The organism is Tissierella praeacuta (genome assembly GCF_040396155.1).
GTDB lineage: Bacteria > Bacillota > Clostridia > Tissierellales > Tissierellaceae > Tissierella > Tissierella praeacuta_A.
Window position 1 is genome coordinate 1 of the sequence record NZ_JBEBOY010000005.1, and the last position, 57671, is coordinate 57671.

The window sequence follows — 57671 nt, forward strand, 5'->3', positions numbered from 1 at the left end:
CACCACCTACCATGTGTTCCTCCACTTCCTCTAATGAACGAATTAACCCTTCTTCATTTCCTTCAACAGGTGGAGCAAATTCTACAATAGTTGTATTTTCTATATCCATATTAATCTTAACACTTGACATTACATCAACGTTACCAGGTCCAACTATGTTCTCTAAAAATTTCTTTATACTTTCGTTTATCTTATTTTCTAATTTATGTTTTACTTCAAATTGATCGATAGCAAAAATATCTTCTTGATTTTCCTCATTTAGAAGTTTTCCCTCTTCATCAACTAGTCCAACATTTTCTGGAGACATATTAATGGAACCTGCAACAAGATGTTTTATGGCTTTTATTTTTTCAGATGATAATGGCCTGCCGTCAGATTTTTCTATAAAAACAGAAGCAGTTGTTTTGCTATCTTCATCATTATTTAATACAAAGTTGGTAGTTTCCTTCTCGTCTATATATACTTGAGCACTACGTATGCCATCAATTTCAGATATGGTAGATGCCAATTCGCTTTGCAATGCTAACTTCATTCTTTGTTTTTTATCATAATCTGTCATTGTCCAACTGCTGTCATTAAAAGCATCCATATATGTATATCCATCTTTGGGAAGACCGTATGTAGCTAATTCTATTTTGATGCGATTTTTGTTTTCCTCTGGAACTAAAATACTTTTTTGATCTTCTCCAGTTTTCCAAGGAATATTCATCTCATCCAATTTAGCTGTTATTTGCCCCATATCTTTCAAACTTAAATTTCCATATAAAACATCATATTTTGTACGTGTCAATGTAAGAATAAGTGCAGTTACAGCAAAAATGACAAATAAGCTAATAAGCACCAGTCCAATCCTTTTCTTCTTATTCATTTCCTTCCAGTATTCAGTTAATTGTAATCCTACCTTATGTATTGATTCCTGCACCTTCGCACCTCTTCCCTATGAATTACTAAATTTGAATTCTCATAATTTCTCTATAAGCTTCTACAACCTTACCCCTTATACTCATAACAACTTGTAGCGCAGTATCTGCTTTTTCTGCAGCTATGGTTAAATCATGAAGATTATCCAACTCTCCTACAGCTAATAACTTTTTATATTCTTCAGTTTCCAACTGCATTTCATTAACTTGATCCAATGCATTTGTTAACAAATTTCCAAAGTTATTTTCATTCTTCTTTTCAGCTGTTTTATTTCCAAAATCTACAAAGTTTTTATAATTATCAATTTTATTTATATTCATAGATTCTACCTCCTACCTATTTCTAATGCTTTCATAAGCATTGACTTTGATGCATTCATAACTGTTATATTAGCATCATAGGACCGCTGTGCACTAATTAAATCAACCATCTCTTTCATTGTATTTACATTAGGCATTTTTACATATCCGTTCTCATCAGCATCAGGGTGTCCTGGTTCATATACAAGTCTGAAAGGTGATTCATCTTCAACTATTTTACTGATCTTAACACCTTTTCCCTCAATTTTATTATTATGCCTATTTAAATAATCTGAAAAGTTTGGTTTATTTTCTTCGAAAACAGCCATCTGTCTCCTATAAGGCATTCCGCCAGTACTGCGAGTGGTATTTGCATTCGCCATATTTTTAGCAATTATATCAATCCTAGTTTTTTCAGCAGTTAATGCAGTTGCCGATACATTTATCGAATTAAAAATGCTCATAATTATTTACTCCCCTCAGTTATAACATTTTTTATTTTATCAAACTCACCAATTACTTGCTTAATTAAAGCATCATACATAATAGTGTTCTTAGCAAAATCTGCCTCTTCAGTATCAATATTTACATTATTACCATCAATTCTATAGGATGTAGACTTATCCTCCATGATTATTGGGCTAAATCCGCTTGTCCCATGACTGATGTGATTTTCATGAGTCTTAACTAAATTAATCCTATTATCCTCGATTGATTGTTTTAATTGATCCTCAAATGTAACAACCTTCCTCTTATAATTAGGAGTGTTCTGATTTGCAATATTATTGCTTATTGCCTTATGTCGTTCCCAAGTTCCATCTAAAGCCTTTTTATAAAAATTGATATTATTATAAATACTATTTACCATTAAATCACTCCCCGCAATCTTAAATATAATAATTTTAAATTAATACAATCTACATAGTTCTACATAAACTGTTAAAATATCTAATGTATTGATAAAACTCTACTATTTAATATTACATATTTTAACAGCTTAATGCAAGCAAAAATTCACTGTATTGCTGAATTCACCCTAAAGTCCTATGGAATTAAAACTTTAGATAATTAAAACTTTATAAAAAAAGAATAGTAAAAATACTATTCTTTTGGCTTTAAAAGTTCTTCTGTTAATTTGTCATTTAAAATTCTAATATGGGTACCTTTCATCCCCAAAGATCTAGATTCTATAACTCCAGCACTTTCAAACTTTCTCAAAGCATTTACAATAACAGACCTAGTTATACCAACTCTATCAGCAATTTTACTTGCAACTAGTAATCCTTCATTACCATCTAATTCACTAAAAATATGCTCCATCGCCTCTAATTCTGAATAAGAGAGGGTCCCTATAGCCATTTGAACAATTGATTTTTTTCTTGCCTCTTCCTCTATTTCTTCTGACTTGGCTCTAAGTATCTCCATTCCTACTATAGTTGCACTATATTCTGCTAATACAAGGTCATCTTCAGTAAATTCTTTTCCAAAACGAGCTAATACCAAAGTTCCCAATCTTCTTCCACCGCTATTTATCGGGATAATAGTTGCAATCTTATCTGGATAAGGGCAATCTGACACTTGATCAAAAACGCAGTCTGTAATTTCTCTTAGATTCTCATTGGTTTCATCGTATCTTAATAATTCTTCGTTATATTTCTTTGGAAATCTCTTTTCCTTGACTATTTCTGCTTGAATTATGTCACAATCAAATCCAGTAGATAATTCATATCCTAATACCTTTCCACTAGTACTAGCTATATATACATTTGCATCAAGTATAGCACTGAGTATTTCACTTAAATCTGAAAAAGAAACAGGTTTTGATCCATATCCCTGTAACGTTTTATTTAGCTTTCTAGTTCTTTGCAATAAACTTTCCATAAGTATTTCCTCCTTGTTTAAATAAACTCAATTTATTATTTAGATTCTAAATCAATCGTTTCCAAAAATTTAGTTACATATATAATTTTACTATAAAAAAATAAAATTGTACAGAAAATTTTAATTATTTATACTTTTTTGACATCCATATATCCACAGTCTTTATTTATACATTTAGTTGTATTTTCTTTCTTAGTTCTCTTTATTACCATTACACCATTACATCGAGGACATTTTTCTTCAACTGGTTCATCCCATGAGACAAAATCACAATTAGGATAATTACTACAACCATAAAAGACTCTTCCTTTTTTTGATCTCCTCTTTACAATATTACCACTACATTTAGGGCATTTAATATTAAGCTCATCTACAATAGCCTTAGTATTCTTACACTCTGGATATCCTGGACATGCCAAGAATTTTCCAAACCGCCCATGTTTAATTACCATATTTCTTCCACATTTTTCACATATTTCATCAGAGACTTCATCTTTTATTTCAATTTCTTTAATTTCTTCTTCAGCTTTTTTTAGAAAGGACTCAAAATCCTTATAAAACCTATCAACAACCTTAACCCAAGGAAGTTCTCCTTCAGCAATTTCATCAAGACTTTCTTCCAATTCAGCTGTAAATTCTTCGTTTACAATATCCTTAAAATATTCTATCAATAAATCATTAACTAAAATCCCTAATTCTGTAGGATTAAATGATTTTTTATCAAGAGTAACATAATCTCTTGCCAATATTGTTGAAATTGTAGGTGCAAAAGTGCTCGGTCTCCCAATTCCCAATTCCTCTAATGTTTTTATTAAAGATGCTTCTGTATACCTTGGAGGAGGCTGGGTAAAATGCTGATTTGGAATAATGTCTTTTACAGTTAATTTATCGTCTATATCTAATAAGGGAACTCTCATATCTTTTTCTTCTTCATCACTAGTAGTATATATTTTTAAGAAGCCATCAAATATTAATTTAGAACCACTAGCTTTAAATAAAACATTATTACTATCTATTGTTACAGAAATTGTATTGTAAATAGCTGGCGTCATTTGTGAGCCTATGAATCTTTCCCAAATCATCTTATATAACTTAAATTGGTCTTGAGTTAAGGACTCTTTAATTAAATTTGGTGTTTTAATAACGCTAGTAGGCCTGATGCCTTCATGGGCATCTTGTGAATCTTTTTTAGATTTATTGGTATAATCTCTTCCGCCATCTGTATACTTTTCACCATAATTTTCTTTAATAAATGAATTAGCTACTTCAATAGCTTCCTTTGAAATCCTTGTAGAATCAGTTCTCATATAGGTAATCAATCCTACTGAGCCCTCTCCTTTAATATCAATACCCTCATATAATTGTTGAGCTATAATCATGGTTTTTTTGGTTGTAAAACCTAATTTTTTTGAAGCATCCTGCTGTAATGTACTTGTAGTATATGGGGGGTATGGATTTCTTTTCTTTGTCCCTTTTTTCACATTGCTTACAACAAATTTATTTTTATCAATCTTTTGCAATATATTATCTACATCTGATTTTGTCTTTAATTCAATTTTTGTTTCTTTACCATCTATATTTTCCCCATAAAAACTAGCTTCAAACTTTTCTTTATCTTTTTCTAGTTTTGCTTTTATACTCCAATATTCTTCTGGTATAAATTTTTGAATTTCATTTTCTCTATCACAAATTAGTTTTACAACAACAGACTGTACTCTACCAGCACTTAAACCTTTCCTTATTTTTCTCCATAGCAAAGGACTAATTTTATAACCAACAAGTCTATCTAATATTCTTCTAGCTTGTTGTGCATCAACTAAATTCAAGTCTATGGTTCTTGGTTTTTTAATGGCACTTGTTATAGAATCTTTAGTTATTTCATTAAATTCTACCCTTACTTTTTCATTTTCATTTATTCCTAAAATATGAGCCAAATGCCAAGAGATTGCTTCACCTTCCCTATCAGGGTCAGTAGCAAGAAATATCTTTTTAGATTTCTTTGCCTCATCTTTCAAATCTTTAATAACAGGTCCTTTTCCCCTTATAGTTATATATTTAGGCTCAAATTGTTTATCAATATCAATCCCTAAGCTACTCTTTGGTAAGTCTCTTATATGCCCTATAGAAGCTACAACCTTATAATTTCTTCCTAAAAATCTTTCAATAGTTTTTGCTTTAGCTGGGGACTCAACTATTACCAAATTCTTTTGCAATATTTACACCTCCACTAAATAAATCTAACAAATGGTAAATACTCTACCAGATAATTCTTTAACTGAACCTTTTAACTCTAAGATGGTTAATATACTATTTAAAGTAACTATATCTATGCCAGTCCTATATGCAATGATATCAGAATGTAAAGGTTCTTGTTCTAAAAGTTTAATTACTTTAATCTCTGTTTCACTATAATTTGAATAATCTATATTATTTTCTTTTTTAAATACTAACTTTTCTTTCAATTCATAGATCTCTTCAATTATATCATCAATTTCTAAAAGAGGCTTCGCGCCATCTTTAATTAGTTTATTTGTTCCAGAGCTAAAGATACTATTAATATTACCCGGTAAAGCAAAAACATCTTTACCTTGTTCTAAAGCATGATGAGCAGTAATTAATGACCCAGATTTTTCCTGAGCTTCAATTACTATAACTCCCATAGATAATCCTGATATTATTCTGTTCCGCTGTGGAAAATTAAAAGCTAAAGGAGGAGTCCCTAAAGGAAATTCTGAAATTATAGCACCATATTTCTCTATTTCCTTATATAAAGATAAATTTCTCTTTGGATAAACTATATCAATACCATTACCTAGAACCCCTATAGTCACACCACCATTATCTATAGCAGTTTTATGAGCAATTGCATCTATACCTGATGCCAAGCCACTAATAATTGTCACTCCTAAGCTTACTAGTTCCTTAGTAAATTTCTCACAGGCCCATTTTCCATAAGCAGTTGCTTTCCTAGAGCCAACTATGGCTATCCCAATACTATCTTTATCTACTAGGTTTCCTTTCGCATAAAGTACATTTGGATTATCATCAATATATTTTAACCTATTAGGATAATTTTCATCATATATAGTTATAATATAAGTTTCTTCTTTTTCTATTTTAGTAAATAATTTATTTATATAGTCTTCATTGCGATTATATAAAATTTTCTCTTTTACTGTGCTGCTTAAACTTCTTATAGCATTAATTCTCTTATTATCAGCTTCCCACAAATCTCTTAAGTCATTAAAATTTTCAATAATTTTACCAATATTAATATTGCCTATTCCTAGACTATTTAACCAAATCAGAATATTTCTTTCAGTAATATCCAATTTTATCTACCCCCAATACTTACTATCTAAAGTCCTATATCTAATGGCTTCTAAAATATGTCTATCCTGAATAATTTCTTCTCCTTCTAAATCTGCAATAGTTCTCGATACCTTTAATAATTTATTATGGGTCCTACCACTAAATTTATATTTCGTAAAAGCTTGGTTCATAATCTTTTCTGAGCTATTTGTAAGCTTACAATATTTTTTTATATATTTATTTGGTATTTGTGAATTAGTAAATATCTTATGATCTTTATAACGATTTAGTTGAATATCTCTTGCTTTCTTTACTCTTTCCCTAATAGTAGAGGATGATTCTTCCTCTTTGTCTCCCTTTAAATCATCATATTTTACAGGCAATACTTCAATATGAATATCTATTCTATCCAATAGAGGATTACTAATTTTACCTAAATATCTATCAATATTGCCTTGAGTACAAGTACATTCATGTAATGGGTCACCATAATATCCGCATGGACAAGGATTCATGCTGGCAATTAACATGAACTTAGCTGGATAAGATAAACTAGCATTTGCCCTTGAGATGGTTATAGTCCCATCTTCCAAAGGTTGTCTCAGCACTTCTAATACACTCTTTGGAAATTCTGGTAGTTCATCTAAGAATAAGACACCATTATTAGCTAATGAAATTTCTCCTGGTTTTGGGATTCTACCTCCACCAATTAAAGAGGTAGCTGATGCTGTGTGATGAGGAGCCCTAAATGGCCTTTCTTTGATTAAAGAATTAGATGATAGTAGTCCAGAGATACTATAAATCTTAGTAACCTCTATAGCTTCTTCAAAAGATAGATTTGGTAGTATTGTAGGTAATCTCCTTGCAGCCATGGTTTTTCCAGCTCCAGGTGGACCTATAATAAGTAAGTTGTGTGAACCAGCTGCGGCAACTTCTAAAGCTCTTTTTAAACTAGCTTGCCCTTTTATATCTGCAAAATCTAAAACTTGTTCATTCTCACTATTATCAAATAAATTTATCTCCTTTATATAAGGCTCTATATATATTTCATCATTTAAAAAATCAACTACATCTTTTAAGCTTTTCACGGGTATTATTTCCATATCCTGCATAACATTACATTCATCTTTATTTCCATCAGGAACTATACATCTTGAAACATTTAATTCTCTCATGGAAAGAATCATTGGCAATGCTCCTTGGATTGGATTTATTTTCCCCTCCAGTGAAAGTTCTCCAATAAAAATTGTATCACTGATATCTTTTTCTAGCAAAAGACCAGAAGACTTTAAAATTCCTATGGCAATTGCTAAATCTATTTGTGACCCTTCTTTTTTCAAATTGGCTGGTGCTAAATTAACAGTAATTCTACTAAGAGGAAACTCATACCCACTATTTTTAATTGCGGCTCTAACTCTTTCTTTGGATTCTTTTATAGATGTATCAGCTAATCCGACTATATTAAATACTGGGAGCCCCCTAGATAAATCTGTTTCAACTTCAATTATATTTCCATTTAGCCCCTGTAATACACAAGTATTAATCTTCGAATACATAATAGACCTCTTTTCCCTATATAATTTACCTATCTTTTTGTCTTTTTATCTCTTTAGCATATTACCTGGGTAATAGCAAAGTTCTCCAATTTTCTAATTATTGTCAACAAAAAGAATTCTCTATATGGTTTATTTTAATATTTGCTGCCAAATATACTTCTATTATGTCATATCTTATCTGATAATCTTTTAAATTAGTTTCTCCTATATATAATTGAGAACAATAAATAATTTTTTCTTGCTTCCTTCTATTGACTGCCTCATAAGCATATCCAAAATTTGTACTTGTCCTTGTTTTAACTTCAACAAATACCAATATATTGCTATCCATAGCAATTATATCAATTTCTCCAATCTTATTTCTATAGTTTGTTTTCAAAATTCTATATCCTTTTGAAATAAGATATTGTCTAGCAATCATCTCACCTTTTCTACCCTTTTGTATATTAGTTGCCATAACCCTTTCCTCTTTCTCTATCTAAATTATAGATATAAAAAATTATTTCTGCAACTGCATTATATAGCTCTTCAGGTATTTCCTCGTTAATCTCCAATCCCATAAGATTTTCTACTAGTTCTTCATCTTTATATACTTTTATATCTTCTTCTAATCCTTTTTCGACTATTTTATCTGCAATAGCTCCTTTACCCTTTGCAATGACTTTAGGTGCTGCATCATTGCCATCATAAGATAAAGCCACTGCTTTATTTGTATTTTTTTTAACTAAATTCTTGTCTCTATTCATAGTTCTATGCCTTCAAATCTAAAATATAAGTCGGATTCGGATTGGAAACTATGGTGTCAATTATCTGGATATCATTATCTAATATAAATTCAATCCTGTCTAAACTATAACCTATTAACGAGATTTTTTCAATCAATTGTTTTTCTGTTGATTTAAATAATTCTAAATCTTCATTTCTTATATTCATCTTTACATGCAATATATCAGATATAAGTTGACAAGAAACTTTGATATTTCCTAGATTATATGTTTCTACATTTATATAAATATTGGTTCTTCCATTATAGTTTCTCTTTTTTTTATCTTCTTTTATTAAAGTTAATACTCCATTTAAATCTTTTTCCATGTGTTTGATTGGAAAAAATACAAAGGATAAATCTTTGTTTATCTCTCTTAAAAAATCTATTTTATTATTTAAATTTCTGATATCTTCTTTCATCTTTAAGTCAGTAGTATTACCAAACTCACGAATACTTTTTTGTATTTCAGCAAGTTTATTATCTTTACTAGAAAATATACTTTTTATTTCGTCTTCTTCTAAGTGACCTTCGTCTATATGAATATCATTTGATTTATCTTTATTTAGAATTTTATCTATTAATTTAAAATCATTTACAAATTCAATAGGCTTTTCATTAAGATCACGCAGGTTTTTTATATTATTAAGTGAAGATTTAATATCATTCTTCAAAAGAAAGCTAATTATCTTAATATTTTGTTCTTCCATATCAGCAGCATTTTCATTTCCTAGAAACTCTTTGACTAATTGAGTTATATCTTTACTATTATTGTCCTCATTCTTATGAACCACCAATAAAGATTTTATATCTACTTTATCTAAAGATATATTATTTTCCAAAATATCTTCTTTAACTATTGCTTCCTTACTTATTTTTGAATCTATATTTACAGAAAATTTTTTTGGAATATTTTCTATTTCATTTTGCATTAAATCTTTCTCTGTTGGAGGTTGATTCTCTATGAAAATAACCTTTTCTTCCTCTTTTAAATTAGATAATTGAAATAGCTTTTCTAAAATTCTTATTCCACCCATTAGATTTTCTTCAGTTACTAGTGCGTTATATTTCATTAAACTTTCTGCAAGATCCATTGATAGTTTAGTTTCTTTTATATTAATGCTTTTCAATAAATTAGAAATAGAATCATTTTTCTTAGGATCTGATAATTGAGGATTTTGAACTTTATTTCTAATTAATGGTTTTAAGATAATTTCATTATCATCTACTGATTTTACTATAAATGATACTTCTTCACCAATAGCCATTTTCACATTAGTTTCCAATTTAGCTTCAATAGTTCCTTGTCCTTTAACTTCAATAAATACTAAATCATCCATCAACTCTAATACTTTTCCATTAAAAGTATACCCTTCATCGAATATTTCTTCCCTATTATTTAATATAAAGTTATTTAATAAAAGATTTTCAACTCTCAACGAACTCACCCTTTATCTATTTCAATATATTTTTTAAAAATGTTATTCTATGTATAGGTGATGGACCTAATTTCTGTATATTTTCCCTATGTTCTTTGGTTCCATATCCTTTATGTTTTTTTAAATTATATCCTTCAAATTCTTTATCCCATTCTATACATAATCTATCTCTAAATACCTTAGCAATAATTGATGCACAAGCTATACCATAAGATCTGTCATCCCCCTTTATAATAGATTCTTGTGGTATTTCTAAATCAACCTTTTCTGCATCAATAAGAAGAAAATCTGGAAAAACTTTATTTCCTTCTTTATCTTGTAAATTTTCTACTGCTATCTTCATAGCTAAACGAGTAGCTTCTTTAATATTGATTTTATCTATTATATTACAATTAACTCTACCTATTCCATATGCTATACAATGGAATAATATTTCATCATATAACTTTTCACGTTTTTTCTCTGATAGTTTTTTCGAATCTTTTACTCCATCTATTACTGAAGTTTTAGGCATTATTATTGCACAAGCAACTACATCACCAGCTAAGCATCCTCTCCCAACTTCATCTATACACGCAATATTATTAAACCCCAATTGCCAAATACTATTCTCAATTTCTAACACAATAACAACTCCTATTCGTCGGGAAATTCAAGCGTTATCTTTCCAATTATACCCTTCCTAAATTCATCTAGAATAATATTACTAACTTTTGTATAATCTATTTCTCCAGCTTTAATAATGCATCCTCTTCTTCGCCCAATTTCTTCCATTATATCTAAATATAGTTTATCCTTAACATCAATATTATAACGATTATTTAAAAGATTGGGAAAATAGTTTACAAGCCTTTCTATTAATTTAAGTGCAAGAGTCTCTATGTCTAAAATTTCATCTTTTATAGCTCCTGTAAAGGCAAGATTTAGTCCTACCTGAGGATCTTCAAATTTAGGCCAGAGTATACCTGGTGTATCTAATAATTCTAATTTACCCTTAGTTTTAATCCACTGATTGGATTTTGTGACGCCAGGCTTATTTCCAGTCTTTGCCCCTTTTCTTCCAGAAAGTGAATTAATTAAAGTTGATTTTCCCACATTGGGTATTCCTAAAATCATGGCTCTAGTAGGTCTATTTATTACACCACGCTTCTCATAAGCCTTTCTTTTTTCATCTGTAAGAGCATAAGAAATCTCCAATAATTTATCTATACCTTTTCCACTTAGGGCTTCCAAACAAACTGAGGGAATATTTTGTTTCATAAAATATTCCTGCCATATTTTATTCCCATGAGAACTAGCTAAATCTGATTTGTTTAAGATAATTACCCTAGGTTTATCTCCAACTATTGAATCTATAACTGGGTTTTGACTACTAATAGGTATTCTAGCATCAATTAATTCAAAGACAATATCGACCATTGTTAGAGATTTCTGTATAGATTCTTTTGTTTTTTTCATATGTCCCGGATACCAGTTAATGTTCATAATTTCACCACCTAAAATAAAATTGGGACTATATAGTCCCAATAAATTAGTAAATTCTTTTCTCTTTAACCTTAGCTGCTTTACCTTGTCTATCTCTTAGATAGTAAAGTTTAGCTCTTCTTACTTTACCCTTTCTAGTAACAACTAATTTCTCAATTCTTGGAGAATGTATAGGGAAAGTTCTTTCTACTCCTACACCATAAGATAATCTTCTTACTGTAAAAGTCTTTCTTGATCCGCCGCCTTGAATTTTAATTACTGTACCTTCATATACTTGGATTCTTTCACGAGTTCCTTCAACAACCTTATAATGAACTTGAACAGTATCTCCTACATTAAAATTTGGTAAATCATTTCTTAATTGTTCATCTTCTAACATTTTAATTATATCCATTGTATAGACCTCCCTTCTCCTTAGATGTTCTTACCTTACTGGCAGAGGACCATCCGTAATTCCATACGCTAGGTATTATAGCATATGTATAATTCAATTACAACTAATTTATAGTTACAAACTATTTTTTATTTTTGATAAAATAATTACTTCTTCATTTGATAGAATTTTCTTTTTAAGTAAATCAGGTCTTTTCAACAAAGTAGCCTTTAAAGCCTCTTCTTTTCTCCAAGTTTCTATCTTCCCATGATTGCCAGATAATAAAATATCAGGTACTGAATATCCCTCAAACTCTCTCGGTCTTGTGTATTGTGGATATTCTAATAGTCCATTATAATGAGACTCATCTATAAAAGACTCATCTGAACGAAGAACACCTGGTAGTAGTCTTACTATAGCATCAATAATTATCATTGCGGGTATTTCTCCACCTGTTAGTACAAAATCACCAATTGATATTTCTTCGTCTATATAATGTTCAACTATTCTATTATCTATACCTTCATAATGTCCACATAATAAAACTAAATGTTCTTCTCTAGACAATTCATTTGCCAGTTCTTGATTAAATTTCTTTCCCTGAGGCGATAAATATATTATTCTAGAGTTTTTATCCTTTACACTATTAATAGCATCCACTATAGGCTCTGGTTTCATAACCATACCTGAGCCTCCTCCAAAAGGATAGTCATCTACCTTTTTATGTTTATTCTTGGAAAAATCTCTAATATTTATACTATTTATCGTAACTTTATTTTCATCACAAGCTCTGCCTATTATACTCCAACTAAGCAGAGGAGAAAAAAACTCTGGGAATAACGTTAGAATGTCTATATTCATTCTATCATTCCTTCAATAGGATCAATAACTATTCTCTTGTCAAGAGGATTAACATCTATAATAAATTGTTTCACAGCAGGAATAAGATACTCCTTATCCTTTTCAATATCTTTAATTACATAGATATCGTTACTAGGTCCTTGTAAAACATCTACTATAGTACCAATCAAATTAGACTTAGTATCAAAAACTTGAGAGTTTAATAAATCATAAATAAAAAAATGGTTTTCAGGTAAAACAACTTTCCCCTCTTCATCAACATAAATAAGAATATCCTTAAAGGGTATTATTTCATTTATATCATTGAATTCCTTAAATTTTAATATAGCTAAATTCTTATGATATTTAACCCTCTCTAATTCTACTTTGATTTTTTTATCACCGATATATGCAGTTTTTAAATCATCAAATCTATGAAGATTATCAGTCATTGGATAAACTTTTACTTCGCCTTTAATTCCATGGGTACTGATTATCTTTCCAATTATTGTATAGTCCATTTTTTCACCTATCTTTATTATTTAAAGGGATTAGGTCCTCTAATCCCTTATTGAATAATCTCCACAACAACTCTTTTATTATCTTTAATAGCTGCTGCTTTAACTACGGTTCTTATGGCTTTTGCAATTCTGCCTTGTTTCCCTATTACTTTTCCCATATCTTCAGGATGAACCTTAAGTTCAATAATGATAGATTGACTTCCCTCTATCTCATTCACTACAACTTCATCTGGATTGTCCACAAGAGACTTTGCAATAAATTCTACTAATTCTCCCATTTCTAGCACCTCCTAGATACCATCCTAGAATTACTTACCTTCTTTCTCATATAGACCATTCTCTCTAAATAATCTATCTACAGTATCAGTTGGTTTAGCTCCATTTTTTATCCAGTTAATTGCTTTTTCATTATCTACCTTAACTGTTTTTGGTTCAGTTAATGGATTATAATAGCCAATTTCCTCAATAAATCTTCCATCTCTTGAATTACGAGAATCAGCAACAACTATTCTATAGAAAGGACTTTTTTTAGCTCCCATTCTTCTCAATCTAATTTTAACAGCCACTATTTTCACCTCCTTAAAATTAACTATCTATCTAGAAAAAGGGGAATCCAATTTTCCCTTTTTTCTTCATTGTCTTTTCCATATCTGTAAACCTTTTCATCATCTTCTTAGTTTCTTTAAATTGTTTTAATATCTTGTTTACATCTTGGACTGTAGTACCACTGCCTTGAGCTATTCTTTTTCTTCTACTGCTATCTATTATATCTGGATTTTCTTTTTCTTTCTTAGTCATAGACTGAATTATAGCTTTAATTCTGTTAATATCTTTTTCATTTACATCTAAGCCCTTTAAAGCTTTGGAATTCATCCCAGGTATCATACCAAGCAATTGGTCTATTGGGCCTAAATTCTTCATTTGATCTAATTGATCTAGGAAATCATCAAAAGAAAACTGCTGATTTCTAATCTTTTGCTCTAATTCCATTGCCTTTTTAGCATCTATATTTGCTTGAGCTTTTTCAATGAGACTAAGTACATCACCCATTCCAAGAATTCTTGATGCCATTCTATCTGGATGGAAAGGCTCTAATTGATCAAATTTTTCTCCCATAGCAGCAAACTTTATAGGCTTATCCGTTACTGCCCTTATGGATAAAGCAGCACCACCTCTAGCATCACCATCAAGCTTAGTAAGTATAACTCCACTAATACCTAACCTTTGATTAAAAGAATCTGCAACATTAACAGCATCTTGACCTGTCATAGCATCAAGTACTAAAAGTACCTCATTTGGTTTTACAGCATCATGAATATTTTTTATTTCAGCCATTAATTCTTCATCAATATGAAGTCTTCCAGCTGTATCTATAATAATAATATCATTTCCATGTTTCTTACCGTGTTCCAATGCTGCCTTTGCTATATCTACAGGATTTATTTTATCTCCCATAGTAAATACTGGTGCTCCTACTCTTTCTCCAACTACTTCAAGTTGTTTAATAGCGGCAGGTCTATAAACATCACAGGCAACTAATAAAGGTCTTTTGTTTTGTTTTTTTAAATTAAAAGCTAATTTCCCAGTAGTAGTTGTTTTACCAGCACCTTGCAAACCACACATAAGAATTACTGTAGGGGGAGTTGAAGAAAAATTTAATTTAGCTTCACTCTTGCCCATCAAATTAGTTAATTCTTCATTTACTATTTTAATAACTTGTTGTCCAGGTGTTAAACTTTCCATTACTTCTGAGCCTATAGCTCTTTCTTTAACCTTTTTAATAAAATCTTTTACTACTTTAAAATTAACATCAGCTTCTAGTAATGCCAATCGTACTTCTCTCATGGCTAAATCTACATCTTTTTCTGAAAGTTTACCTTTTCCCTTTAATTTTCCTAAAGCATTCTGAAGCTTTTCTGATAAAGATTCAAATACCATCAATCAACAACCTCCCGACTATTATCTAATATTTTTCTACTAATCTCATTAATAGTCATAGCTTTTTCTTGAATTTCATCATTATCTATTGTATTTCCAATTTCTATAATTTTCTCTGAAATATCTATTATGGCTCTAATTCTTTTGTGACTACTATAAAATTTCTCAACCAACCCTAACTTTTTTTCATATTGATATAATTTCTGTTCTGATCTTTTTAAAATATCAAATACACCTTGCCTAGTAACACCAATCTCGTCACCAATCTCTGCCAAAGATAAATCATGAATATAATATAATTCAACTACTGAATATTGTTTTTCACTAAGTAGTTTTCCATAAAAATCAAATAATGTTCCTACTTCTACAAGTTTCTCAACCATTATATCACCAACAAAATAATACTGTCAAGTATTTTACTTGACAGTATTATTTTAGTATAAGAATTCCATTTTGTCAACAATTATTAATCAAATATTGCCTCTACAAAATCTTCAACAATAAAAGGTTGTAAATCCTCTATTCCTTCACCTACTCCAACTAATTTTACTGGTATTTTTAATTCGGCTTGTAGAGCTATAATAACTCCGCCTTTTGCTGTTCCATCTAGTTTAGTAAGTGCAACACCTGTTATATTTGCTACTTCTTTAAACACCTTTGCTTGATTAATAGCATTTTGTCCAGTTGTAGCATCTAATACTAACAATATCTCTTTTGTAGCATCTCCATATTCTCTTTCTACAACTCTAAATATTTTATTTAATTCATTCATAAGATTAGATTTATTATGAAGTCTACCAGCTGTATCACAAATCAAAATATCGGTTTTTCTTGCTTTAGCCGCTTGAATCCCATCGTAAATAACTGCTGCCGGGTCCGCTCCTTCACTATGGGATATAACATCAACTCCTGCCCTATTACCCCACTCTTCTAATTGTTCAATGGCAGCTGCTCTAAAAGTATCACCTGCGGCTATTAGAACTTTTTTACCTTGTCTTTTAAAATTATTAGATAGCTTTCCTATGGTTGTAGTTTTACCAACTCCATTTACACCAACAACTAAAATTAAAGATGGAGATGGCTCTACTTTTAGTTCGTTATCAGAAACTGACTCCAACATAAGCTTTCTAATCTCATCTTTAAGAAGTTCTTTTACTTCTTCAGGTTCAGATACCTTTTCCTCTTTAACTCTATCCTTTAGTCTATCTATTAATTCCATAGTAGTATTTACACCTACATCAGCAGTAACTAATACTTCTTCCAAATCATCAAAAAGCTCTTCATCTATTTTTTTATATGATTTTAAAATTCCATCAATCTTATTAGAAATATCATCCCTAGTCTTAGTTAAACCACTCATAAGCTTTTCAAAGAAATTTGGTTTCTTTTTACTAGGTTTTTCTTCTTCCATCTTTACTTCTTCAACTAAAGGCTCTTCTTGTTCCTCTATTTCTTCATTTACAATTAATTCGTCTACTACTTTTTCTTCTACTACTTCTACTATTTCTTTCTCTACTTCTTCAATTTTTAAGTCTTCTTCTATTAGTTCCGTTGTTTCTTCTATAATCTCTTCTTGTTCTTTTTTTAACTCAATTGCTTTCTCTTCTATTTGCTCTTTTATTTGTTCTTCGACTTCATCTACAATTAGTTCTTCTACTTGCTTTTCAACACCATCTGCAGTTGGTTCTTTTACTTGCTCTTCAACTTCATCTGTAATTGGAATCTCAATTTCTTCTTCTGTCAGCTCTTCTTCATATTTTTCTATATTTTTTTCTTCTTCATTTGTTTTTTGATTTTTCTTACCGAATTTTTTAAACCATTTAAACATTTTATTCCCCCTAACTTGCTATTTCATCAATATTATCTTTTAGTTTAACCGATATTAATTTGGATATTCCTTCTTCTTCCATTGAAACTCCATATAGAATATCTGCTATTTCCATAGTGGTTTTCCTATGAGTAATAAGAACAAACTGAGTATCATCACAAAAGGTTTTCAAATAGTTAGTATACCTACTAATATTAGCTTCGTCAAGAGCTGCATCTATTTCATCTAGGATACAGAATGGAGATGGTTTCAATTTCAATATCGCAAATAATAAAGCTACAGCTGTTAATGATTTCTCCCCACCAGATAATAAAGTTAGACTCTGAAGTTTTTTTCCTGGCGGCTGTACTCTAATTTCGATTCCAGAATTTAAAACATCCTCATTATTCTCTATGATTAACTCTGCTTGTCCTCCATCAAATAAAATCTTAAAGATCTCTTGAAAATTATCATTTATGTTTTTAAAGTTTAAGAGAAATTGATTTTTCATTGTATCTTCTATATCTTTAATTACTTCTCTTAAATTTTCTTTTGCATTGATTAAATCTTCATGCTGCTTTAAAATAAAGTCTAACCTTTCTTTCAGATTCTTATGCTCCTCTATTGAACTTAAATTGACTGTACCTAGTTCTTTTATCTCTACCTTTAGCTTTCTAGCTTCAACTATTGCCTCTTGAACATTTTTTATTTCTACTTCATGAGACAATGCATCTTCATAAGTTAATTCATAGTCCTCAGCTAATTTTTTATGATAATTCTCAAGTTGAACAGAAATCCTGGCTAATTTAACATCATTGGAATTCATATCTCTTTCAATATCCATGATTAATTTATTAATTTCCTTTAGCATTTCTTGTTCAGAATAAAAGTTTTCCATGAATTTATTTTTATCAGATATTAATTTGTCTAATTCATTCTTTGTATCTTTTTCCATAGTATTTAAATCTTTTATTTTCTCATCTAAAACTGCCTTTGTCTTTACTATTTCCTCAATATTATCTCCATTAGATAGTATTGATTCATCCTTTCCATTAAGTAAATTATTAATATTTTCAATTTCACTTTTATTCTTAACTAGATTTTCCTGTAGATTATTTATTTTACTATCAAGAAGGTTAAGATTTATTTTCATATCTGTAACCAATTTCACTTTGTTTTCTCTAAGTGATTTTTCTTCATTATATCTAGCTGTTAAATCTTTTATTCTTTCTTTCTGGTTCAAACTATCTTTATCTAATTGAGATAATACTTCAAGTAATTCTTTCTTCCTATTTTCATAATTATTTATTTCAATATCTAAACTATCTATTTCTTTTTTTGATTTTTTTATTACTTCTTCTAATCTAACTACTTCATTCATATATTTTTCTTTCTGATTATTTGTATTTAATATTGAATACTCCGTATCTTTATTTATTTTCTCTAATTCAATTATATTTTCTCTAATATCCTTTTGCTCATCTAAAAGTATATTTTTTTCTTTTTCTAATTCTTCATGTACTTTGTTTAATTCCTTTATATCTTCCACTAGTTTCTCTATTCTGCTTTTTCTACTAATTATACTTATACCACTTGTATTATGGCTTCCTCCAGTCATGGCTCCTCCTGGATTTAGTACTTCACCATCTAAAGTAACTATTCTATATGAGTGATTATATTTACTTGCAAACTTAATACCGTAGTCAATATTTTCAATTACTATAGTTCTTCCAAGTAAAAATTTAAAAATACCTTCATACTTTTTATCAAAAGTAATTAATTCAAATCCTAAACCATAAATCTTAAAATTATCTTTATCCTTAGAATTTATGTCTAATGTATTTCCTTTAATAATATTAAGAGGCAAAAATGTTACTCTTCCAAGTTTATTTCGTTTTAAATACTCTATTATATTCTTTGCATCCTCTTCTGTTCTTGTAACTATATTTTGTGCATTGGATCCTAAACTAATATCAATTGCCCTTTCAAATTTTTCATCTACATTTATAAGCTCTGCTACTACTCCCATAAGCCCTTCTTGAAGTCTTGATTCACGTTTAGCTGCCTTTAACAAAGATCTAACACCTTTGTAATATCCTTCATAATCTTCTTCCATGTTTCTAAGTAATCTTAAACTAGAATTCTTAGATTGAATTTCCACATTATTAACATTAATCTTTTTATTAACTATATCAAGGGCATCAATATTATTTGATTCCATTTTTCTTGCCTTCTCTAACTTATCTTTTAAATCCAATAATTTTTCTTTTAATTTATTTTCTATATTAACCAATTCATCATGTTTATCTATATTTAGCTTTTTCTCGGTATCCATATTACTAATTTCTTTATTTAATTGAGATATTCTCTTTTCAATATTTTCATTAAAAGAAATAATACTATTTAACTCTGAACGTTTATCTGATGAGTTATTATAGATTTTAATTATATTATTTTTCTCAAGCTCTATGTTTCTTTCGTTTTCTTCTAATATTTCAAGCCCTTTTCCCACTTCCAATGTTTTTTCATTATATTCCTCAAATAATTTATTATATTCCTCCTGCAATATCTCTTTTTCTTTTGACAAATTAATATTGGCTGTTTCAATATCTTTTAATCTGCTATTTAAATTGTTTTTCTCACCTTTTAATCTTTCTAAGTCCTTATTATAAAATCTACCCTTTTCTCCGATTATAGCAAGTTGATTTTGATTTTTATCTAATTCATTTAAAATTTCCAAATCTTTATTTCTACATATTTCAATTTTCGATTCTAAATCATCTATATTATTTTTAAGCAAATTAAATTTATTCTCAATAGACTGTCTTTCATCTGTTTTTTTAATAAACTCTTCTTTCAAAATAGAATTTTTTCTATTTATCTCTTCTATTTGTCCATTAATCTTTTTTATATCTTTTATAAATATATTAACTTCTAATTCCTTTAATCTGTTATATAGTGTAGTAAAACAATTTGCTTTATAAGCTTGCACTTCTAAGGTCTCCAACTGATTTGATAATTCATATATTAGATCCTTAATTCTTATTATATTTCCCTCTGTTTTTTCTAATTTTCTTTCAGCTTCTTCTTTCTTTGATTTATATTTTACTATTCCTGCTGCTTCCTCAAAAATACTTCTTCTATCCTCTGGTCTATTACTCAATATTTCCTCTATACGACCTTGTCCAATAATAGAATATCCATCCTTACCTACTCCTGTATCCATAAATAACTCTCGGACATCCTTTAATCTACATGAATTTTTATTTATATAATACTCTGATTCTCCTGATCTGAACATTCTTCTAGTAACTGCTATTTCACTATAATCAAGAGGTATTTCTCCATTTTTATTATCAAATGTAATAGTGACTTCAGAATAACCTAATGCCTTTCTCTTACTAGTTCCAGCAAAGATTATATCTTCCATCTTGCTTCCCCTAAGATTTTTTACGCTTTGTTCCCCTAGAACCCATCTTATGGCATCAGAAATATTACTTTTACCACTGCCATTTGGACCTACAATGGCTATAATACCATCTTTAATTTCAATTTCAGTCTTATCAGCAAAAGATTTAAATCCTTGTATTTCCAATTTCTTCAATCGCAAGTAAAACACCTCTTCTTATGATTAAAGGTTTCCAACTTTTAGGAAACCTTTAATATTAATCTAAATAATGGAATTGTCTTTTAAATAAGATTCCATTAATAATTTCATATTTATTTTATCATAAAATTCATCAATTGTAATACCTATATAATTTATATCTATTTCTTTCGTATATATTTTCATCTTATTAAATCCATATTTATCCATAAAATATTTAATATTGCTTGATTTCTGGCCTGAAATAGATGATATATTTTTACTATTTGAGTCTATAACTAACTTTTTGTTATTAGTTTGAATCTTCTTTTTATCAAAATAGTATTCAAGTAACAATCTAAATATATTGGACTCCACAACTTGTCTAAAGGCTGGATGAAAAGGTCCTGCAACTACATCTTTGCCTAATTGTATGTTTTCAGTAGGCTGTAGTCCAATTCTAATAACGTCAATATTGTTAATCTTATATAACATAAGAAGTAAGGAAGATAGTTCTATAGATTCTTTAAAAGATATGGGCAAATACTCTCCATCCAAAAATTGTTTTTCAAGATAAGTATCCTTTATTACCAATGTTGGATATATCCTTACACAATAGGGTGACAATTTAATAAACTCTTTACAAGTATATACCGCCTTTTCCCAAGTATCTCCCGGAAGCCCTAACATCATCTGCAATCCAAGATTAAATCCAAAGTCTTTTATTAGCTCTGATGCTTTATATACATCTTCAGAAGTATGTCCTCTTCCACTTGCATATAATACAGAATCATCTAAAGACTGTACTCCTAATTCAATTGTATCTACTAAATAATCCTTTAGGTTTTTTAATATCTTTTCATCTATGCAATCAGGTCTAGTTGATAGCCTAATGCCATCTATTTTCCCTTTCCTTTTATAATCATATGGAATAGCTAAAAGTTCTTTTTGAATATCCATATCTATGGCAGTAAAACTTCCGCCATAAAATGCAACTTCTATAGTAGAGCCTGATTTAAAAGTAAGTAAATGTTCTTCTATAATATTTTTTACTTCTGTAGGTTTTACATTAGTTGATAATCCAGTAATCTTCTTTTGATTACAAAAAACACAATCATGGGGACAGCCATAATGGGGAACAAATATTGGAATTATATAATGTCTATTCATGAAATTCATCCATTATAAGAAGTGCCTCCTTGGCAGCCATTTGTTCAGCTTCTTTTTTATTACGTCCAGTACCTGTCCCAACAATTTTATCATCAACCATTACATCCATATAAAATATTTTATTATGATCTGGTCCTTCTTCCTTTATGACCTTATACTCTATTTTTGCCCTAGTTATTTTCTGCAAACTTTCTTGTAACTCAGTTTTATAGTCTATAAACAAGGCCCCTTTTGCTACAGCATATACTATATCGGCTTCAAAATTTTGAAGCAATAGTTTATTTACAACCTGAAAGTCACTATCCATATAAATAGCACCCACTAAAGCTTCAATAGCATCACATAAAATTGAATCTCTATCTCTTCCCCCAGTAGCTTCCTCACCTTTTCCTAACAAGAGATATTCTCCTAAATTGATCTTTCTTGCAGCAAATGCCAAAGAAGATTCACAAACCACTTTCGCTCTAATTTTTGTCAATTCTCCTTCTGGATAGTATGGATACTTTTTATATAGATATTGACTTACTATTAAACTTAAAATAGCATCACCTAAAAATTCAAGTCTTTCATTATTATCAGTAATTTTCATTTTATTCTCATTTGCATAGGAACTATGAGTTAATGCAGTTTTTAATAATTTTATGTTTTCAAATTTATAATTTAAGTTTTCTTCCAAGGGCTCTAACCATTTGATCTCCTTAATATTGTCTTTCACCATAATACCTCCATCAATAATAATTAGGGCAATACGCCCTAATTATTATTCTTCTAATGCATTTGTAATATATTCAACAGCATCTCCAACAGTTTTTATACTTTCCATATCTTCATCTTCCATTTCAAGGCCAAATTCATCTTCTAATGCCATTATTAATTCTACTAAATCTAATGAATCTGCATTTAATGTATCTTTAAAAGAAGTCTCCTTTGTAATTTCATCCTCATCAACATTAAATTGTGTTGCAATTATGTTTTTTATTTTTTTATAAATCATTGTTATCTCCTCCAAAATTATTATTTATTATCTAGTACATGCATATTTCCTTCAATTATTTTTATTACATCTTTTTCTATAAATTTTCTTAATTGATTTATTCCATTCTTCATAGCAAAAGCGTCAGAACTGCCATGTGCCTTTACCATAGGCTTTCTTGTACCTAATAAAGGTGCACCGCCTTGTTCTCTATAATCCATTTTAGCCTTTATATTTTTCAACTCAGGTTTTAGTAATGATGCTCCTATTTTTGTTCTTGAATTTTTTATAAATTCTTCCTTTAAAGTTGAAAAGATGGAGATTGCCATCCCTTCGGTTAATTTCAAAATTACATTACCTACGAATCCGTCAGATACAATAATATCTACTGTACCACTTGGCAAGTCTCTAGCTTCTATATTACCTTTAAAGTTCAACTTTGATTTTTTAAGAAGCTCATGAGTATCTTTAGATAATAAATTTCCTTTTCCTTCTTCTACACCTATATTTATAAGTCCTACGGTCGGAGACTGTACTCCCATAACCTTTTCCATATAAACTGAACCCATTAAAGCAAATTGATATAAGTACTCAGGCCTGCAATCTACATTAGCACCTGCGTCTAAAAGTAATGAAAATCCATTTAGGGTAGGATATATGACAGATATTGCAGCCCTATCTATACCCTCTATCCTTTTGACAATAAAAATTCCAGATGCTAATAATGCTCCTGTGCTTCCAGCTGATATAAAGCCATCGCCTATTCCATCTGCCAATGCTTTACATCCTACTACCATAGATGAATCTTTTTTTCTTCTAATTGCCATAGCTGGATCATCTTCATTGGTTATTATATCATTAGCACCTAAGATTTCAACCTTATCTTTTGAATAATCATACTTTTTTAATTCATTTTCTATTATGTCCTCTTTTCCCACCAATATAACATTAACGCCATATTCATTAACGGCATCAATAGTTCCTTTAATCATCTCAACAGGTCCCTTGTCTCCACCCATAGCATCAACAATAATTTTCATAATTACCCTCCAATGCCGTGTATTTTAAGACTACTGATATTTAATATATATTAGACTAAAAAAAAATGCAATATTAAATTTAAAAAAAGATAGTGAATATCACTATCTTTTTTATTATTCTACTGCAATAACTTCCCTATTTTTGTAATATCCACATGATCTACAAACTCTATGTGGTTGTTTTGGCTCATGACATTGTGGACACTCAACAACTGTAGCTTTGTTTAGTCTGTAAGAAGAAGCTCTTCTTTTATCTCTTCTAGCTTTAGAAGTTTTTCGCTTTGGTACAGCCATTTAAAACACCTCCTTAATTCTTAGGAAAAAAATTCTTTAATTTTTCAAATCTTGGATCAATATTTTCTTGAATACAATTGCATTTTGTATTATTTAAATCTGCTCCACATGTAAGACACAATCCTTTACAGTCAGAACTGCATAAGGATTTCATAGGTAAGGAAATAATTACTTGGCTTAAAATATGTTCCTTAATATCTAAAGCATCATTTTCATAGAAAAACAATTCCTCGTAGTCTTGTTCCTCATCATTATGTTCTTCCTTCCCTTTTACAAGTTTTCCAGATAAAATAGTTTTTATTTTATTAGTAGTAGGTTTCAAGCATCTATGGCAATTTTCTACATAAGTATAAAATATTTTAATATTTATTGCCTTCTCTCCATCTACTTTAAATATGTCACCTTCATAACTTATAGGTTCAACTATTGCAATATCTCTTCCACCTAAATCAAAACTATCTATTTCTAGTTCTCCTTCAAAATGTAGAGATTCTTTGCTTCCATCAAGAAAACTCGATAAGTCAATTATCATATCTTTCACCTCTTAGACTAACAAAGATAATTATATAAAGGAGGCATCAATTTGTCAAGAATAATATTATTTAGATACTAATTCTAATGTATCTCTAGCTATCATTAATTCTTCATTTGTAGGAATAACAAGTATAGTAGCAGAAGTTAAATCTTTGTTAAGTTTAGCTTCTTCTCCTCTTACATCGTTTAATTCTGAGTCAATCTTGATGCCTAAACACTCTAATCCTTCACAAACTTTTTCTCTAATATAGCTTGAATTTTCACCAATACCTGCTGTAAATACTAAAGCATCTATTCTGCACATAGTAGCAACATAAGCTCCAACATATTTTTTAACTCTATTAACAAAAACATCTAGAGCAAGTTTTGCTCTTTTATTGCCTTCATTCATAGCTACTTCTAAGTCTCTAAAGTCACTACTTATTCCTGAGATACCATATACACCAGATTGTTTATTTAACATATTATTTACTTCTTCAAAACTCATATTTTCTTTATCCATAATAAATGGAATTATAGCTGGGTCTATATCTCCTGATCTAGTTCCCATTGCTAATCCTTCCAATGGAGTAAATCCCATACTTGTATCCATGGATTTTCCGCCTTGTACTGCACATACACTAGAACCATTTCCTAAATGGCATGTAACAATATTTAAATCCTTAATATCTTTGCCTAATATTTCAGCAGCTCTTAAGGATACATATTTATGGGAAGTACCGTGGAAACCATATCTTCTAATCTTATATTTTTCATAGAATTCATAAGGTATAGGATATATATAATTATCAGCTTCCATTGTTTGGTGGAAAGCAGTATCAAACACTGCAACCATTGGTGTACTTGGCATTAATTCCTTACAAGCTTCTATACCAGTAATGTTTGGTGGATTATGTAAAGGTGCCAACTCTATACATTCATCAAGAACTTTCATAACCTCATCATCAATTACAACAGATGAAGCAAATGTTTCTCCACCATGTACAACTCTATGTCCTACTGCTCCAATTTCATCCATAGATTTTATTGCTCCGTGATTTTCATCAATCAAAGCATTAAGAACTAAACCTAATGCAACTTTATGGTCAGCCATGGGCTCTTCAATTATTACTCTTTCTTTTCCTGTAGTATCATGTTTTATTTTAGAACCTTCTATTCCAATTCTTTCTACAAGTCCTTTACATAATACTTCTTCTCCATTCATATCTATAAGTTGATACTTTAGTGAAGAACTTCCACAGTTAATTACAAGAATCTTCATACTTTTTATTCCTCCTAATTAATTAATTGTTCTTTTGTCTATAATTCATAATATTACATTTGTGTTAAAAAATCAACATGATATAATTAAAGAAAATATATTTTGGAGGTTATTATGACAGTTGTTGGGTTTATTACTGAATACAATCCCTTTCATTATGGGCATAAATACCACTTAGAACAATCTATCAAAAAAACCAGTGCAGATTTTTCTATAGCCATAATGAGCGGCTCATTTTTACAAAGAGGTGAACCTTCCTTTGTCGATAAATGGACTAAGGCTAAAATGGCAATAGATAATGGGGTAGATTTAATATTAGAATTACCCTTTATATTTTCATCCCAAAGTGCAGAATTATTCGCCTATGGTGGAATTAAGTTGATGGATAGCTTAAATATAGTAGATTATGTAGCCTTTGGCAGTGAATCAGGAGAACTAGAACCATTGATAAAAATATCATCTATACTATCAAATGAACCTGAGTATTATAAAGAAAGATTAAAACATCATTTATCTAATGGATTATCTTACTCAATATCAAGAAGTAATGCTTTGGAAGAATATATTAATATTATTTCCCCAAACAATCATTATGATTATAAAAAAATACTTAATAAATCTAATAATATATTAGGGATAGAGTATCTAAAGGCATTAATTAAAATTAATTCTAAAATAACTCCTGTAACAATAAAGCGTTCAGGCAATGATTATAATGATTTATATTTATCTGATGGTTTTGCCAGTGCAACTGCCATAAGAAATTTAATTAAAACTAAAAATTTAAACTATGTTAAAGATTTATTACCTATTGAAACATATTGTTGTTTAGAAGAATATTTAGGAAAATACAAGAGTTTTAATTATATAGAAAATTATAATCAAATTTTTCTATATCTTATTCGTACAATAAAAAAAAATAAAATCCAATCCCTAATAGACATTGAAAATGGACTTGAAAATAGAATAATTGATCAAGGATATAGAAACAATAATATCAAAGAAATAATTGATAATATTGTAACGAAGCGATATCCAAGAACTCGTATCCAGAGGTTATTCATTCATCTATTAACTCAACTTGATATAGATACTTTTAAAAGGCTGTACAGCTCTTATCCTTCTTATATTAGAGTCCTAGGTGCAAATAAAAATGGTTTAATTTTATTAAAGAAAATTAAAGAAAATTCTTCTTTACCTATTATAACAAAATTTGCTGATTATAAACACTTTAAAAACGAAGATTTAGAAGAAATACTTATGTTTGATAAAAAGGCTACAGATATCTTTTTTCTTGGATTAGATCCTTTAAATGCCATCTCAAACATGGATTATTATACTTCACCTTATATTAAATAATACATCATATTGTCCCCTTATAATTCATAATATGATTTATAGGGGGTGCAGACATGAAAACTATAAAAAGATATAGAAAATTTAATTCTAAGACATTGTTTTTAATAGTAATTATTATAGTCTTAGTAGGTATAATAGCTAATCCTAAACTTTCCTTAAAGAGTGCAGCATCTGGTATAACTATATGGTTTAATATTGTATTACCTTCTCTTTTACCTTTTTTTATTATATCCGAAATACTTATAGGATTAGGATTTGTTGATTTTGTCGGGAAACTATTGCAACCGTTAATGAAGCCATTATTTAATATGCCAGGGGAATCTGCTTTTCCATTGACAATGTCCTTATTATCCGGTTATCCCGTAGGTGCCAAAATAACTTCTAGATTAAGAGAAGAGAGGCTAATAACTAAAAATGAAGCAAACAGGTTAATATGTTTTACTAGTACCTCTGGTCCTCTTTTTATGTTGGGTGCAGTCAGTATTGGAATGTTAAATGATCCTAAAATTGCACCATTAATTATTGCTCCCCATTACCTATCTGTACTAATCTTAGGGTTATTTTTTAGTTTCTATAAATCAGGTAATAGAAGATTTCTTCCAATGGAAAAAAGAAATATATTAAAAGAAATCCAAGAATCCTATATTATATGGACAAAAACAAAAAAACCCCTAGGTCCTTTAATAACAAAATCCGTCAAAGAAAGTATGGACACTATAATATTAATAGGGGGTTTAGTAATATTCTACTCAGTATTAGTTGAAATATTATTTAGTATGAAACTTTTAGACAGACTTTTGTATTCTCTAAGTAATTTGCTGAATTTAGATTCCCAATTGATTAAAGGTACAATAATAGGTTTTTTTGAAATGACAATAGGTTGTAAGAATATTGCCATTTCAAATGCAAGTCTTATTAGCAAAATACTAGTAATTAATTTCGTAATCGGATGGAGCGGTTTTTCTGTCCATAGCCAAGCACTTAGCTTTATTAATAACACAGATATAAATAGTAGACTATATATTCTAGCAAAATTTTTCCACGGAATATTATCATCTATATTAGGATACATATTATATTTACTAAAATATCAAGAATATGTACAAACCACTTTCTATAATCCGATACCTTTTAATATACAATTTAATTTTCATAATTGGATTTCTCTATTGACTAGCTCAGCAAAACTTGTCCTAACCTTAAGTATATATATGTTTTTATCGTCTATAATTGTTTCATCAATATATAGAATATTTAAAAGGCTCAGTTAGAGCCTCTAAGTTCTTTTCGATTTTCATTTAATAATTGAATTAATTCCTTTAAGTTTTCTTGAGTTTCTTCTAGTAAACTATCAGCATATTCCATGGCACCAATTCTAATTTCTTTAGCATTAGACTGTGCTTTATTTATTATTTCTTCTGCCCTGGAACCTGCTTTTTTTGTAATTTCTTCTTGATCAACTAATTCTTCTAATCTATATTCAGCTTCTTTTAAAACCGTATCTGCATCTTTTTGAGCCTCAGCTAAAATTCTTTGCCTCTCATCTTTAATCCATGCTGCCTGTTTAATTTCATCTGGTAATTTAATTCTAACTTCTTTTAATATCTCTAAAATTTCAAATTTATCCACCATAACTTTCCCTGAGAAGGGTAAGCTTGTCCCTGCTTCTACAATATCTTCGATTTCATCAATTAATCTTAAGACCTCCATATATATTATATTCCTCCTCTAATTTTATTCTTTAAAGCTTGTTCAACAACTTCGGGAACAAAACAGGAAATATTTCCACCAAACATAGCTACTTCTTTAACAATGCTTGAACTTAAGTATGCATATTTACTACTAGATACCATAAAAAGGGTTTCAACTTCTCTATTTATCTTTTTATTAACTAATGCCATCTGCATTTCATATTCAAAATCTGAAACAGCCCTAAGTCCCCTGATCATAGTTGTACAATTTTTTTTCATTGCATAATCAGTGAGAAGTCCGGAAAAAGAATCTATTTCCACATTGGGAAACTCCTTTGTAACCTCTTTTAATAATTCAATTCTTTCTTCTAAAGAAAAAACACTCTTCTTAGATGGGTTATTTAATACTGCCACAACAAGATGTTCAACTTTTTTAGAAGCTCTCTCGATAATATCTAAATGACCATATGTAACTGGATCGAAGCTACCTGGATATATTGCCTTCATAAAATTTCCTCCCTATGTCTCTCTTTTATAAAATGATAAGGACTTACTGCCATATCTTCTAAAATCAGATTTAATAAATCCAAATAAATTATCTTCTAAATCTAATTCCTTTTCATGCTCTACTATTATCAAGCCATCTTTGGCTAAAATTTCTTCTTTATCAATGACTTCTAGAAGTTCTTCGACTAATCCTATTTGACGAAAAGGAGGATCCAAATAAATATAATTAAAAGTCAATTTTTTTGTACTAAATTTTAGCATTGCAGCTAAAATATCGGATTTAGTTACAATACTTTGTTCTAAAAATTTTGTATGATTTAAATTTTCATTTATAGTATTTATACTTTCAGTAGAGTTATCTACAAAATAGCAAGTCTTAGATCCCCTACTTAAAAATTCTATGCCTATAGAGCCAGAACCCCCAAATGCATCTAATACAATACTATCTTCATCTATATGACCTAATATATTAAATAAGGATTCCTTAGTTCTATCCTCTGTTGGTCTAACACTCATTCCTTTAGGTGCCTTTAATTTATGTCCTTTCTTCGAACCAGATATAACCCTCAAATATTTACCTCCTCACTTATATAAGTATTATTTTATCATATATTATGATTTTTAAAACAGAAATTAATTAAAAGTTAAAGATTCTTCAGAATTTGAAAACATGTTTTCTATCTTTTTCTTTAACTCACTATGTTCTTCCCACATTAAGTTTGAATCTTTGTTTATAATATTTATGCCTTCTTTTTGAGCAAGCTTTAAAATTTCCATATCAGTAAATAAATTTGCTACCTTTAATTCAGGTAATCCATGTTGCCTAGTTCCAAAAAACTCTCCAGGTCCTCTTAATTGCAAATCTTTTTCAGAAATTTTAAACCCATCAGTAGAACTTTGCAGTATTCTCATTCTCTCCCTAGATATTTGATTATTACTTTCATTTATCAATATACAATAGGATTGATATTCTCCTCTTCCTACTCTTCCCCTTAATTGGTGCAATTGAGCTAACCCAAACCTTTCTGCATTATAAATAACCATAATATTAGAATTTGGTACATTTACACCTACCTCGATAACTGTAGTAGATACTAATATGTCAATTTTATGCTCTTTAAATTCTTCCATAATTAAATCTTTTTCTTTAGGTCTCATTTTACCATGCAACAGTCCAAGATTAAATTCTTTGAATATATTATCTCTAAAATTTATATATAATTCCTCAGCTGCATTTAAATCTAAGGTTTCATTTTCTTCAATTAAAGGACATACTATATATGCCTGTCTTCCTTCTAAAATCTGTTTTCTAATAAATTTGTTAATCCTTTCTATCATTTCAGGACCAACTGCATATGTTTCAATTTCCTTTCTACCAGGAGGAAGTTCATCAATAATTGAAATATCTAAATCTCCATATAAAATAAGGGCTAAAGTCCTTGGAATAGGAGTTGCAGTCATAACTATTATATCAGGGTTATTACCTTTTTGGGATAAAATCGCTCTTTGCTTTACACCAAATCTATGCTGTTCATCAGTAATAGCCAAACCTAAGTTTTTAAATTCTACATTATCCTGAATTATAGCATGAGTTCCAATTAGTATATCTATTTTACCTTCTTTTAAATCTAATAATATTTCCTCTTTTGTTTTAGAAGAAATACTTCCAATTAATAATTCCGTCCTAATATTATATCCTGCAAAAAAATTACTTAATGACTCAAAATGCTGGCTTGCTAAGATTTCTGTAGGAGCCATCATTACAGCCTGATATCCAGATAATACTGCTTTAAACATTGCAAGAACTGCTACTACAGTTTTCCCTGAACCAACATCTCCTTGTACCAACCTGTTCATTTGAGTATCTTTTTCCATATCTATTTCAATTTCTTTAAAAACATTGATTTGCGCATTAGTAAGTTTAAAAGGCAATTTTTCAATAAATTTATCTATTTCTATAGTCTTATTAAATCTAACACCCTTATTATTGCTAAAATTTTTATTCTTAATAAGAAAAAGTCCCATTTGTAATGTTAGGAGTTCTTGGAAAGAAAGTCTTCTTTTAGCTTTTTCTAATAGAATATTATTTTTAGGAAAATGAATATTTGTAATAGCATCTTTAATGCCAATCAACTCATATTTATCCATTATTTCCTGAGGCAAAAACTCTACAATTTCATCAATATACTCACTAATAGAATAATTAATGATTTTTATTATTTCATTGTTAGTCAATCCTTCTGTTAAAGAATATATTGGTGTTATTCTGCCTACTTTATCCATAGTACCTGATTTTTCAAAGATAGGATTCATTATTTGAATCTCCATACCCGCTTTATTGATCTTACCATTTACTATTATTTTTTCTCCAATTACAAACTTGTTTTTTAAATATTCTTGGTTAAACCATACCAAATAGGCATTATAAGAGCTATCTCTAACAGGAATTTTTACAATAGATAAATTCCTCCTCGGTCTTAATACAATAGCCTTACCAATTACCTCAACCTCTAAACTTACTTTTTCTCCTAATTGACATTCTCTCAATGTCTTAAACTTCGATCTATCATCATAATCCCTAGGAACAAAATATATTAAATCCTCTATAGTATTTATATTTAATCTTCTCAATCTAGAAGCTCTTTTAGGACCTACACCTTTTAAATATTGAATATTTGCGGATAATGATTTCATATATAATCACCCCCTAATTAATAATATCAAAAAACCCCACCAAAGGGTAGGGTTTTATTCTACAGAAAATATATAATAATATATAGGCTGACCGCCAAATACCAATTCTATATCTATATCATTATATAAACTAGATAATTCATCTTCTAATTCCTTAGCTAACTTTTCATCTAAATCGCTTCCGTATAAAATTGTAATCAATGAAGTATCGCCATCAACCATATTATCTAACAATTTCACAGCAACTTCATTTATATCTTTACCATTTGATACTATCTGGCCTTCAGCAATTCCAATAATATCATCTTTATATATCTTTGTATCATTTAATTCTGTATCTCTAACAGAATAAGTAACTTGACCTGTTTTAACAAAGGTTATTGCTTCCTTCATATCATCTATATTTTCCTCTAGTGGTTTTGATTCATCAAAAGCAAGTAATGCAGCAATTCCCTGAGGTATGGTCTTAGAAGGAATAACTATTACATTCCTAGAACTAAGCTCCTTAGTTTGCTCTGCCGTTAAAATAATATTGCTATTGTTAGGAAGTATAAATACATTCTTACCTAATGTATTATCAATTGCATTAAGTATATCTTCTGTGCTTGGGTTCATTGTTTGCCCACCAGAAACCAATACATCTACATTAAGACCTTTAAATACTTCATCAATTCCTTCTCCGATGGATATTGCAACAAAAGAATATTCCTTTTCCAACTTTTTATTTTCTTCATCATTAGACTTTGATAATTCCGATTTTAATAAAATTTCCTCATGCTGATATCTCATATTATCAATTTTTATATCTGTTAACTCTCCAATACTAAGTGCCTTTTCAAGTACCACTCCAGGATTATTTGTGTGAACATGGACTTTGATTAGTCCTTCTCCACCTACTACCATTAAAGAATCTCCTTGTGTAGATAATTCATTTCTAAAGGAATCTATTTCTTTATAATTAGTATTTACTATGAACTCTGTACAATAACCATATTTAATATCATCAGTATCTATATGTTCTTGTTGATGCTTTGGCTCAGCTTTCTTCTCTTCCATTTTAATTTCAACAGTTTCTATACCTGCCAATGCATTATAAGCACCCATTAAGACGTAAATTAAGCCTTTACCTCCAGCATCTACAACCCCAGCCTGCTTTAAAACCGGAAGCATCTCTGGAGTTTTATTGAGAGTTAACTCTCCATGATTTATTACCTTTTTAAGAAAAACTAAAATATCCTTCTCTTCTCTACAGATAGAAATAGCATATTCTCCACATTCTCTAGCTACAGTTAAAATGGTTCCCTCTGTTGGTTTCATAACTGCCTTATATGCCGTCTCAGCAGCCTGTTTAAATCCTTCGGCAAGTATTTTAGTATCAGCAGTATCATTTCCATCTAAACCATTTGCAAACCCACGAAAAAGCTGGGATAAAATAACGCCAGAATTGCCCCTAGCTCCCATCAAAGATCCATGTGAGGTAGCTAATGCTATTTTAGATACATTATCTTCATCAAGGTTAAGTCCTTGTTTTATAGCAGAATTTACTGTAAGGGACATATTTGTACCTGTATCTCCATCAGGAACAGGAAAAACATTTAAGGAGTTTACCTCCTCTTTATTATCTTCTAGGAACTTTGCTGCACCAGCTAAGGCTTTTTTTAGCATTGCCCCATCTAGAATCTCAATTTTCAATTATAGTACCTCCTCAAACTACTTTTCAACTCTTATTCCTTGTACATGTACATTTATTTTGTCTATTTTTAGACCAGTTAAATTTTCAACGTTAAACTTAACCCTTTCAATTATATTTTCAGCAACTACAGATATCCTTACTCCGTATTCCAATATAACATGTAAATCAATAGTTAATTTTTCATCTTTTGTATATACCTTAATGCCTTTAGATAAATAATCCCATTTTAACAACTCAAATAATCCATCTGTAGCATTCTTAGAAGCCATACCTACTATACCGTAACTCTCCATAGCAGATATACCTGCAAGAGTAGCTATTACATTGTCATCTATGCTAATTGTTCCATATTCAGTATTTGTTTTGGCTGGCATATATAATCGCCTCCTTATTTTCAATATACCATATTCTATATTTTACCCTAAATATTAAAATAGTTCAACTAAATCCTATGATTATAATAAAGATAATAATACATTTTGGTTGCATTTTTACTAATTATTGTGTTAGAATATAATGTGTTATTATTGAAATGTAGAAAATATACTTTAAAGTATTTTCAGTAGTAGATTAAGGAGGTGTTTTTCATGTCGAAGGTTTGTGAAATCTGTGGTAAGGGAAAAGTATTTGGTAACAAAGTTACTTTCTCAAATAAAAAGAATTCAAGAAGTTGGTCACCTAATATTAGATCTGTTAGAGCTGTTGTTAATGGTGGAACTAAAAAAATTAATGTATGTACTAGATGTTTAAGATCTGGATATGTTGAAAGAGCACTATAATTACAAAATAAAATAAGGCTTCCATGCACAAATGGTAAGCCTTATTTTATTTTTAATATCAATGCCCCCATTACAAGTAGCCCTATTCCAATTAATATCAGAACCGCCTCTATAGGTATAAATTTTATAATTATTAGAAATCCAACAGCTGCCAAAGTTATACCTATTATTTTTTTCATCTTCCTCATATACCTATAGCAAAACCTCTTCATATTTAACACCCCTACAATACTTTATTATATTGTATTCTAAATATGAAAAATGGTTACAAAAAAAGCTTAGGATAATTGCCCTAAGCCTAGTCCTTTGAAACAAATACTAATGCCCTTCCATTATGAATTTTAATTATTCCAACACTGTCTACAATTTCATTACTAATGCCATAAGTAGAGCCAAACTTAATAAATTCATTATCTAGATTATAGAAAAAACCATTTAAGGATATATTTATTCCTTCTTCTACTATAGGTATAATAGAAATATAGTGATTTTCTAAACGTGGCAATTCTAAATGACCATCTGTTAAGTAAATAATATTATTATCATCTACTATTTTTCCTTTAATCCCTTTATCATATAAAACATTTAGTAAAAGTATATTTGCCATTGTATGGTCTTGTCTAGTTCCTGTTACTCCCATAAGTACAATCTCTTTGCATCCTTTATCTATTAAATATTCCATTGCAAGGCCAGTATCAGTTGCATCTTTAATAGATGGATATTTTTTTACAGGTATATCATTATCCTTTATATATTCTAATGAAATTTGGTTAATGGAATCTAGGTCTCCTATAACTAAATCTGGTTTTCTATTAATTTTTATTAGATGGTTCATCCCTCCATCTGCACATATAATAAAATCTACTTGTTTAACTATCGACTCTAATCTACTATAATCTGTTATAGTACCACTAGATACAATTAATCCTTTCATACACCCATCCCTTTTCTAATTTGCTTTTATAGCTTTTTGCAATGGTTTCCATATTAAAAATAATATAATTGTAGAAATTATAAACTCAGGCACTAGATAACTTGCTTGATATCCTAAAGAATAAATCCAAGGATTTTTATCTCCAGCATATTCCTTGAAAAAAATTACTCCTGCAAGCAAGTGACATATAAATCTTCCTCCTATGGCTAAAGCTGTTGATAAAGCAATATTTAAATAATATTTTAATTTTGAATCATTATTATCCCATTTAGATAATAGTCCTGCAAATCCTAGGAAACCAAAAGCCACAAGATATTCTAATACGGCTTGTGTTGGTGAAAATATCCATGCCCCTAATATAATTTTCAAAACTCCAAAAACAATACCAGCAATCATTCCTGGTCCTACTCCCCAACGCATTGCAAATAATAATATAGGTATCATACTTCCAGCAGTTACAGAACCACCTTGTGGTGCCTGATAAATCTTTATTCTGCTTAGTACAATAGCTAAAGCTAACATAATACCAGCCTCTACAATCATTTTAGTACTCCATTTTTTCATAAAAAACTCCTCCTTTAAATTAATAAACCCATTGCCAGCCTAGGCAATGGGTATTCAAAGGCTAATACACACACTTGCCTACGCTAGCATTACCTAGTTCAGGTCAATAAGGGTCGGGATAATAAATCCTCTCTCAGCCATTTGGCTCCCCTAGTGTTAAATCTTTATTCTTTAATTACTTTCATTATAACATAGATTTTTTAATTTACAACCTCTTAAATTCCTTTGTTCTATATTCTATATCTTCTGCTCCAAATATATCTGATCCTGCTACTAATAAATCAGCTCCGCAGTCTAATATCTCTTTTGCATTACCTAGCTTTACTCCACCGTCTACTTCAATGATAGTGTTTAAATTTCTATCATCAATCATTTTTCTTAGTCTTTTTATCTTATCTTTCATAGTTTCAATAAAGGATTGTCCCCCAAATCCAGGATTAACTGTCATTATAAGAACTAAATCTACATCTCCTAATATATATTCTATATTTTCCAATGGAGTAGCAGGATTTAAGGATACACCTGCCATAATACCATGAGATTTTATCTCCTGTATAGTTCTATGAAGATGTATAGTTGCTTCCTCATGAACAGTTAATAGATCAGCACCTGCTTCAACAAAATCCTTAATATATCTTTCTGGTCTATCTATCATTAAATGTACATCAAAAGGAATTTTCACAGCTTTCCTTAATTTTTTAATTACTGGAGGTCCAAAAGTAATATTAGGTACATATATACCATCCATTACATCTAAATGAAGATAGTCGGCACCACCATTTTCTATTTTTTTTATTTCTTCTTTTAAATTAGTAAAATCTGCTGAAAGCAATGAAGGCGCAATCTTAGCCATATTAGTACCTCCTAATTTTTTTTATTTCTTCGAGGAAAAGTAAATAGTTATCATATCTTTCCTTATGAATATTTCCTTCTTCCACTTGCCTCTTTACCTCGCAATCTGGTTCGTTTACATGTAAACAACTAATAAACTTACATTTATCCCCATATTTATATATCTCTTTAAAGTAATCCTTTAGATCTATTTCCTCTTCAATAAAATCTATATTTAAAGAGCTAAATCCTGGGGAGTCAAGAACAAAAGCATTATCATGTAATTCCAGAAGTTCTACATGCCTAGTAGTATGTTTACCCCTTTTAGTCTTAGAACTTATATCACCAGTTTCCAATTTGAAGTTTTCGTTAACTTCATTTAAAAGAGATGATTTTCCAACACCTGAAGGGCCAGCAAAAACCGATATATTATCATTCAAAAGCTCCTTCAATTCATCAATATCCTTACCTTCTACTACACTAGTATTAATAACTTTATACCCTATTTTCTCATATATAGTTTTAAACTTTAATGCCTTTTCTGGGGCTAAATCGGATTTATTTATACAAATTATAATATCTAGATTCTCATGTTCCGCCATTATAAGAAACCTGTCTAATAACCAAGAATTAATATCTGGTTTTTTTATACTCATGACTATTATGGCTTGAGTAATATTTGCTACTGGAGGTCTTAAAAGCTTAGATGTCCTAGGGTATATTTCCTCAATATACCCTTTGTTATCTTCAGCACTTATTCTAATTCTCACCTTATCTCCTACAAGGGGAGTCAGTTTCTCTTCTCTAAAGACACCTCTTGCCCTACATTCTACTATATCTGATTCTGTTCTTACATAGTAAAATCCACCAATACCTTTAACTATTATCCCATTTATCATAAAAGCCCCCTATTCGTTTTTAGGTTGTCTCTTTTTAAATTCATCATTATAGTATATTTCAAACACTGAACCTTTTTTCCCATTGAATGTCTTATAAAATGGTTCCTCAGTAGCCTTATGTGTTTTATCATATACTACTTCACTTACACCATCTTGAATCTTTATTATTTTAATTCTCGTTTCTTCTACATCTGGTTGAGGAGTTATTAAAAATGTTATTGGTCCTTCTTTATCTTCATTATTATTACTATTATTATTTTCTTCATTGTTATTTTCTTGACTTGGTCCACTACTTACATATAGATCAACAGCTGTATCTGTTTCTAGTTCAGTACCTGGATCATAACTTTGCCAAGTTACTATATCTTTCCCCACATCTTCACTTGGTTGAGGTATTACATCTCCTACTTTAAGCCCTGCTTCAAATATTTTATTTTTAGCTTTCTCAATATTATCTCCTCTTACATTTGGCATAATTGTAAGTTTTACTTCTTTTCCTTGACTTATTACTAGATTTACTATAGTTCCCGGTTCAACACTATCGCCACTATCTGGAGTTTGACGAATAACTATATTTTCAGATACTGTATCTGAATTTTCATAATCAGTTCTAATAAGTAAATCAGCTTCTGCAGCTAGTTCTTTTGCCCTATCTAAATCATTATTTACAAAACTAGGAACTTTTACTAAATTAGCTCCCTCACTTACTGTAACTATAATGGTAAAATCTTTTTTTACTTTGCTGCCTTCAGGTTCATTTTGAGTAATAACTTTTCCAGCTCCAAATTCATTACTCTTCACTCTAGATTCAACTTCAAAATTCAAACCAAGATCTCGAATCATTTTTTCAGCTACTTCTTCTTGCTCTCCAACTATTTTAGGAACAGTAATTTCATCTCCAGCAGCAAAATAACTTTTTAATTTAAAATAACCTAAAGCTAAACTTGTAGCTAATAAAAATGCTAAAAAAATTCCTAAAAAAATAATTTTTCCGCTGCCATCTTTCTTTTTCATGCTTTTTTTATTTTTTACTTTCCTTTTGCTTTTCACAGTTTCATCATCCTCTACATCAACTATAGGAATTATCTTAGTATGAGAATCATAGTTGTCCATATTATCAAATCCAAACTCGTTTGGATTTCCTCTTAATTTTCTTAAATCCTTTATTAATTCAGTAATATTTGTATATCTATCTGCTTGCCTTTTTTGTACACATTTTAAAATAATATTTTCAAACCCTACTGGTATTTCACTATTTAATTCTCTTGGAGGTTTAATATCCTCCTGTACATGTTTTAAGGCGACTGTTATCGGACTTTCACCTTGATAAGGTAGTTTCCCTGTAAGCATTTCATACATAACTATACCAAGAGAATAGATATCTGATTTCTCATCAGTATATCCTCCTCTAGCTTGCTCTGGAGAAAAATAATGAACAGAGCCTAATACATTGGATGTTGTAGTTACAGTTGAACTTGTTGCTGCTCTAGCAATACCAAAATCTGTAACCTTAACTCTATTATCATCAGTAATCATAATATTATGAGGTTTTATATCTCTATGAACTAAATGGTTTTTATGGGCATGTTGTAAAGCTTCTGCAATTTGATAAGAATAATCCAGAGAATCCTCTATGGATAATTTACCCTTTTCATTTATAATCTCTTTTAATGTCTTACCTTTTATATATTCCATTACAATATAATGGATTTGATTGTCTCCGTCACTTTCAACACCAACATCATAAATATTGACTATATTTGGATGTGAAAGACTAGCAGCAGCTTGAGATTCCCTCCTAAATTTCCTAACAAATTCTTCATCATTTACAAACTCATCCCTTAAAACCTTTACAGCCACAAATCTATCTAAAAGCTGACATTTTGCCTTATATACTAAGGCCATGCCTCCTCCGCCAATCTGCTCTATTATTTCATATCTTCCGCCTAAAATCTTGCCTATCATCTTTTCACCTCATCTAATTAAATTTAATAGCAACTATGGTAATATTGTCAAATCCACCATTATTATTAGCCATACCTGCTAAAGTTTCACAGGATTTTTGAATATCATCTTCTCCAATGAAAGCATTTTTAATTTCAAATTCTTTTAACATATTAGAAAGGCCATCACTACACAATAACAATATGTCATTTTTATGGTATTCTTTAATTACTAAATCCATTTCTATAATACTACTGGAACCAACGGCTCTAGTTATCATATTTCTCTTCGGATGAGTTTTTGCCTCTTCCTTTGTTATACTTCCAGTCTTTAAAAGTTCATTTACAAATGAGTGATCTTCAGTTATTTGAAATATATCTCCCTCTCTAATTAAATAGGCTCTACTATCTCCTACATGTCCTATACAAATTTTATCCTTAAATATATAGGCTAAAGTTATAGTTGTACCCATGCCATTATATTTTTCATCTACAAGGGATTTTAAATATATTTTTGTATTTGCTTCCTCTATTGATTCTTTAATTAATTTCATTATTATTTCTTCATTTACAAGATTAGGTTTTTCTCTTAAAAAGTTATTTTCAATAATATTCTTTGCCATAAGGCTGGCAACCTCTCCTGCTTTATGGCCTCCCATTCCATCGGCTACCATATATAAAGGAAAAGATGCATCTTGAGATGCATAAAAAACATCTTGGTTATTCTCTCTAATCTTACCTATGTCAGAAATCGAACCAATGACCATAATACCACCTCTTAAAATCTTTTATTATCATTACCTTGAGTAACAGCACGCCTAAGCTGTCCACATGAAGCACTAATATCTCCACCCATTTCTCGCCTTATGGTAACAGCAATATTAGCATTACTTAAGATTTTTTGTACTCTTTCTATATTTTTTCTACTTGGCCTGTCCTTGTTAAATTCTCGAATCGGATTTAATGGAATTAAATTAATATGGCATTTTAATCCTTCAAGAATTTTAATTAGTTCTTTTATATCTGCATCTCTATCATTTATATTATCAATTAAAGTATATTCGAAAGTAATTCGTCTTTTAGTCTTTTCTGAATAAGATCTACATGCCTTTATCAATTCCTCTATGGAATATCTATTAGCAATAGGCATTATTCTTTTTCTTTCACTATCAAAGGGCGAATGTAATGATATGGACAAAGTTATCGGTATATCTTTTTTAGCCAAATCATAAATCCTTGGAACAACTCCACAAGTGGACAAAGTAATATTTCTAAGACTAATATTATGCCCCTTCTCATCATGAATAATATCAATAAACTTCATAGTATTATCATAGTTATCCAGTGGCTCTCCACTTCCCATTAGCACAATGTTTGAAATGTCTTTTCCCAAATCCTTTTCCATCATATAAATTTGATTTGCCATTTCTGCTGGGGTTAAGTCCCTTATTAATCCTTCTTTAGTAGAAGCACAGAAGGAACATCCCATCTTACATCCCACCTGAGTAGATATGCAAGCTGTTAATCCATGATTATACTCCATAGCTACAGATTCAATAATATTCATATCATCTAATAAAAATAAATATTTTTTAGTATTATCAATCTTTGAGGTAAAAACTTTATAAATATCTATTTTATTAACCTTTGCATTTTCTAATAAGTATTTTCTCAGGTTCTCAGGTAATATTTTTAAATCTTCAATATCTGCTTTTTTATTTCTATGAAAGTATGAAAAAGCCTGTTCTCCTCTAAAAGCTTTTTCTTCTATTGAAATCATATACTCTTTTAGTTCTTTTAAAGTTAAACTATTTAATTCAATTTTATTCAATTAATCACCCCAATACCATCCTAATATAATATTATACATAATTATTAAATATATATCTATCTTTCTTTCATTATTTTTGCAATATAAAAACCATCAGTATTGTGAATATGAGGAAATAATTGGATATAACCTTGGTTTAAGGTATCTACATTTTTACAATTAGATACTTTATCTTCAATACTAATTAATTTAAAGTTTTCATTTTCATCTAAAAATCTGTTTATTATATTAATATTTTCATCATCTTCTATGGTACAAGTACTATAAACTAGTATTCCTCCTACCTTTAAATAGTCCTTTACATTATTTAAAATAGTATATTGCAATTTTGCTAATTCTAATATATCCTCTTCTTTCCTATTAAGCTTAATATCTGGCTTTCTTCTAATTAAACCTAAGCCAGAGCATGGAGCATCTAATAACAAATAATCTGCTATACCTATTAAAGATTCATCTCTCTTAGTAGCATCTGAAATAGAAGCTTCAATAATATTAATTCCAAGTCTTTTTGCATTTTCCTCAATAAGCCTAATCTTATGATCATAAATATCTTGACCTAGTACCCTTCCTTTATTATTCATTATTTGTGCTAAATGGGTAGACTTGCCTCCAGGAGCACTACAACAGTCAATAATTGTACTTCCTTCTATAGGATCCATAATTTGTCCTACAAGGGTACTACTTTCATCTTGAATAATAAAATGGCCTTCTTTAAACTCTTGAAGTTCAGTTATTCTAATAGGATTTTCAACAATTAAAGAATCATAAGCATAATTAGTATCTTTAACTACAAATCCACAATCTATTAGCTTATCCTTTAATTTATCTTTATTAGTCTTTAAAGTATTTATTCTTATATTTAACTTAGGTGATTCATTATTCTTTCTACAAAGCTCTTCAGTAAAATCATCACCATACTTTTCTATCCATCTTTTTACCATCCATTTTGGATGAGAGTATTTTATTGAAATATAATCAATTTTATTTTTAGCTTGGATTTTTGCAAATTCATCTTTATTTCTACTTATATTTCTTAAAATGCCATTTACAAATCCAATAGTTCCTCTATGACCATGTTTTTTCGCTAGATTAACAGATTCATTAACGGCTGCACTAGGAGGTATTCTATCCATGAATATAAGCTGATAGACTCCAATTTCAAGTATAATTAAAATAACCTCATGAATTTTCTTTAGTTTTATCTTCGATGCTTTTGATATTATATAATCTATATAAATATGATTTTCTAAAACACCATATACTATTTCCCTAATTAAACCTTCTTCTTTATGATTTAAGTTTTCCATTGATTTTAAATGATTTTTTACAGCTACATTAGAAAAAGCTCCATTTATAAAAATATCACATAATATATTTAACGCTATTTCCCTAGCAGATAACTCCATCTTAACACCTCTATAATCTTTATATTAATATTTAAAAAAGGGGGATAATTCCCCCTAAAATTTAATCTCTTCTTCTACTTGTCATTGCCAATAACCTGAGTAGTTCTCCAATAGCCACTAATGTAGCAGCTACATAGGTTAATGCTGCAGCTTTTAATACTTCCCTTGCTGGTTTTATCATATCTCTTTCCATAATTCCATTCTCTAATTGTAATAAAGCCCTGTGACTTGCATTAAACTCTACAGGTAATGTTACTACTTGAAAAAGCACCACTGATAAGAATAATGCAATACCAACTTCAATGAAAAATGGTGATATAGCAAAACCAATAAGAATAAAAATCCATACAAGTCTTGACCCTATATTTGCAATAGGAGCTATGTTATTTCTAAGGATTAATGGAAAATATCCTTCTGCATGCTGAATTGCATGACCTACCTCATGAGCCGCTACACTCATGGAAGCAATACTATTTCCTCCATAAATCTGGTTAGATAATCTTACAACCTTAGTTCTAGGATCATAATGGTCTGTCAGCTTTCCTCCTACTTGCTCAACTCTAACATCATAAAGACCATTTCTATCTAAAATCATCCTTGCGATTTGCGCCCCAGTATATCCTGTCCCACTAGAAACCCTTGAATACTTATTAAATGCAGAGCTAATCTTAAGCTGAGCATAAGAAGCAAATAACATAGCTGGAAGGACAAATATTATCCATGAACCATAGTATCCACCGCCATAGTAATAATTCATTGCGCATTACTCCTTTCGTATCTAATTTAATATAATACCTTTTTCTATAGAGTTTCCTCTTAGATATTCCCCTACCTTTAGTTTCTTTTTGCCAGGAAATTGAACTTCTTCAATGATAATTGTTTTATCTTTTGCATTTACATATATACCATTATTATCAACTTTTATTATTTCCCCATTTTTTCCTTCTTTAATTTTATCTATTAAACTTGCTTTGTGTATTTTTACAATTTCATCTTTATATTGAGTATATGCAGAGGGCCATGATTTTAAGCCTCTAATTAAATTTATGATATTTTCTCCTCTATCACTCCAATTTATTCTTCCCATGCTCTTATTTAGCATATGAGCATAGGTTGATAGATTATGATTCTGAGGAGTTTTATTTAATATCCCATTCTTAATTCCATCTAAAGCTTCAACTATTAACTCTCCACCCAATATAGATAATTTATCGTGCATACTAACAGCATCATCATCTAAACTAATTGGAATGGATTTCCACAATAACATATCTCCAGAATCCAATCCCTCTTCCATTTCCATAATAGTAACTCCTGTTTCCTTCTCTCCATTTATTATTGCCCAATTTATAGGAGCCGCACCCCTATATTTAGGTAATAATGATGCATGAACGTTATAACATCCACATTTAGGCATTTCTAAAATATCTTTTTTTAATATTTGTCCATAGGCAACAACAACAATAAAATCTGGATTTATCGATTTAATTCTATCAACAGATTCTATATCATTTATTGAATCTGGTTGATAAACCTCAAGTCCTAGTTCCAAAGCCTTTTCTTTAACTGGTGTATGCTGGACTTTTTTTCCTCTACCCTTAGGTTTATCCTTTTGAGTTATGACTAATTCTATAGAATATCCCTTTGAAAATAAAGATTTCAATGTGGGTACAGCAAAATCAGGAGTTCCCATAAATACTATCTTCATATTATTACACCTCATTAGCTAATTTTATTCTTCTTCTACCTCTACTTCCTCTATTATCTTATCTGTATATAAAACACCTTCTAAATGATCTATTTCATGACATAAAATCCTTGCCAGTAACCCACTCCCTTCTATAATCTTCTCTTCTCCATCTGCATCAATATATTTTACCTTAACTTGTTCTGGTCTTTTTACAGTCCCTGAACGGTTAGGTATAGATAAACATCCTTCTATATCAATAGCCTCACCTTTCATCTCCACTATAACTGGATTTATTAGTTTAATTGGACCATTGCCATCATCTATAACTATAACACGTCTAAGAACACCTACTTGTGGTGCAGCTAGTCCAACTCCATCTGCCTCATTCATTGTATCTATCATATCATCTAAAAGAATCTTTATTCTCTCTGTAATTTCTGTTACCTCTTTTGATTTTTTTCTCAATATTGGGTCACCAGATAATCTTATTTCACGTAATGCCATTTACATTCCTCCTATAGTATAGAATTTGGGTCAATATCAATGCTAAATTTTACATGATTTGTTTTTAATTTATATTCATTATTTATACATACCCTCTTTAAAATGTTTTTTAAACTATTTATATTTTCTTTTTTAGATTTAATAATTATCTGCCATCTAAAATTATTTTTAATTTTTTCAAGAGGTGCTGGATATGGTCCAATAATATAATCATTCAGATTATCTTTACTAATCCACTTTGATTCTTCGACAAGTAAATTATATACCTCACTTGCTATAGATGCAACTTTATTATTATCTTCCCCATATATAAGCAAACTAATAAGTTTCAAAAAAGGTGGGTATAAAAACTCTCGTCTTAAAGTAATTTCAGTATCGTAAAAACTTTTATAATCATGTTCTTTAGAAAACTTAATACTATAATGCTCAGGATTATAAGTTTGAAGTATTACTTTACCATCATCATCCCCTCTTCCTGCCCTTCCTGCTACTTGTGTAACTAATTGAAAGGCCCGTTCCGGAGATCTGAAATCTGGTAAATTCAAAGTAGTATCAGCTGCTATTATACCAACTAAGGTTACATTTTTAAAATCTAATCCCTTTGAAATCATTTGTGTTCCAATTAATATATCTATATTTCCTTTCTTCATATCCTCCAAAATGGATTCATGACTTCCCTTTCCGGTTGTAGTGTCCATATCCATTCTTGCTATTCTAGCCTGTGGGAATAACTCTTTTGTAAGTTCTTCTACTTTTTCAGTACCTATACCAAAGTATTTAATATATTTGCTTTTACATACAGGGCAAATATTTGGAGGATTTATAGCTAAACCACAATAGTGGCATTTTAATTTATTTATATTTCTATGATACGTCATTGATATATCACAACTATTGCATTTTACCACGTATCCACAATTCCTACAGGATATAAAAGTAGAGAATCCTCTTCTATTTAAAAACAATATTGTTTGCTTTCCATTTTTTAAATTTTCATTTATAGAATCATATAATCCCTTACTAAATATGGATTTGTTACCATTATTTAATTCTTCTCTCATATCTACTACTGTTACTTCTGGTAATGCATATTCGTTTACTCTTTCTTGTAATTCTAATAATTCAAAGTTTCCATTTAGGCTATTATAATAAGTTTCCATAGAAGGTGTGGCAGAGCCCATAATCAAAAAAGCATTTTCAATATCAACTCTTTTAGCTGCAACTTCAATAGTATTATACTTAGGATTTTGGGATGATTTATATGTTGCTTCATGCTCTTCATCAATTATTATAACACCGAGATTTTGAAACGGTGCAAATACAGCTGATCTAGCACCTACAACTATTTTTACTTTACCTTCCTTTATTCTTCTCCATTCATCAAATCTTTCTCCATATGATAATCTACTATGAAGAACTGCAACTAACTCTCCAAATCTACCAACAAATCTATCAATGGTCTGGGGAGTAAGGGATATTTCTGGAACTAGAATAATTGCTTCTTTTCCCTTATTTATTATTTCTTCAACAAGCTGCAGATATATTTCGGTTTTTCCACTTCCTGTTACTCCATGAATTAGAAATTTGTTACTCTTATCCTCACCATTAAATGATTTTACAATTCTCTCAAAGACCTTCCTTTGAGCAAATGATAGAGTATGTTTTTTATAATTCTTAATATCTTTTTTTATTGGATTTCTATTAATTTCTTTCTCATATATCTTTAACAGCCCTTTTTCCTCTATTGCTTTTATTGTAGATAATGTAGTATTCATTGATTTTGAAAGGTTTTTAAAGGATATATCCTTAGTATTAAAAAGGAACTCTACTATATCTCTTTGCTTAACAGCTCTTTTTCCAATATATTCATGCATTTCTTGCAATGAAAGATTTGTATTTAAAAGTTTAACCCATTTTTCCGTCTTTTTATCTACTGTTGTTTTAATGTCTATAGTAGTCTCTATAATTCCTTTACTTTCCAAAGAACTTAATATTCTATTTATATTAGAAACCTTTAAATCCTTCTTTAAATCTTCTAATAATACTTTGCCATTAGTATTTAAATAGGAAATAATATTCAATCCATCATCATTAATATCTTTATAATTATCTGTAACTATCTCAACAAAAGTATTTACTTCTTTGAAATCCCCGGGAGGCAGTGCTGGTTGAAAAGCATCTATATAAGATGATAAATAATATTCCTTCATCCAAATACTTAGTTCTATAAGTTCTTTTGAAATCAAAGGCTTGTCATCTAATACATCAACAACATTTTTTAAAGGATATCTTCCATTCCAAGTATTTATAATTTTAATTACAATGCCTTTAATTAATTTATTTCCCTTTCCAAAGGGAATTATTACTCTCATACCTTCTTTTACTATATCTTTTAACTCATTATCAAGAATATATGTATACAATTTATCAACTTGTGATGCTCTATTATTTACTATAATTTGTGCATATTTTATATTCAAATTAATCATCCTTTTAATATGAAAATTAAAAGCTAGATAGTTTAATCTAGCTTTTATTATCTAATATAGATTTTACCCTATCCAATATAACTCTTGCAACTTCTCTTTTGTCCATCATAGGATAAGTAGTCTTAGCACCTTCTCTATCAATTATAGCCACAATATTAGTATCAACATTAAATCCTGCCCCTTCTTTTGTTACATCATTTGCAACTATAAAATCAAGATTTTTCTTTTTCAATTTGCCCATGGCATATTCGTCTAAATTATTAGTTTCAGCTGCAAACCCAACCATAACTTGATCTTTCTTTTGTTTACCAAAATAAGCAGCTATGTCTGGATTTTTTATATATTTAATGATTAATTCGTCTTCTTCATTTTCTTTTTTCTTTATCTTAGTAGGACTAGTTGTCTCAGGTCTATAGTCAACAGGAGCCGCGGATTTTATCAGTACATCACATGAATCAAAATGTTTAGCAACTGCATTTAACATGTCTTCAGTACTTTTCACTTTAATTAGTTCTACTCTACTAGGTGGATTAATAGATGTAGGTCCAGAAACCAATACAACCTCTGCTCCTCTAATTGATGCTTCCTCTGCTATACTATATCCCATTTTCCCACTTGAATGATTAGTCATATATCTAACAGGATCTAACGGTTCAATAGTCGGCCCCGCAGTTACAACTATCTTTTTCCCTGATAAGTCCTTTTCTACAATACTATTAACAACATACTTTACAATATTTGCTGGCTCTGCCATTTTTCCTTCTCCATAATCTCCACAGGCAAGTAATCCTACTCCCGGTTGAATAAATTCATATCCTAGTTTTTTTAATTTATCTATATTATTTTTTACTATGGGATTTTGATACATTTTAGTATTCATAGCAGGGGCAAATATTATCTTAGCTGTAGATGCCATTACTACAGTAGTTAAAAGGTTATCAGCTATACCATTTGCTATTTTTCCTATGGTATTTGCTGTTGCTGGTGCAATTAAAATAATATCAGCTTTTTGTGCCAATGATATATGTTCAACATCGTAGTTTACAATTTCACTAAACATTTCTCTATGAACTATGTTTCCCGACATAGTTTGAAAAGTCAATGGAGTTACAAATTCAGTAGCCCCTTGAGTCATGACAACCTCTACATTAGCATGAAGTTTTTTTAGTCTGCTTACTATATCAGCAGCCTTATATACAGCAATCCCTCCTGTAACTCCAAGGATTACGGTCTTATCCTTTAACATCTAATCACCTCCTATTTTATACTATTTATAGGTGGTCTAGTATAAGTTATCTTGCCATTTACAACTTCTTCTAAAGCAATACTAACTGGTTTTTTAGAAGAGGTTTCAAGTAAAGGTTCAGCTCCTTCGATAATCTTTCTAGCCCTTTTGGCCGTAAGCATAACTAAAGTATATCTACTATCTCCTCTTTCGGCTAATTCATTAAAAGATGGATTTAACATATTATCTTCCTCCCTGTAAAATAACTTTATCTTTAATATCTAAATTCCTTTTTACCTTTAATTTTTCTGCTTTTATTATTGACTCAATATCAGATACAGCATATTCTATTTTGTCATTTACAACAAAATAATCATATTCTTCTATACAATCTAGCTCTTTAAAAGCATTTTTAAATCTTCTATTTATGTCTTCTTCTGATTCTGTTCCTCTTTTAACTATTCTATTCTTTAATTCTTCCATTGTTGGAGGTAAAATAAACACTAAAACTGCTTCAGAATAATTTTTCTTAACTTGTAGTGCACCTTGAACATCGATTTCCAGTAAAACAGTTTCTCCATTATTTATCTTGTCTATAACAAAATCTCTAGGTGTTCCATAATGATTAGTGTGTACATATGCATATTCTAAGAATTCATTATTCTCAATCTTTTTATTAAACTCTTCTTCATCTATAAAAAAATAATTAACCCCATCAATTTCTCCAACTCTCGGATTTCTAGTAGTTGCTGAAATGGAATATAATATATCCTTGTTCCTTTCTAATACTTCTTTACATACAGTCCCTTTTCCAGTACCAGCTGGACCTGAAACAATAAGTAAAAGCCCCTTTGACATAATTATCACCAGTCCTCTCCCTTCTATATTAATCCATATCTTCTTCTTTATCGTGAAATCGATTAGCAATGGTTTCTGACTGAACAGGTGTTAAAATCACATGTTGACTATCGGTGATTATAACTGCCCTAGTCCTTCTGCCATAAGTAGCATCTATTAGGAGACCTTTCTCTCTTGCTTCTTGAATCAATCTTTTAATAGGTGCCGATTCTGAACTAACAACAGATATTATTCTATTAGCCAAAACAATATTACCAAAACCAATATTAATTAGTTTTACTGACATGTTTTCCTCCTCAATTATTCAATATTTTGAACTTGTTCTCTTATCTTTTCTATTTCTGCTTTTATTTCAACTACATTCTGAGAAATCAATATATCATTGGCCTTTGAACCAATTGTGTTGATTTCCCTGTTCATTTCTTGAATTAGAAAATCAAGCTTCCTTCCTACTGCATCCTCTGCATCTAATATAGATAAAAATTGTTTTACATGGCTTTTTAATCTTACGATTTCTTCATTTATATTGCTCTTATCAGCAAAAATCGCCACCTCAGAACTTATTCTATCATCATCTATATTAATATCCTTATCTAATAATTCACTAATTCTATCCCTTAACTTATTTTTATATTCTAGCACAACTAAAGGAGATCTCTCTTCAATTTCTAAGACTATGGTTTCAATTCTATCTAATTTCGAAATCATATCACTTTTTAGTGCCTCTCCTTCTACTGTCTTCATACTCATAATATCTTTAAGTGCCATATTTAAAGCCTCTTTTAAACAGCTCCAAGCAATATCTTCATCTAATTCTTTTCTCTCAATCTTAATGATTTCAGATAGACCTAATATATTAAATAATCTAACATTTTCCTCTAATTCAAGCTCTGACGATAACTCTTCTAAAATAGATTTATAAGATTTTGCCAAAGGAATGTCTACTTTAATCTCTATAGCCGATTCATTGATATAATCTAAATTAATATATACATCAACTTTTCCCCTACTAATTTCCGTTTTTATAATTTTTTTAACATCTTCTTCAAGATATCCAATATGTCTAGGCATTTTAACTGAAATATCATTGTATCTATGATTAACTGCCTTTATTTCCACTTTAAAATTATAAACTTCGTTACTAAACTCTCCTCTGCCAAAACCTGTCATACTTTTAATTATAATAAACACCCCTTTCCTATTCTGACAACCACTAGATTATAGTTAAGTATTATATCTCTTATGAACAAATTAATCCACTATATGTTACAATTTTTTAATATTTATTCTATAAATCCTTTTAGTTTATTATTTCTTAATATAATGGTATACTTTTAGTAGTCTTAGTTAATATTGGAGGAGTTAATATGTCATTTGATGGTATTGTAACAAAGGCAGTTGTAAAAGAATTAAAAGAAAAATTAATAGGTGGAAGAGTAGATAAAGTCTACCAACAAGAAAAAGATGAGATTTTAATCCATATTCATAGTAAAGGAACTAACTATAAATTAGTAATGTCTGCTAGCAGCAACAACCCAAGGGTTTATTTAACAGAGTATTCTAAAAAGAACCCTTCTGAACCTCCTATGTTTTGTATGCTTTTGAGAAAACATCTTATTGGAGGAATAATATTAAATGTTGAACAGTTCAACTTAGATAGAGTAATCTTTATTGACATCTCTGCAGTAGATGAACTGGGTCAGCCCACTGAAAAAAGAATAATCATCGAAATAATGGGCAAACACAGCAATATTATATTAGTTGACAAATCTTCATTTAAAATAATAGATTCTGTAAAGAGAATATATGAAGATATGAGTAGAGTAAGACAAATTTTGCCGGGTATGATTTATGAATATCCACCATTACAAGATAAAGTCAATCCATTAGATGTTATAAAAGAAGATTTCTTTAACCTTATGGATTCAGAGAATAAAAATTTACCATGTTTTAAATTTCTATATTTTAACTATTTAGGATTAAGTCCTTTAATAAGTAGAGAAATATGCTTTGATGCAAATATAGATATAGATAGAAATCTTGGAAGTATATATGAAAAAGATAAAAATTCCTTATATCTTTCTTTTAATAAGTTTATGAATTTAGTATCTAAAGAAGAATTTACTCCTATTTCAATTTTAGATAATAATACAGGAGAGATATTGGCTTTTCATGTATTGGAACTTAAGCAATTTGGTATGGGAAACAAGGTGTTCTTTGATTCTATATCAAAACTTCTAGATAATTTCTATCGTAGAAAAGATATCCTTGATAGAATAGGGCAAAAATCTCAATCTATTAGAAAATCTATTCAAGTAAAGCTTGATAGAACTTTAAATAAGCTAGGAAAACAAAAGGAAGAACTTTTAGAAAGTCAAGATAGGGAAAAATATAAAGTTTATGCCGATTTAATATCAGCTAATCTTCATACTATTCCTAGGGGAGCCAATAATATTGAACTTGAAAATTTCTATGATGAGAATTTAGGTAAATTAAAGGTTCCCCTTGATATTAAATTGTCCCCAGTGGCAAATGCACAAAAATATTATAAAAAATATTCAAAACTTAAAAATGCCCATCAGTTGTTATTAGATCAAATACCTAGTACAGAAGATGAAATTTCTTATTTAGAAAACGTGCTTATGAGTATAGAAAATTCAACAGAAATTGAAGAATTAGATGAGATTAAGGAAGAACTAATCAGTGAAGGTTATATAAAAGGTTCTATAAAAAAGAAAAAATCAAAAGAAGAATCTGTATCTAAACCTCTTCACTTTATTTCTGGAGATGAATTTAATATTTACGTGGGGAAAAATAATAAACAAAATGATTATTTAACCTTACGATTATCCCGTAAAGATGATATGTGGCTACATGTTCAAAATATGCCAGGAAGCCATGTAATCATAGAGAAAAAAGGTAAGGATATACCATCTTCCACTTTAGAAGAAGCTGCTATATTGGCTGCATATTATAGTAAAGGTAAAAATTCTAATCATGTTGCAGTGGACTATACAGAAAGAAAAAATATTAAAAAACCTAAAAATGCCAAAGCAGGAATGGTAATATATGATAACTTTAAGACAATAACTATAAATCCTTCTAAGGAATTAGTAGATAAGATTAAGACTGGATCATCTAAAAACTAGTTATGAATTTAATATTTTTAAAAAGGGCTAATATTTTAGCCCTTTTAATTTTCTATAATCCTAATTTAATTGTAAGTTTTTCAAGCATGTCCTTAGTCATGGAGTCTAAGTCGTATTTTGGATTCCAGCCCCATTCTTCTCTAGCAGCTGAGTCATCTAATGAATTTGGCCAAGTATCAGCAATACCTTGTCTTATTGGGTCTACATCATAATCTAATTCAAATTCTGGTATAACTTTCTTTATAGATGCAGCTAACATTTCTGGGTCGAAACTCATAGCAGTTACGTTAAATGCATTTCTATGGATTAATTTAGATGAATCTGCCTCCATAAGATTTATTATAGCATCTAATGCATCTGGCATATACATCATATCCATTTTTGTTCCTTTACCTATGAAACTAGTGTATTTCTTATTCTTTAATGCATCATAGTAAATATGAACTGCATAGTCAGTAGTTCCTCCACCTGGTAATGTTTCATAAGAAATAAGACCTGGGAAACGAACTCCTCTAGTATCTACTCCAAATCTCTTGTAATAATAATCACATAATAATTCTCCAGCTACTTTAGTAACACCATACATTGTTGTTGGTCTTTGGATAGTATCTTGTGGAGTATTATCCGCTGGTGTTGATGGACCAAATGCTGCAATAGAACTTGGTGTAAATACCATACAATTTTCTTCCCTTGCAATTTCAAGAATATTATATAAACCGTTCATATTTATATTCCAACAATCTTCTGGATGCTTTTCACCTACAGCTGAAAGAATTGCTGCTAAATTTATTATTGTATTTACATTATGTTTTTTAACTATTTCAGATACTTCATTTCCTTTAGTTATATCTACTATTTCAAATGGTCCTGATTCAATTAGCTTTTCATGTCCTTCTTTTACTCTTCTACCACTGGCAATAACATTATTTGCCCCATAAATTTTTCTTAGCTCTACGATTAATTCTGAACCAATCTGCCCTAATGCTCCTGTTACTAATATTTTTCTCATTAAATACACCCCCATTATAATTAAATACCTTCTTAATCCGTCATAATTATATCATATTTAATACAATTTGAGTACCCATTATATAACAAATTTAGTAAAAACAAACCCCAATCCCCTTAGGTCCTAAATGTGAGCCAATTACTGGGCCTAACTCATCAATTATTATTGTAGCCTTAGGAAATTTTTCCTGTAGTAAATCTTTTATCTTTTCAGCATCTTCCTTATTTAAAACATGACATATACCTATTTTCTCAACATTAGAAGGAAGCCTCTCCATTATAGCCGATAACACTTTATTCCTCCCCCTAAGCTTTTCTAAAAGTTTAAGTTCTCCATCTTTTAGTTGAATTATGGGCTTAATATTTAAAAAGTTTCCTAATGTTGCCTGAACTGCCGAGAGCCTCCCCCCTCTACTTAAATACTCCAATGTATCTGTAGTTAGATAAATATTCATATTAACTTTTTTAGTATTTAAATAACTTTCAATCTCCCTAGATGACTTTCCTTCCTTCACCATCTGTACCGCATCTTCAACTAAAAACTTCAAATTTGCAACTGCCATTTGTGAGTCAATAATAGTAATTTTTTTATTCTCTAACATGTTTTTTGCAAGCATTGCACTATTAAAAGTACCGCTTAATTTAGAAGATAAAAGAATTGCTATTATCTCATCATAACCTTCCTCAAAAGCATTGTTAAAAGCATTTAAAAATTCTCCTACTGGTGGTTGAGATGTTGAGGGGAATAATTTCGTATTTTGAAGCTTATTATAGAATTCATCAAATTCTCCTGGAAATGGATCCTTCCCTGATTCTTCTCCAAAAATATAGCTCAATGGAACTACTGTAACGTTTTCTTCCTTTGCATATTCTTTAGTTATATAACTAGTACTGTCAGTTATTATTTTAATCTTTGACATCTTATGCCTCCCTTTATAAATAAAATAATTATGCCATTATCTAACAGCATAATTATTTTATTATTTCATATTTAAATTTATTTTACAAGTAGTTATCTATATTTAATACTTATTTCATGAAATATGAGAACCTTTCAATAAATATCTCCTAATTACATTCTTTACTAATATTTTACAACGATATAGATTTTACTCGCTTTCTTATATATTATTTTATTAGAATATAGTATTAATATATAATATATAATCTATATTTATTTTTCTATTCCCTTTCTAGCTTCTACACCTTTATAATAATAATGCTTTATCTCCTGCATCTCAGTAACTAAGTCAGCAAATTCAACAATTCTTTTATCTGCATATCTACCTGTTATAATCACTTCAATCTTTTGATTTCTATTCTTTAATATATCAATAATATCATCGGGGTTTAATAATTTATAGTAAGTAGCTATATTTAACTCATCTAATACAACAATATCATATTTATCACTATTTAAAATTTTTTTACATACTTCTAGTCCTTCTTTAGCTATTCTAATATCCTCATCTGTAGGGTCATTGTATATGAAACAATCTCTACCAAATTGTTGAATTTTAAAGTTGGGAAGGTATTTCTCACTTTCTAATTCACTATACTCCATGCCTTTAATAAATTGGCCAAAAAATACTTTCTTCCCAGCAAGAACAGCCCTTAAGGATAAACCTAATGCAGCAGTTGTCTTTCCTTTCCCGTTTCCAGTATATACATGAACATATCCTTTTTCCACAATATACACCCCTTTCCAATAATCTTAACCTTATCCATATATTTCTTATTTCCTATAAATCTTGACTCCGATACTTCAAATTCAACAAATTGATTTGGGTATAGCTCTCTCCTCATGTTATTCGTAGGAGTAGGTTTCCATGTTGCCCGTTTAGTGACGCAATATCCTACAAATGTACAGCAGACCCAATTTATTTCAATTAATATATTTCATATACTCAAAAGTTGCTTGAATTTAAGGACTTTTATATAAATTTTTACATCAACACCATATACTCCACCTAGGTTGTGGCAACTAGATGATAATAATATGCGAAGGCATGATGTCAATTCATCTTCTATTTTAAAGACTTCCTCCATGATCCTGCCTCGATTCCATATCTTGCTTGACCATTCTTTCTATTTTAAATGGTAAAAGCCAGAATTTAATGTTGGTGGGACTGAATGGGGATACTGAATTGCAATACGATTTTCCGGTTTTGTATCAAACAGATACAGAAAAAAAAGAAATATCCACTCCAGCGGTTTCATTATAAAATATATGGCATCAGCAATATATGGAGACTGTATATGTTTTGCTATTGGATACCCAATTTTATCATACAAAGCCCTTACAAAACGGTGAAAGTTTGGTGTCCACTCTTCAAGAAGCTGTTCAAAAGCATTAGTGATACACAACTGCCTATTTACAATTACTCTATGACCATGTCGTTTCCCAGTACGTATCGGCTTTACAATTGTTGGATGCCCGCCTGCTGCAACTGTACATAAATAATGTTCATCTCTATAAATGTTTTGAGGCGCAACCTTCTGTGACATATTCCAATCGGCAGTTTCTGTCCACGCTTTTATAAAGCTGTCTGGCTCCTGACCAAATAGAAGCAATATAGCAACTAAAATACCGAGCAAGGGAATTGCAGCAAGAAAAGCTATCCATGGCCAGTTGGTGGTATTATTTAGTAATATCACAATATGCCTATATTTATGAGAGATATTTTGTTTTTCGAAGGTTTGTTGATGCACAACATCTTTTATTGTTCTTATAGCAATCAAAATCCAGTTTAATGGGAATAAGCAGAGTAAAATCATATCTGTATCTAGTGCAGTAAATATTTGAGCACACCATAGAATACATTGTGCAATACCAAGGTATAGTGCGGAAATACAAAGTACTGCAAAAAGTGGAGGCAACTTTTCAATGTTAAAAAATCTAAGAATTATATAGCCAAAAACAGCTACTAAAGCAATAATACCCATAGTCAAAAATGATTTTGTCGCAATAGGAGTATGGATTTCATGGTTGTATAATTGAATATGCCAATCGTAAAAAACAATGTCAATCAATGACACATAAAAAAGCGTAAACGTCACCCCTATACCCATTGCTACGACTTCCCATCTTTTTATTACCTTTTCTTTTTCCTCTGTTTTGGGTTTGATAAAAAGTAAAACGATATTTTCAATTGTTAAAACAATAGGTAACGTCAATAGTGAATATATCAATAGTCCAGATAATATGTCTCGAAAAAGGAAATTTGATGAACCTTGGATTATACTAATAATCGATAGTGTTGCTACAATGAAAAACGATCCTATAAAACTAAGTATTATTGTGGTTAAAATAGGAGCTATATAAAAATACTTACTTATCTTTCTGAAAATAACTTTCATCTAAAACACCTCTATTTATTCTAAATAAACAACTTCTACATTTCTTATAATATCATTTTATCATAAATATTTATTCAATGAATTCACAAAATATAAATATTTAAATCTCATATAAACCAAATAAAGATAAATACTTCTTATCTAATCTAAGATAGAACTTCTCAAACCCTTGGCTTTACCTATACTTAATACTCATGTCATTATTGTAGCACGTTCCATAGTCAGGGTCGGATGTAAATTGAAGTCTTTTGTTATGTTTTTGTA

At 29.7% G+C, this 57671-nt stretch carries 61 protein-coding genes and 1 riboswitch; of the genes, 4 read left to right on the top strand and 57 right to left on the bottom strand.

Annotation, left to right across the window (positions count from 1 at the left end; all coding sequences use genetic code 11):
* From fliF to ABWP20_RS03810, 29 genes are all read right to left on the bottom strand, one after another.
* Positions 1-922: flagellar basal-body MS-ring/collar protein FliF (gene fliF / locus ABWP20_RS03670; RefSeq protein ID WP_353093854.1), on the bottom strand; the 922-nt coding region annotated here is incomplete at its 3' end.
* A 25-nt stretch (positions 923-947) separates the two neighbouring features.
* Positions 948-1241 (bottom strand): flagellar hook-basal body complex protein FliE, encoded by a 294-nt coding sequence (gene fliE / locus ABWP20_RS03675; RefSeq protein WP_353093856.1) that lies wholly within the window; start codon positions 1239-1241, stop codon positions 948-950.
* Positions 1242-1246: 5 nt separating this feature from the next.
* A complete protein-coding gene (gene flgC, locus ABWP20_RS03680; protein WP_353093858.1) occupies positions 1247-1684 on the bottom strand; it encodes a flagellar basal body rod protein FlgC in 438 nt (145 codons plus the stop codon).
* Between the two features lie 2 nt (positions 1685-1686).
* Entirely contained in the window at positions 1687-2088 is a 402-nt protein-coding gene (gene flgB, locus ABWP20_RS03685) for a flagellar basal body rod protein FlgB (RefSeq protein ID WP_353093859.1), read from the bottom strand.
* 233 nt (positions 2089-2321) lie between these two features.
* Complete coding sequence (gene codY, locus ABWP20_RS03690) at positions 2322-3101, bottom strand: GTP-sensing pleiotropic transcriptional regulator CodY (protein ID WP_353093861.1); 780 nt, start codon at positions 3099-3101, stop codon at positions 2322-2324.
* Positions 3102-3229: 128 nt separating this feature from the next.
* The gene (gene topA / locus ABWP20_RS03695; protein ID WP_353093863.1) at positions 3230-5314 is read right to left on the bottom strand and encodes a type I DNA topoisomerase; all 2085 of its coding nucleotides are present in this window, start codon (positions 5312-5314) and stop codon (positions 3230-3232) included.
* A 24-nt stretch (positions 5315-5338) separates the two neighbouring features.
* Entirely contained in the window at positions 5339-6433 is a 1095-nt protein-coding gene (gene dprA, locus ABWP20_RS03700) for a DNA-processing protein DprA (RefSeq protein ID WP_353093864.1), read from the bottom strand.
* A 6-nt stretch (positions 6434-6439) separates the two neighbouring features.
* Entirely contained in the window at positions 6440-7969 is a 1530-nt protein-coding gene (locus ABWP20_RS03705) for a YifB family Mg chelatase-like AAA ATPase (RefSeq protein WP_353093866.1), read from the bottom strand.
* 103 nt (positions 7970-8072) lie between these two features.
* On the bottom strand, positions 8073-8426 hold the full coding sequence (locus ABWP20_RS03710; protein ID WP_353093868.1) for a YraN family protein: 354 nt from the start codon (positions 8424-8426) through the stop codon (positions 8073-8075).
* The gene (locus ABWP20_RS03715; RefSeq protein ID WP_353093870.1) at positions 8416-8715 is read right to left on the bottom strand and encodes an EscU/YscU/HrcU family type III secretion system export apparatus switch protein; all 300 of its coding nucleotides are present in this window, start codon (positions 8713-8715) and stop codon (positions 8416-8418) included. Before ABWP20_RS03715 ends, ABWP20_RS03710 begins: the two co-directional genes overlap by 11 nt.
* Positions 8716-8719: 4 nt before the next feature.
* Positions 8720-10171 (bottom strand): hypothetical protein, encoded by a 1452-nt coding sequence (locus tag ABWP20_RS03720; protein ID WP_353093872.1) that lies wholly within the window; start codon positions 10169-10171, stop codon positions 8720-8722.
* Positions 10172-10187: 16 nt separating this feature from the next.
* Entirely contained in the window at positions 10188-10796 is a 609-nt protein-coding gene (rnhB, locus tag ABWP20_RS03725) for a ribonuclease HII (protein WP_353093874.1), read from the bottom strand.
* 11 nt (positions 10797-10807) lie between these two features.
* The gene (ylqF, locus tag ABWP20_RS03730; protein ID WP_353093876.1) at positions 10808-11656 is read right to left on the bottom strand and encodes a ribosome biogenesis GTPase YlqF; all 849 of its coding nucleotides are present in this window, start codon (positions 11654-11656) and stop codon (positions 10808-10810) included.
* A gap of 46 nt (positions 11657-11702) precedes the next feature.
* Positions 11703-12050 (bottom strand): 50S ribosomal protein L19, encoded by a 348-nt coding sequence (gene rplS, locus ABWP20_RS03735; protein WP_353093878.1) that lies wholly within the window; start codon positions 12048-12050, stop codon positions 11703-11705.
* 114 nt (positions 12051-12164) lie between these two features.
* Positions 12165-12890, bottom strand: a complete 726-nt coding sequence (gene trmD, locus ABWP20_RS03740; RefSeq protein WP_353093880.1) for a tRNA (guanosine(37)-N1)-methyltransferase TrmD — start codon at positions 12888-12890, stop codon at positions 12165-12167.
* Positions 12887-13390, bottom strand: coding sequence for a ribosome maturation factor RimM (gene rimM, locus ABWP20_RS03745; RefSeq protein WP_353093882.1), 504 nt, complete (start codon positions 13388-13390; stop codon positions 12887-12889). The genes trmD and rimM overlap by 4 nt, the downstream gene beginning before the upstream one ends.
* A 47-nt stretch (positions 13391-13437) precedes the next feature.
* Positions 13438-13668, bottom strand: coding sequence for a KH domain-containing protein (locus tag ABWP20_RS03750; protein WP_353093884.1), 231 nt, complete (start codon positions 13666-13668; stop codon positions 13438-13440).
* Positions 13669-13698: 30 nt separating this feature from the next.
* Complete coding sequence (gene rpsP, locus ABWP20_RS03755) at positions 13699-13956, bottom strand: 30S ribosomal protein S16 (RefSeq protein ID WP_353093886.1); 258 nt, start codon at positions 13954-13956, stop codon at positions 13699-13701.
* Positions 13957-13987: 31 nt separating this feature from the next.
* Positions 13988-15328 carry a signal recognition particle protein gene (gene ffh, locus ABWP20_RS03760; protein ID WP_353094094.1) on the bottom strand — a complete coding sequence of 447 codons (1341 nt, stop codon included), beginning with the start codon at positions 15326-15328 and terminating at the stop codon, positions 13988-13990.
* A complete protein-coding gene (gene ylxM, locus ABWP20_RS03765; protein WP_353093888.1) occupies positions 15328-15711 on the bottom strand; it encodes a YlxM family DNA-binding protein in 384 nt (127 codons plus the stop codon). The genes ffh and ylxM overlap by 1 nt, the downstream gene beginning before the upstream one ends.
* An 83-nt stretch (positions 15712-15794) precedes the next feature.
* Entirely contained in the window at positions 15795-17156 is a 1362-nt protein-coding gene (gene ftsY / locus ABWP20_RS03770; protein WP_353093889.1) for a signal recognition particle-docking protein FtsY, read from the bottom strand.
* A 10-nt stretch (positions 17157-17166) separates the two neighbouring features.
* Positions 17167-20739: a chromosome segregation protein SMC gene (gene smc / locus ABWP20_RS03775; protein ID WP_353093891.1), complete on the bottom strand. Its 3573-nt coding sequence runs from the start codon at positions 20737-20739 to the stop codon at positions 17167-17169.
* Positions 20740-20805: 66 nt separating this feature from the next.
* Complete coding sequence (locus tag ABWP20_RS03780; protein ID WP_353093893.1) at positions 20806-21891, bottom strand: elongator complex protein 3; 1086 nt, start codon at positions 21889-21891, stop codon at positions 20806-20808.
* Entirely contained in the window at positions 21884-22609 is a 726-nt protein-coding gene (rnc, locus tag ABWP20_RS03785) for a ribonuclease III (protein ID WP_353093895.1), read from the bottom strand. Before rnc ends, ABWP20_RS03780 begins: the two co-directional genes overlap by 8 nt.
* 42 nt (positions 22610-22651) lie before the next feature.
* Positions 22652-22885, bottom strand: a complete 234-nt coding sequence (acpP, locus tag ABWP20_RS03790) for an acyl carrier protein (protein ID WP_353093897.1) — start codon at positions 22883-22885, stop codon at positions 22652-22654.
* A gap of 20 nt (positions 22886-22905) precedes the next feature.
* The gene (gene plsX, locus ABWP20_RS03795; RefSeq protein WP_353093899.1) at positions 22906-23904 is read right to left on the bottom strand and encodes a phosphate acyltransferase PlsX; all 999 of its coding nucleotides are present in this window, start codon (positions 23902-23904) and stop codon (positions 22906-22908) included.
* Positions 23905-24018: 114 nt separating this feature from the next.
* Positions 24019-24198 carry a 50S ribosomal protein L32 gene (rpmF, locus tag ABWP20_RS03800; RefSeq protein WP_072972552.1) on the bottom strand — a complete coding sequence of 60 codons (180 nt, stop codon included), beginning with the start codon at positions 24196-24198 and terminating at the stop codon, positions 24019-24021.
* 13 nt (positions 24199-24211) lie between these two features.
* On the bottom strand, positions 24212-24730 hold the full coding sequence (locus tag ABWP20_RS03805; RefSeq protein ID WP_353093901.1) for a YceD family protein: 519 nt from the start codon (positions 24728-24730) through the stop codon (positions 24212-24214).
* 66 nt (positions 24731-24796) lie between these two features.
* The gene (locus ABWP20_RS03810; RefSeq protein ID WP_353093903.1) at positions 24797-25993 is read right to left on the bottom strand and encodes an acetate/propionate family kinase; all 1197 of its coding nucleotides are present in this window, start codon (positions 25991-25993) and stop codon (positions 24797-24799) included.
* A gap of 114 nt (positions 25994-26107) precedes the next feature.
* Between ABWP20_RS03810 and ABWP20_RS03815 the strand changes: the two genes are divergently transcribed.
* A complete protein-coding gene (locus ABWP20_RS03815; RefSeq protein WP_353093905.1) occupies positions 26108-27352 on the top strand; it encodes a nucleotidyltransferase in 1245 nt (414 codons plus the stop codon).
* 53 nt (positions 27353-27405) lie between these two features.
* Positions 27406-28623 (top strand): dipicolinic acid transporter SpoVV, encoded by a 1218-nt coding sequence (gene spoVV, locus ABWP20_RS03820; protein WP_353093907.1) that lies wholly within the window; start codon positions 27406-27408, stop codon positions 28621-28623.
* On the opposite strand, the gene ABWP20_RS03825 is transcribed toward spoVV, so the two are convergent.
* The 6 genes from ABWP20_RS03825 to ABWP20_RS03850 all read right to left on the bottom strand — a co-directional run bounded on the left by ABWP20_RS03825 (position 28616) and on the right by ABWP20_RS03850 (position 34311).
* Positions 28616-29062 carry an ATPase gene (locus tag ABWP20_RS03825; RefSeq protein ID WP_353093909.1) on the bottom strand — a complete coding sequence of 149 codons (447 nt, stop codon included), beginning with the start codon at positions 29060-29062 and terminating at the stop codon, positions 28616-28618. The genes spoVV and ABWP20_RS03825 overlap by 8 nt on opposite strands.
* Positions 29063-29067: 5 nt before the next feature.
* Positions 29068-29550, bottom strand: coding sequence for a pantetheine-phosphate adenylyltransferase (gene coaD, locus ABWP20_RS03830; RefSeq protein WP_353093911.1), 483 nt, complete (start codon positions 29548-29550; stop codon positions 29068-29070).
* A 12-nt stretch (positions 29551-29562) separates the two neighbouring features.
* Positions 29563-30120, bottom strand: a complete 558-nt coding sequence (rsmD, locus tag ABWP20_RS03835; RefSeq protein ID WP_353093913.1) for a 16S rRNA (guanine(966)-N(2))-methyltransferase RsmD — start codon at positions 30118-30120, stop codon at positions 29563-29565.
* A 63-nt stretch (positions 30121-30183) separates the two neighbouring features.
* A complete protein-coding gene (gene recG / locus ABWP20_RS03840) occupies positions 30184-32244 on the bottom strand; it encodes an ATP-dependent DNA helicase RecG (RefSeq protein WP_353093915.1) in 2061 nt (686 codons plus the stop codon).
* A 54-nt stretch (positions 32245-32298) separates the two neighbouring features.
* Entirely contained in the window at positions 32299-33936 is a 1638-nt protein-coding gene (locus ABWP20_RS03845; protein WP_353093917.1) for a DAK2 domain-containing protein, read from the bottom strand.
* Positions 33937-33954: 18 nt separating this feature from the next.
* Positions 33955-34311, bottom strand: coding sequence for an Asp23/Gls24 family envelope stress response protein (locus ABWP20_RS03850; RefSeq protein ID WP_353093919.1), 357 nt, complete (start codon positions 34309-34311; stop codon positions 33955-33957).
* 213 nt (positions 34312-34524) lie between these two features.
* Between ABWP20_RS03850 and rpmB the strand changes: the two genes are divergently transcribed.
* Positions 34525-34716, top strand: coding sequence for a 50S ribosomal protein L28 (rpmB, locus tag ABWP20_RS03855; protein ID WP_353093921.1), 192 nt, complete (start codon positions 34525-34527; stop codon positions 34714-34716).
* Between the two features lie 41 nt (positions 34717-34757).
* On the opposite strand, the gene ABWP20_RS03860 is transcribed toward rpmB, so the two are convergent.
* The 18 genes from ABWP20_RS03860 to ABWP20_RS03945 form a co-directional block, all read right to left on the bottom strand.
* The gene (locus ABWP20_RS03860) at positions 34758-34928 is read right to left on the bottom strand and encodes a hypothetical protein (RefSeq protein WP_353093923.1); all 171 of its coding nucleotides are present in this window, start codon (positions 34926-34928) and stop codon (positions 34758-34760) included.
* An 86-nt stretch (positions 34929-35014) separates the two neighbouring features.
* Entirely contained in the window at positions 35015-35650 is a 636-nt protein-coding gene (locus ABWP20_RS03865; RefSeq protein ID WP_353093925.1) for a thiamine diphosphokinase, read from the bottom strand.
* A gap of 15 nt (positions 35651-35665) precedes the next feature.
* Positions 35666-36214, bottom strand: a complete 549-nt coding sequence (gene thiT / locus ABWP20_RS03870; RefSeq protein WP_353093927.1) for an energy-coupled thiamine transporter ThiT — start codon at positions 36212-36214, stop codon at positions 35666-35668.
* 58 nt (positions 36215-36272) lie between these two features.
* A riboswitch (TPP riboswitch) is annotated at positions 36273-36376 on the bottom strand.
* 43 nt (positions 36377-36419) lie between these two features.
* On the bottom strand, positions 36420-37067 hold the full coding sequence (gene rpe, locus ABWP20_RS03875) for a ribulose-phosphate 3-epimerase (RefSeq protein WP_353093929.1): 648 nt from the start codon (positions 37065-37067) through the stop codon (positions 36420-36422).
* Position 37068: 1 nt separating this feature from the next.
* Entirely contained in the window at positions 37069-37944 is an 876-nt protein-coding gene (gene rsgA, locus ABWP20_RS03880) for a ribosome small subunit-dependent GTPase A (protein ID WP_353093931.1), read from the bottom strand.
* A 9-nt stretch (positions 37945-37953) separates the two neighbouring features.
* Complete coding sequence (gene pknB, locus ABWP20_RS03885; protein WP_353093933.1) at positions 37954-39909, bottom strand: Stk1 family PASTA domain-containing Ser/Thr kinase; 1956 nt, start codon at positions 39907-39909, stop codon at positions 37954-37956.
* A gap of 13 nt (positions 39910-39922) precedes the next feature.
* Positions 39923-40654, bottom strand: coding sequence for a Stp1/IreP family PP2C-type Ser/Thr phosphatase (locus ABWP20_RS03890; protein WP_353093935.1), 732 nt, complete (start codon positions 40652-40654; stop codon positions 39923-39925).
* A gap of 11 nt (positions 40655-40665) precedes the next feature.
* Complete coding sequence (gene rlmN / locus ABWP20_RS03895; RefSeq protein WP_353093937.1) at positions 40666-41718, bottom strand: dual-specificity RNA methyltransferase RlmN; 1053 nt, start codon at positions 41716-41718, stop codon at positions 40666-40668.
* Between the two features lie 56 nt (positions 41719-41774).
* Positions 41775-43124: a 16S rRNA (cytosine(967)-C(5))-methyltransferase RsmB gene (gene rsmB, locus ABWP20_RS03900; RefSeq protein ID WP_353093939.1), complete on the bottom strand. Its 1350-nt coding sequence runs from the start codon at positions 43122-43124 to the stop codon at positions 41775-41777.
* A gap of 61 nt (positions 43125-43185) precedes the next feature.
* Positions 43186-43881, bottom strand: coding sequence for a zinc metallopeptidase (locus ABWP20_RS03905; RefSeq protein ID WP_353093941.1), 696 nt, complete (start codon positions 43879-43881; stop codon positions 43186-43188).
* Between the two features lie 21 nt (positions 43882-43902).
* A complete protein-coding gene (gene fmt / locus ABWP20_RS03910; RefSeq protein WP_353093942.1) occupies positions 43903-44832 on the bottom strand; it encodes a methionyl-tRNA formyltransferase in 930 nt (309 codons plus the stop codon).
* Between the two features lie 24 nt (positions 44833-44856).
* Entirely contained in the window at positions 44857-45318 is a 462-nt protein-coding gene (def, locus tag ABWP20_RS03915; RefSeq protein WP_353093944.1) for a peptide deformylase, read from the bottom strand.
* Positions 45319-45329: 11 nt separating this feature from the next.
* On the bottom strand, positions 45330-47798 hold the full coding sequence (gene priA / locus ABWP20_RS03920; RefSeq protein WP_353093946.1) for a primosomal protein N': 2469 nt from the start codon (positions 47796-47798) through the stop codon (positions 45330-45332).
* 46 nt (positions 47799-47844) lie between these two features.
* A complete protein-coding gene (gene coaBC, locus ABWP20_RS03925) occupies positions 47845-49053 on the bottom strand; it encodes a bifunctional phosphopantothenoylcysteine decarboxylase/phosphopantothenate--cysteine ligase CoaBC (protein WP_353093948.1) in 1209 nt (402 codons plus the stop codon).
* Between the two features lie 11 nt (positions 49054-49064).
* Complete coding sequence (gene rpoZ / locus ABWP20_RS03930; protein WP_353093950.1) at positions 49065-49274, bottom strand: DNA-directed RNA polymerase subunit omega; 210 nt, start codon at positions 49272-49274, stop codon at positions 49065-49067.
* A gap of 1 nt (position 49275) precedes the next feature.
* A complete protein-coding gene (gmk, locus tag ABWP20_RS03935) occupies positions 49276-49890 on the bottom strand; it encodes a guanylate kinase (RefSeq protein WP_353094095.1) in 615 nt (204 codons plus the stop codon).
* A gap of 28 nt (positions 49891-49918) precedes the next feature.
* Positions 49919-50176, bottom strand: coding sequence for an extracellular matrix/biofilm regulator RemA (gene remA, locus ABWP20_RS03940; protein ID WP_353093952.1), 258 nt, complete (start codon positions 50174-50176; stop codon positions 49919-49921).
* A gap of 14 nt (positions 50177-50190) precedes the next feature.
* Positions 50191-51081, bottom strand: a complete 891-nt coding sequence (locus ABWP20_RS03945) for a YicC/YloC family endoribonuclease (RefSeq protein WP_353093954.1) — start codon at positions 51079-51081, stop codon at positions 50191-50193.
* A gap of 176 nt (positions 51082-51257) precedes the next feature.
* Between ABWP20_RS03945 and ABWP20_RS03950 the strand changes: the two genes are divergently transcribed.
* Positions 51258-53039, top strand: coding sequence for an Rqc2 family fibronectin-binding protein (locus ABWP20_RS03950; protein WP_353093956.1), 1782 nt, complete (start codon positions 51258-51260; stop codon positions 53037-53039).
* 52 nt (positions 53040-53091) lie between these two features.
* Here the strand turns inward: ABWP20_RS03950 and ABWP20_RS03955 are convergent, their stop codons facing one another.
* The 4 genes from ABWP20_RS03955 to ABWP20_RS03970 form a co-directional block, all read right to left on the bottom strand.
* Positions 53092-54048, bottom strand: a complete 957-nt coding sequence (locus ABWP20_RS03955; protein WP_353093957.1) for an L-threonine 3-dehydrogenase — start codon at positions 54046-54048, stop codon at positions 53092-53094.
* A 91-nt stretch (positions 54049-54139) separates the two neighbouring features.
* The gene (locus ABWP20_RS03960) at positions 54140-54967 is read right to left on the bottom strand and encodes a DegV family protein (RefSeq protein ID WP_353093959.1); all 828 of its coding nucleotides are present in this window, start codon (positions 54965-54967) and stop codon (positions 54140-54142) included.
* A 254-nt stretch (positions 54968-55221) separates the two neighbouring features.
* Positions 55222-55737 carry a cob(I)yrinic acid a,c-diamide adenosyltransferase gene (locus tag ABWP20_RS03965; RefSeq protein ID WP_353093961.1) on the bottom strand — a complete coding sequence of 172 codons (516 nt, stop codon included), beginning with the start codon at positions 55735-55737 and terminating at the stop codon, positions 55222-55224.
* Positions 55738-56135: 398 nt separating this feature from the next.
* Entirely contained in the window at positions 56136-57407 is a 1272-nt protein-coding gene (locus ABWP20_RS03970) for a DUF6688 domain-containing protein (protein WP_353093963.1), read from the bottom strand.
* Between the last annotated feature and the right edge of the window lie 264 nt (positions 57408-57671).

Excerpts from the sequence above, each read along its gene's own strand:
- fliE (WP_353093856.1), bottom strand. The coding sequence starts at position 1,241 with ATGAATATAAATAAAATTGATAATTATAAAAACTTTGTAGATTTTGGA.
- flgC (WP_353093858.1), bottom strand. The coding sequence starts at position 1,684 with ATGAGCATTTTTAATTCGATAAATGTATCGGCAACTGCATTAACTGCT.
- flgB (WP_353093859.1), bottom strand. The coding sequence starts at position 2,088 with ATGGTAAATAGTATTTATAATAATATCAATTTTTATAAAAAGGCTTTA.
- codY (WP_353093861.1), bottom strand. The coding sequence starts at position 3,101 with ATGGAAAGTTTATTGCAAAGAACTAGAAAGCTAAATAAAACGTTACAG.
- ABWP20_RS03705 (WP_353093866.1), bottom strand. The coding sequence starts at position 7,969 with ATGTATTCGAAGATTAATACTTGTGTATTACAGGGGCTAAATGGAAAT.
- ABWP20_RS03710 (WP_353093868.1), bottom strand. The coding sequence starts at position 8,426 with ATGGCAACTAATATACAAAAGGGTAGAAAAGGTGAGATGATTGCTAGA.
- ABWP20_RS03715 (WP_353093870.1), bottom strand. The coding sequence starts at position 8,715 with ATGAATAGAGACAAGAATTTAGTTAAAAAAAATACAAATAAAGCAGTG.
- ylqF (WP_353093876.1), bottom strand. The coding sequence starts at position 11,656 with ATGAACATTAACTGGTATCCGGGACATATGAAAAAAACAAAAGAATCT.
- rplS (WP_353093878.1), bottom strand. The coding sequence starts at position 12,050 with ATGGATATAATTAAAATGTTAGAAGATGAACAATTAAGAAATGATTTA.
- trmD (WP_353093880.1), bottom strand. The coding sequence starts at position 12,890 with ATGAATATAGACATTCTAACGTTATTCCCAGAGTTTTTTTCTCCTCTG.
- rimM (WP_353093882.1), bottom strand. The coding sequence starts at position 13,390 with ATGGACTATACAATAATTGGAAAGATAATCAGTACCCATGGAATTAAA.
- ABWP20_RS03750 (WP_353093884.1), bottom strand. The coding sequence starts at position 13,668 with ATGGGAGAATTAGTAGAATTTATTGCAAAGTCTCTTGTGGACAATCCA.
- ffh (WP_353094094.1), bottom strand. The coding sequence starts at position 15,328 with ATGGTATTTGAATCTTTATCAGAAAAGCTTCAGAATGCTTTAGGAAAA.
- ylxM (WP_353093888.1), bottom strand. The coding sequence starts at position 15,711 with ATGGTTGAGAAACTTGTAGAAGTAGGAACATTATTTGATTTTTATGGA.
- ftsY (WP_353093889.1), bottom strand. The coding sequence starts at position 17,156 with ATGTTTAAATGGTTTAAAAAATTCGGTAAGAAAAATCAAAAAACAAAT.
- ABWP20_RS03780 (WP_353093893.1), bottom strand. The coding sequence starts at position 21,891 with ATGAATAGACATTATATAATTCCAATATTTGTTCCCCATTATGGCTGT.
- rnc (WP_353093895.1), bottom strand. The coding sequence starts at position 22,609 with ATGGTGAAAGACAATATTAAGGAGATCAAATGGTTAGAGCCCTTGGAA.
- acpP (WP_353093897.1), bottom strand. The coding sequence starts at position 22,885 with ATGATTTATAAAAAAATAAAAAACATAATTGCAACACAATTTAATGTT.
- plsX (WP_353093899.1), bottom strand. The coding sequence starts at position 23,904 with ATGAAAATTATTGTTGATGCTATGGGTGGAGACAAGGGACCTGTTGAG.
- rpmF (WP_072972552.1), bottom strand. The coding sequence starts at position 24,198 with ATGGCTGTACCAAAGCGAAAAACTTCTAAAGCTAGAAGAGATAAAAGA.
- ABWP20_RS03805 (WP_353093901.1), bottom strand. The coding sequence starts at position 24,730 with ATGATAATTGACTTATCGAGTTTTCTTGATGGAAGCAAAGAATCTCTA.
- ABWP20_RS03810 (WP_353093903.1), bottom strand. The coding sequence starts at position 25,993 with ATGAAGATTCTTGTAATTAACTGTGGAAGTTCTTCACTAAAGTATCAA.
- ABWP20_RS03815 (WP_353093905.1), top strand. The coding sequence starts at position 26,108 with ATGACAGTTGTTGGGTTTATTACTGAATACAATCCCTTTCATTATGGG.
- spoVV (WP_353093907.1), top strand. The coding sequence starts at position 27,406 with ATGAAAACTATAAAAAGATATAGAAAATTTAATTCTAAGACATTGTTT.
- ABWP20_RS03825 (WP_353093909.1), bottom strand. The coding sequence starts at position 29,062 with ATGGAGGTCTTAAGATTAATTGATGAAATCGAAGATATTGTAGAAGCA.
- coaD (WP_353093911.1), bottom strand. The coding sequence starts at position 29,550 with ATGAAGGCAATATATCCAGGTAGCTTCGATCCAGTTACATATGGTCAT.
- recG (WP_353093915.1), bottom strand. The coding sequence starts at position 32,244 with ATGAAATCATTATCCGCAAATATTCAATATTTAAAAGGTGTAGGTCCT.
- ABWP20_RS03850 (WP_353093919.1), bottom strand. The coding sequence starts at position 34,311 with ATGCCAGCCAAAACAAATACTGAATATGGAACAATTAGCATAGATGAC.
- rpmB (WP_353093921.1), top strand. The coding sequence starts at position 34,525 with ATGTCGAAGGTTTGTGAAATCTGTGGTAAGGGAAAAGTATTTGGTAAC.
- ABWP20_RS03860 (WP_353093923.1), bottom strand. The coding sequence starts at position 34,928 with ATGAAGAGGTTTTGCTATAGGTATATGAGGAAGATGAAAAAAATAATA.
- ABWP20_RS03865 (WP_353093925.1), bottom strand. The coding sequence starts at position 35,650 with ATGAAAGGATTAATTGTATCTAGTGGTACTATAACAGATTATAGTAGA.
- thiT (WP_353093927.1), bottom strand. The coding sequence starts at position 36,214 with ATGAAAAAATGGAGTACTAAAATGATTGTAGAGGCTGGTATTATGTTA.
- rpe (WP_353093929.1), bottom strand. The coding sequence starts at position 37,067 with ATGGCTAAGATTGCGCCTTCATTGCTTTCAGCAGATTTTACTAATTTA.
- rsgA (WP_353093931.1), bottom strand. The coding sequence starts at position 37,944 with ATGATAAATGGGATAATAGTTAAAGGTATTGGTGGATTTTACTATGTA.
- pknB (WP_353093933.1), bottom strand. The coding sequence starts at position 39,909 with ATGATAGGCAAGATTTTAGGCGGAAGATATGAAATAATAGAGCAGATT.
- ABWP20_RS03890 (WP_353093935.1), bottom strand. The coding sequence starts at position 40,654 with ATGGTCATTGGTTCGATTTCTGACATAGGTAAGATTAGAGAGAATAAC.
- rsmB (WP_353093939.1), bottom strand. The coding sequence starts at position 43,124 with ATGGAGTTATCTGCTAGGGAAATAGCGTTAAATATATTATGTGATATT.
- ABWP20_RS03905 (WP_353093941.1), bottom strand. The coding sequence starts at position 43,881 with ATGAATTATTACTATGGCGGTGGATACTATGGTTCATGGATAATATTT.
- fmt (WP_353093942.1), bottom strand. The coding sequence starts at position 44,832 with ATGAAGATAGTATTTATGGGAACTCCTGATTTTGCTGTACCCACATTG.
- def (WP_353093944.1), bottom strand. The coding sequence starts at position 45,318 with ATGGCATTACGTGAAATAAGATTATCTGGTGACCCAATATTGAGAAAA.
- coaBC (WP_353093948.1), bottom strand. The coding sequence starts at position 49,053 with ATGTTAAAGGATAAGACCGTAATCCTTGGAGTTACAGGAGGGATTGCT.
- rpoZ (WP_353093950.1), bottom strand. The coding sequence starts at position 49,274 with ATGTTAAATCCATCTTTTAATGAATTAGCCGAAAGAGGAGATAGTAGA.
- gmk (WP_353094095.1), bottom strand. The coding sequence starts at position 49,890 with ATGTCAAAGGGGCTTTTACTTATTGTTTCAGGTCCAGCTGGTACTGGA.
- remA (WP_353093952.1), bottom strand. The coding sequence starts at position 50,176 with ATGTCAGTAAAACTAATTAATATTGGTTTTGGTAATATTGTTTTGGCT.
- ABWP20_RS03950 (WP_353093956.1), top strand. The coding sequence starts at position 51,258 with ATGTCATTTGATGGTATTGTAACAAAGGCAGTTGTAAAAGAATTAAAA.
- ABWP20_RS03955 (WP_353093957.1), bottom strand. The coding sequence starts at position 54,048 with ATGAGAAAAATATTAGTAACAGGAGCATTAGGGCAGATTGGTTCAGAA.
- ABWP20_RS03960 (WP_353093959.1), bottom strand. The coding sequence starts at position 54,967 with ATGTCAAAGATTAAAATAATAACTGACAGTACTAGTTATATAACTAAA.
- ABWP20_RS03970 (WP_353093963.1), bottom strand. The coding sequence starts at position 57,407 with ATGAAAGTTATTTTCAGAAAGATAAGTAAGTATTTTTATATAGCTCCT.